The 55641-nt window shown below is 61.6% G+C and carries 54 protein-coding genes (2 of these 54 running past the window's edge); 30 read left to right on the forward strand and 24 right to left on the reverse strand.

All coding sequences use genetic code 11. The annotated features are described in order from the left end of the window. Positions 1-309: the beginning of a DNA-3-methyladenine glycosylase gene (locus tag PspCFBP13509_RS10325; RefSeq protein WP_065946574.1), read on the reverse strand. Its footprint begins 375 nt before the window's first position; 309 of the gene's 684 nt are visible here — the first part of the coding sequence; its start codon is at positions 307-309; its stop codon lies beyond the left edge, outside the window. Between the two features lie 175 nt (positions 310-484). On the opposite strand from PspCFBP13509_RS10325, the gene PspCFBP13509_RS10330 reads away from it, so the two are divergent. From PspCFBP13509_RS10330 to PspCFBP13509_RS10390, 13 genes are all read left to right on the forward strand, one after another. Then, complete coding sequence (locus tag PspCFBP13509_RS10330) at positions 485-1750, forward strand: glutamate-5-semialdehyde dehydrogenase (RefSeq protein ID WP_065924879.1); 1266 nt, start codon at positions 485-487, stop codon at positions 1748-1750. Next, entirely contained in the window at positions 1750-2394 is a 645-nt protein-coding gene (gene nadD / locus PspCFBP13509_RS10335) for a nicotinate-nucleotide adenylyltransferase (RefSeq protein ID WP_065910068.1), read from the forward strand. Before PspCFBP13509_RS10330 ends, nadD begins: the two co-directional genes overlap by 1 nt. Positions 2395-2463: 69 nt before the next feature. After that, positions 2464-2958 (forward strand): ribosome silencing factor, encoded by a 495-nt coding sequence (gene rsfS, locus PspCFBP13509_RS10340; protein WP_065924878.1) that lies wholly within the window; start codon positions 2464-2466, stop codon positions 2956-2958. Positions 2959-2967: 9 nt separating this feature from the next. Beyond that, positions 2968-3435 carry a 23S rRNA (pseudouridine(1915)-N(3))-methyltransferase RlmH gene (gene rlmH, locus PspCFBP13509_RS10345; RefSeq protein ID WP_003176297.1) on the forward strand — a complete coding sequence of 156 codons (468 nt, stop codon included), beginning with the start codon at positions 2968-2970 and terminating at the stop codon, positions 3433-3435. A 15-nt stretch (positions 3436-3450) separates the two neighbouring features. Further along, positions 3451-5349 (forward strand): penicillin-binding protein 2, encoded by a 1899-nt coding sequence (gene mrdA, locus PspCFBP13509_RS10350; protein ID WP_027605235.1) that lies wholly within the window; start codon positions 3451-3453, stop codon positions 5347-5349. Between the two features lie 31 nt (positions 5350-5380). Then, complete coding sequence (gene rodA, locus PspCFBP13509_RS10355; protein ID WP_051429342.1) at positions 5381-6484, forward strand: rod shape-determining protein RodA; 1104 nt, start codon at positions 5381-5383, stop codon at positions 6482-6484. Between the two features lie 17 nt (positions 6485-6501). Continuing rightward, positions 6502-7512 (forward strand): lytic murein transglycosylase B, encoded by a 1011-nt coding sequence (mltB, locus tag PspCFBP13509_RS10360; protein WP_027605237.1) that lies wholly within the window; start codon positions 6502-6504, stop codon positions 7510-7512. Continuing rightward, entirely contained in the window at positions 7512-8510 is a 999-nt protein-coding gene (locus PspCFBP13509_RS10365) for a septal ring lytic transglycosylase RlpA family protein (protein WP_027605238.1), read from the forward strand. The genes mltB and PspCFBP13509_RS10365 overlap by 1 nt, the downstream gene beginning before the upstream one ends. Positions 8511-8686: 176 nt before the next feature. Next, positions 8687-9844, forward strand: a complete 1158-nt coding sequence (locus tag PspCFBP13509_RS10370; protein ID WP_027605239.1) for a D-alanyl-D-alanine carboxypeptidase family protein — start codon at positions 8687-8689, stop codon at positions 9842-9844. 84 nt (positions 9845-9928) lie between these two features. Then, on the forward strand, positions 9929-10204 hold the full coding sequence (locus tag PspCFBP13509_RS10375) for a DUF493 domain-containing protein (RefSeq protein ID WP_027605240.1): 276 nt from the start codon (positions 9929-9931) through the stop codon (positions 10202-10204). Continuing rightward, a complete protein-coding gene (gene lipB, locus PspCFBP13509_RS10380; protein WP_027605241.1) occupies positions 10204-10851 on the forward strand; it encodes a lipoyl(octanoyl) transferase LipB in 648 nt (215 codons plus the stop codon). The genes PspCFBP13509_RS10375 and lipB overlap by 1 nt, the downstream gene beginning before the upstream one ends. 26 nt (positions 10852-10877) lie before the next feature. Next, on the forward strand, positions 10878-11879 hold the full coding sequence (gene lipA, locus PspCFBP13509_RS10385) for a lipoyl synthase (RefSeq protein WP_057444888.1): 1002 nt from the start codon (positions 10878-10880) through the stop codon (positions 11877-11879). A gap of 409 nt (positions 11880-12288) precedes the next feature. Then, entirely contained in the window at positions 12289-13209 is a 921-nt protein-coding gene (locus tag PspCFBP13509_RS10390) for a S66 peptidase family protein (RefSeq protein ID WP_065946571.1), read from the forward strand. Positions 13210-13277: 68 nt separating this feature from the next. On the opposite strand, the gene PspCFBP13509_RS10395 is transcribed toward PspCFBP13509_RS10390, so the two are convergent. The 5 genes from PspCFBP13509_RS10395 to leuS form a co-directional block, all read right to left on the reverse strand. Next, complete coding sequence (locus PspCFBP13509_RS10395) at positions 13278-14603, reverse strand: lytic murein transglycosylase (protein WP_027605243.1); 1326 nt, start codon at positions 14601-14603, stop codon at positions 13278-13280. A gap of 61 nt (positions 14604-14664) precedes the next feature. Then, positions 14665-14829 (reverse strand): alternative ribosome rescue factor ArfA, encoded by a 165-nt coding sequence (gene arfA / locus PspCFBP13509_RS10400; protein WP_003176285.1) that lies wholly within the window; start codon positions 14827-14829, stop codon positions 14665-14667. 162 nt (positions 14830-14991) lie between these two features. Continuing rightward, positions 14992-16029 (reverse strand): DNA polymerase III subunit delta, encoded by a 1038-nt coding sequence (holA, locus tag PspCFBP13509_RS10405; RefSeq protein WP_065924876.1) that lies wholly within the window; start codon positions 16027-16029, stop codon positions 14992-14994. A gap of 39 nt (positions 16030-16068) precedes the next feature. After that, on the reverse strand, positions 16069-16674 hold the full coding sequence (locus PspCFBP13509_RS10410; RefSeq protein WP_027605245.1) for an LPS-assembly lipoprotein LptE: 606 nt from the start codon (positions 16672-16674) through the stop codon (positions 16069-16071). Between the two features lie 88 nt (positions 16675-16762). Beyond that, positions 16763-19369, reverse strand: a complete 2607-nt coding sequence (gene leuS, locus PspCFBP13509_RS10415) for a leucine--tRNA ligase (protein WP_065946570.1) — start codon at positions 19367-19369, stop codon at positions 16763-16765. A gap of 261 nt (positions 19370-19630) precedes the next feature. Here leuS and PspCFBP13509_RS10420 point away from each other — a divergent pair, with 261 nt between their 5' ends. Further along, positions 19631-19948 carry a hypothetical protein gene (locus PspCFBP13509_RS10420; protein WP_137211991.1) on the forward strand — a complete coding sequence of 106 codons (318 nt, stop codon included), beginning with the start codon at positions 19631-19633 and terminating at the stop codon, positions 19946-19948. A 97-nt stretch (positions 19949-20045) separates the two neighbouring features. Then, positions 20046-20807 carry a YdcF family protein gene (locus PspCFBP13509_RS10425; RefSeq protein ID WP_027605248.1) on the forward strand — a complete coding sequence of 254 codons (762 nt, stop codon included), beginning with the start codon at positions 20046-20048 and terminating at the stop codon, positions 20805-20807. Between the two features lie 68 nt (positions 20808-20875). On the opposite strand, the gene lnt is transcribed toward PspCFBP13509_RS10425, so the two are convergent. The 5 genes from lnt to miaB form a co-directional block, all read right to left on the reverse strand. After that, positions 20876-22399 (reverse strand): apolipoprotein N-acyltransferase, encoded by a 1524-nt coding sequence (gene lnt / locus PspCFBP13509_RS10430; RefSeq protein ID WP_137211992.1) that lies wholly within the window; start codon positions 22397-22399, stop codon positions 20876-20878. 8 nt (positions 22400-22407) lie between these two features. Further along, positions 22408-23247: an HlyC/CorC family transporter gene (locus PspCFBP13509_RS10435; protein ID WP_005791724.1), complete on the reverse strand. Its 840-nt coding sequence runs from the start codon at positions 23245-23247 to the stop codon at positions 22408-22410. Between the two features lie 42 nt (positions 23248-23289). After that, positions 23290-23748: an rRNA maturation RNase YbeY gene (ybeY, locus tag PspCFBP13509_RS10440; protein ID WP_027605250.1), complete on the reverse strand. Its 459-nt coding sequence runs from the start codon at positions 23746-23748 to the stop codon at positions 23290-23292. Beyond that, entirely contained in the window at positions 23741-24745 is a 1005-nt protein-coding gene (locus PspCFBP13509_RS10445) for a PhoH family protein (RefSeq protein ID WP_065924977.1), read from the reverse strand. Before PspCFBP13509_RS10445 ends, ybeY begins: the two co-directional genes overlap by 8 nt. A 214-nt stretch (positions 24746-24959) precedes the next feature. Further along, positions 24960-26288: a tRNA (N6-isopentenyl adenosine(37)-C2)-methylthiotransferase MiaB gene (miaB, locus tag PspCFBP13509_RS10450; protein WP_137211993.1), complete on the reverse strand. Its 1329-nt coding sequence runs from the start codon at positions 26286-26288 to the stop codon at positions 24960-24962. A gap of 131 nt (positions 26289-26419) precedes the next feature. Between miaB and PspCFBP13509_RS10455 the strand changes: the two genes are divergently transcribed. Further along, on the forward strand, positions 26420-26746 hold the full coding sequence (locus PspCFBP13509_RS10455; RefSeq protein ID WP_003215457.1) for a DUF1820 family protein: 327 nt from the start codon (positions 26420-26422) through the stop codon (positions 26744-26746). Between the two features lie 8 nt (positions 26747-26754). On the opposite strand, the gene PspCFBP13509_RS10460 is transcribed toward PspCFBP13509_RS10455, so the two are convergent. The 4 genes from PspCFBP13509_RS10460 to PspCFBP13509_RS10475 all read right to left on the reverse strand — a co-directional run bounded on the left by PspCFBP13509_RS10460 (position 26755) and on the right by PspCFBP13509_RS10475 (position 30290). Beyond that, positions 26755-27309, reverse strand: a complete 555-nt coding sequence (locus PspCFBP13509_RS10460) for a tetratricopeptide repeat protein (protein ID WP_065924979.1) — start codon at positions 27307-27309, stop codon at positions 26755-26757. A 226-nt stretch (positions 27310-27535) separates the two neighbouring features. Beyond that, complete coding sequence (gene hemL, locus PspCFBP13509_RS10465; protein WP_137211994.1) at positions 27536-28819, reverse strand: glutamate-1-semialdehyde 2,1-aminomutase; 1284 nt, start codon at positions 28817-28819, stop codon at positions 27536-27538. An 11-nt stretch (positions 28820-28830) separates the two neighbouring features. After that, positions 28831-29460, reverse strand: a complete 630-nt coding sequence (thiE, locus tag PspCFBP13509_RS10470) for a thiamine phosphate synthase (protein ID WP_065924981.1) — start codon at positions 29458-29460, stop codon at positions 28831-28833. 32 nt (positions 29461-29492) lie between these two features. Next, positions 29493-30290, reverse strand: coding sequence for a hydroxymethylpyrimidine/phosphomethylpyrimidine kinase (locus PspCFBP13509_RS10475; protein WP_065924982.1), 798 nt, complete (start codon positions 30288-30290; stop codon positions 29493-29495). Between the two features lie 276 nt (positions 30291-30566). On the opposite strand from PspCFBP13509_RS10475, the gene PspCFBP13509_RS10480 reads away from it, so the two are divergent. From PspCFBP13509_RS10480 to PspCFBP13509_RS10495, 4 genes are all read left to right on the forward strand, one after another. Then, positions 30567-32957 carry a hybrid sensor histidine kinase/response regulator gene (locus tag PspCFBP13509_RS10480; RefSeq protein ID WP_065946569.1) on the forward strand — a complete coding sequence of 797 codons (2391 nt, stop codon included), beginning with the start codon at positions 30567-30569 and terminating at the stop codon, positions 32955-32957. 103 nt (positions 32958-33060) lie between these two features. Then, entirely contained in the window at positions 33061-34716 is a 1656-nt protein-coding gene (locus PspCFBP13509_RS10485; protein WP_065946568.1) for an acyl-CoA dehydrogenase family protein, read from the forward strand. Positions 34717-34830: 114 nt separating this feature from the next. After that, on the forward strand, positions 34831-36303 hold the full coding sequence (gene amn, locus PspCFBP13509_RS10490) for an AMP nucleosidase (protein ID WP_024077553.1): 1473 nt from the start codon (positions 34831-34833) through the stop codon (positions 36301-36303). Positions 36304-36374: 71 nt separating this feature from the next. Further along, positions 36375-37010, forward strand: a complete 636-nt coding sequence (locus PspCFBP13509_RS10495; protein WP_027605265.1) for a pseudouridine synthase — start codon at positions 36375-36377, stop codon at positions 37008-37010. On the opposite strand, the gene PspCFBP13509_RS10500 is transcribed toward PspCFBP13509_RS10495, so the two are convergent. Then, positions 37005-37214, reverse strand: coding sequence for a DUF2788 domain-containing protein (locus tag PspCFBP13509_RS10500; protein WP_025999909.1), 210 nt, complete (start codon positions 37212-37214; stop codon positions 37005-37007). The genes PspCFBP13509_RS10495 and PspCFBP13509_RS10500 overlap by 6 nt on opposite strands. Positions 37215-37441: 227 nt before the next feature. Continuing rightward, positions 37442-37921, reverse strand: coding sequence for an Lrp/AsnC family transcriptional regulator (locus PspCFBP13509_RS10505; RefSeq protein WP_003194418.1), 480 nt, complete (start codon positions 37919-37921; stop codon positions 37442-37444). 431 nt (positions 37922-38352) lie between these two features. Between PspCFBP13509_RS10505 and PspCFBP13509_RS10510 the strand changes: the two genes are divergently transcribed. Then, positions 38353-39384: a DUF6515 family protein gene (locus PspCFBP13509_RS10510; RefSeq protein ID WP_065924985.1), complete on the forward strand. Its 1032-nt coding sequence runs from the start codon at positions 38353-38355 to the stop codon at positions 39382-39384. Between the two features lie 15 nt (positions 39385-39399). Here the strand turns inward: PspCFBP13509_RS10510 and PspCFBP13509_RS10515 are convergent, their stop codons facing one another. Together PspCFBP13509_RS10515 and PspCFBP13509_RS10520 are read right to left on the reverse strand one after the other, a co-directional pair. Continuing rightward, entirely contained in the window at positions 39400-40305 is a 906-nt protein-coding gene (locus PspCFBP13509_RS10515; RefSeq protein WP_065924986.1) for a cation diffusion facilitator family transporter, read from the reverse strand. A 9-nt stretch (positions 40306-40314) separates the two neighbouring features. Beyond that, a complete protein-coding gene (locus tag PspCFBP13509_RS10520; RefSeq protein WP_137211995.1) occupies positions 40315-40734 on the reverse strand; it encodes a polyribonucleotide nucleotidyltransferase in 420 nt (139 codons plus the stop codon). Between the two features lie 241 nt (positions 40735-40975). Between PspCFBP13509_RS10520 and PspCFBP13509_RS10525 the strand changes: the two genes are divergently transcribed. The 4 genes from PspCFBP13509_RS10525 to hrpB all read left to right on the forward strand — a co-directional run bounded on the left by PspCFBP13509_RS10525 (position 40976) and on the right by hrpB (position 46494). Beyond that, the gene (locus PspCFBP13509_RS10525; protein ID WP_065946567.1) at positions 40976-41548 is read left to right on the forward strand and encodes a restriction endonuclease subunit S; all 573 of its coding nucleotides are present in this window, start codon (positions 40976-40978) and stop codon (positions 41546-41548) included. Next, positions 41541-43013 (forward strand): HsdM family class I SAM-dependent methyltransferase, encoded by a 1473-nt coding sequence (locus PspCFBP13509_RS10530; protein WP_137211996.1) that lies wholly within the window; start codon positions 41541-41543, stop codon positions 43011-43013. The genes PspCFBP13509_RS10525 and PspCFBP13509_RS10530 overlap by 8 nt, the downstream gene beginning before the upstream one ends. A gap of 155 nt (positions 43014-43168) precedes the next feature. Beyond that, the gene (locus tag PspCFBP13509_RS10535; RefSeq protein ID WP_235865611.1) at positions 43169-43933 is read left to right on the forward strand and encodes a hypothetical protein; all 765 of its coding nucleotides are present in this window, start codon (positions 43169-43171) and stop codon (positions 43931-43933) included. A gap of 53 nt (positions 43934-43986) precedes the next feature. Further along, positions 43987-46494, forward strand: coding sequence for an ATP-dependent helicase HrpB (hrpB, locus tag PspCFBP13509_RS10540; RefSeq protein WP_137211997.1), 2508 nt, complete (start codon positions 43987-43989; stop codon positions 46492-46494). Positions 46495-46572: 78 nt separating this feature from the next. Here hrpB and PspCFBP13509_RS10545 read toward each other — a convergent pair whose 3' ends face one another. Both PspCFBP13509_RS10545 and PspCFBP13509_RS10550 read right to left on the reverse strand, forming a co-directional pair. Beyond that, positions 46573-47661: an endonuclease/exonuclease/phosphatase family protein gene (locus PspCFBP13509_RS10545; RefSeq protein ID WP_137211998.1), complete on the reverse strand. Its 1089-nt coding sequence runs from the start codon at positions 47659-47661 to the stop codon at positions 46573-46575. 40 nt (positions 47662-47701) lie between these two features. Continuing rightward, positions 47702-48361, reverse strand: a complete 660-nt coding sequence (locus tag PspCFBP13509_RS10550; protein ID WP_065925008.1) for a YciC family protein — start codon at positions 48359-48361, stop codon at positions 47702-47704. Positions 48362-48541: 180 nt separating this feature from the next. On the opposite strand from PspCFBP13509_RS10550, the gene PspCFBP13509_RS10555 reads away from it, so the two are divergent. The 3 genes from PspCFBP13509_RS10555 (at position 48542) to PspCFBP13509_RS10565 (ending at position 50537) form a co-directional block, all read left to right on the forward strand. After that, positions 48542-49285 carry a DUF2076 domain-containing protein gene (locus PspCFBP13509_RS10555; protein ID WP_065924991.1) on the forward strand — a complete coding sequence of 248 codons (744 nt, stop codon included), beginning with the start codon at positions 48542-48544 and terminating at the stop codon, positions 49283-49285. 117 nt (positions 49286-49402) lie between these two features. Next, entirely contained in the window at positions 49403-49879 is a 477-nt protein-coding gene (locus tag PspCFBP13509_RS10560) for an NYN domain-containing protein (RefSeq protein ID WP_024077544.1), read from the forward strand. Positions 49880-49925: 46 nt separating this feature from the next. Then, the gene (locus PspCFBP13509_RS10565) at positions 49926-50537 is read left to right on the forward strand and encodes a 3'-5' exonuclease (RefSeq protein WP_065924992.1); all 612 of its coding nucleotides are present in this window, start codon (positions 49926-49928) and stop codon (positions 50535-50537) included. Between the two features lie 298 nt (positions 50538-50835). Here PspCFBP13509_RS10565 and PspCFBP13509_RS10570 read toward each other — a convergent pair whose 3' ends face one another. Then, positions 50836-51297: an Lrp/AsnC family transcriptional regulator gene (locus PspCFBP13509_RS10570; protein ID WP_065924993.1), complete on the reverse strand. Its 462-nt coding sequence runs from the start codon at positions 51295-51297 to the stop codon at positions 50836-50838. A gap of 161 nt (positions 51298-51458) precedes the next feature. On the opposite strand from PspCFBP13509_RS10570, the gene yedA reads away from it, so the two are divergent. Further along, positions 51459-52355, forward strand: a complete 897-nt coding sequence (yedA, locus tag PspCFBP13509_RS10575; RefSeq protein ID WP_065924994.1) for a drug/metabolite exporter YedA — start codon at positions 51459-51461, stop codon at positions 52353-52355. Between the two features lie 48 nt (positions 52356-52403). Next, complete coding sequence (locus tag PspCFBP13509_RS10580) at positions 52404-53741, forward strand: DEAD/DEAH box helicase (RefSeq protein WP_065924995.1); 1338 nt, start codon at positions 52404-52406, stop codon at positions 53739-53741. Between the two features lie 117 nt (positions 53742-53858). Here the strand turns inward: PspCFBP13509_RS10580 and PspCFBP13509_RS10585 are convergent, their stop codons facing one another. Together PspCFBP13509_RS10585 and PspCFBP13509_RS10590 are read right to left on the reverse strand one after the other, a co-directional pair. Further along, complete coding sequence (locus PspCFBP13509_RS10585; protein WP_137211999.1) at positions 53859-55085, reverse strand: TIGR03862 family flavoprotein; 1227 nt, start codon at positions 55083-55085, stop codon at positions 53859-53861. Positions 55086-55256: 171 nt separating this feature from the next. Beyond that, on the reverse strand, positions 55257-55641 hold the end of the coding sequence (locus tag PspCFBP13509_RS10590) for a histone deacetylase family protein (RefSeq protein WP_065924997.1). The gene runs 536 nt beyond the window's last position; 385 of the gene's 921 nt are visible here — the last part of the coding sequence; the start codon falls outside the window, past its right edge; the stop codon is at positions 55257-55259.

The raw sequence follows: 55641 nt of genomic DNA on the forward strand, positions 1-55641 counted from the left end.
CAGCACGGCATTGCCCGGCCCCTGCGCGCTGAAGTTCAGCGAATCGCCGCCACGGGCGTAGTACATATAGATATGTCCGCCATCCAGAAACAAAGCCTTACGCTTTTCTGTGTACCCGAGTGAGGCGTGGCTGCCTTTTTCGGCCACGTAATAGGCTTCGGTTTCAATAATTCGCGCCGAAAGCCAGCTATCGCCGACGCGATGGCGGATGACTTTTCCAAGCAAATCCCGCGCAAGTATTTGCGCGTCACGGTCGAAGAAGCTGTCGGGCAGCGCGCTGGCGGGGAGTTGGGGTGAAGAACTGGGCATGGTGGTCTGGGGTTAATACGGCTAAATGTGACGGAATAATAACAACTCCCACCTTAATTACGGCTGAACCCCAGGTTTTTACAGTTCATTTCGACCATCCGCCCCTCACCGCTGTCAGTCGGGCGGCGTCACAGCTATAATCTGCCGCTTTCCTCTTTGCCAAGACTCCCTGACCATGACTGAGTCCGTTCTTGACTACATGACCCGCCTGGGTCGCGCTGCCCGTCAGGCCTCGCGGTTGATCGCCCGTGCGAGCACTGCGCAGAAGAACCGTGCCCTGCTGGCCGCCGCCGATGCTCTGGACGCTTCGCGCTCCGAGCTGACTGCCGCCAACGAACTGGACCTGGCCAACGGCCGCGCCAATGGCCTTGAGCCCGCCTTGCTGGACCGCCTGGCGCTGACGCCGACACGTATCGACGACATGATCGAAGGGTTGCGTCAGGTGGCCAAGCTGCCTGACCCCATCGGTGAAATTCGCGATATGCGTTACCTGCCGTCCGGCATCCAGGTCGGCAAGATGCGCGTGCCCCTGGGCGTGATCGGCATCATCTATGAGTCGCGCCCGAACGTGACCATCGACGCCGCGAGCCTGTGCCTCAAGTCGGGCAACGCCACCATCCTGCGTGGCGGTTCCGAGGCGATCAATTCCAACCGCGCCATCGCCGCCTGCATCCAGCAGGGCCTGGCCGTGGCCGAGTTGCCGGCCGAAGTGGTGCAAGTGGTGGAAACTACCGACCGCGCCGCTGTCGGCGCGCTGATCACCATGCCGGAATTCATCGACGTGATCGTGCCGCGCGGTGGTAAGAGCCTGATCGAGCGCGTCAGCCGCGATGCCAAGGTGCCAGTGATCAAGCACCTGGACGGCGTGTGCCACGTGTATATCGACATCGCCGCCGACATCGACAAGGCGATCCGCATCGCCGACAACGCCAAGACCCACCGCTACGCGCCGTGCAACACCATGGAAACCCTGCTGGTGCACGTCGGCATTGCCGAGCGCGTGCTGCCGCCGCTGGCTGCCATCTACCGTGACAAGGGCGTGGAGCTGCGCGGTTGCGAACGCACCCGTGCGCTGTTGGGCGCGGACGTGATCGAAGCCACCGAGCAGGACTGGTACACCGAGTACACGGCGCCGATCCTGTCGATCCGCATCGTCGACGACCTGGACCAGGCCATCGAACACATCAACACGTACGGCTCCAAGCACACCGACGCCATTGTCTCCGAGCATTTCAGCGATGCCCGGCGTTTCCTCACCGAAGTGGACTCCGCTTCGGTGATGATCAACGCCTCGACGCGCTTTGCCGACGGCTTCGAGTACGGCCTGGGGGCGGAGATCGGCATCTCCACCGACAAGCTCCACGCACGCGGCCCGGTTGGCCTGGAAGGCCTGACCAGCGAGAAGTACGTGGTGTTCGGCGACGGTCACGTGCGCACTTGATGGCTAAACGCATCGGGCTGCTCGGCGGTACCTTCGACCCCGTGCACATCGGCCATTTGCGCAGTGCCCTGGAAGTCGCGGATGCCTTGGCGCTGGATGAGCTGCGCCTGATCCCTAATTTCCGGCCGCCCCATCGCGATACCCCGCAGGTGTCGCCGCAGCAGCGCCTGGAAATGGTGCGCCTGGCCGTAGAAGGCATACCGCCGCTGGTGGTGGACGATCGTGAGCTCAAGCGCGATAAACCGTCCTACACTGTCGACACCCTGGAGCTGATGCGCGCCGAGTTGGCCGCGGATGACCAGTTGTTTCTGCTTTTGGGCTGGGACGCATTTTGCGGCCTGCCCTCTTGGCATCGCTGGGAGGAACTCCTCCAGCACTGCCACATCCTGGTTTTGCAACGCCCGGATGCCGACAGCGAACCGCCGGATGCCTTGCGCAACCTGCTGGCCGCGCGGTCGGTAAGTGACCCCTTGGCCCTGACCGGGCCGAACGGGAATATTGCATTCGTCTGGCAGACCCCGCTCGCGGTGTCTGCCACCCAGATCCGTCAACTGCTGGCCAGCGGGAAGTCGGTACGTTTCCTGGTGCCTGACGCGGTCCTGGCCTACATCGATGCGCACGGGCTTTACCGTGCGTCGAACTGAAAAGGCGCGCTTGAACGCACGAACACTCGTGCAGCGAGCGCCCGAACATACGAGCAAAACGAGTTTTTTATGACGAACAAAGACGTAAGCAAAGTAAAACGCAAAGGCACGTTCAAAAGCGCCCCGCTGCCGGTTGAAGCCCACGTTGGCCCGGAACTGGCTGGCGAAGCGCTGGTGAAAGTCGCCGTTGCCGCCCTGGAAGACGTGAAGGCCCAGGACATCCAGGTCCTGGACGTACGCGACAAGCAGAGCATCACCGACTTCATGATCATCGCCACCGGTACCTCCAACCGCCAGATCGGCGCGATGCTGGACAAGGTTCGCGAAGCCGTCAAAGCCCAGGGCGTGAAGCCGCTGGGTGAAGAAGGCAAGGGCGACAGCGACTGGGTGCTGCTGGACATGGACGACGTGATCGTTCACATGATGACCAGCAATGCCCGTCAGTTCTACGACCTGGAGCGTCTGTGGAAAGGCGCCGAGCAGAGCCGTGCCGCCGATGGCAAGCACCACAGCCCGGAAGTGGGCCACGCGCACTTCGACAAGCTCAACAAAGACCAGGAATAAGGAACGGCTGTGCGCCTGCGTCTGATTGCTGTCGGTTCACGCATGCCCAAGTGGGTGGAAGAAGGCTGGCACGAGTATGCCAAGCGTCTGCCCGCCGAGCTGTCGCTGGAACTGGTGGAGATACCGCTCAACACCCGGGGCAAGAATGCCGACGTGGCGCGCTTTATCCGTCAGGAAGGCGAAGCGATGCTGGCCAAGGTCGGCCCCAACGAGCGCATCGTCACCCTCGAAGTGCACGGCAAACCCTGGAGCACCGAGCAATTGGCGGTGGAACTGGATCGCTGGCGCCTGGACTCGCGCACCGTCAACTTCATGGTCGGCGGCCCCGAAGGGCTGGCGCCGGAAGTCTGCGCGCGGGCGGACCAGCGCTGGTCGCTGTCGGCGCTGACGCTGCCGCACCCGTTGGTAAGGATCCTGATCGGTGAACAGCTGTATCGCGCCTGGACAGTTCTGTCCGGGCACCCTTATCACAAATAATCTGCGCCCCTCCCGATGACCCAGCCGATCCGCATCAAGGACCACGAGAAAGACGCACGTCTGGTACGCGCGCGGGTGGTGTTTGGCGCGATCATGGTGGTGGCGCTGATCGGGGTGCTGATTGCGCGCCTGTATTTCCTGCAGGTGATCCAGTACGACTACCACTCCACGTTGTCGGAAAACAACCGCGTGCATGTGCAACCGATTCCGCCGACCCGTGGGCTGATCTTCGACCGCAATGGCGTGGTGGTGGCGGATAACCGGCCCAGTTTCAGCCTGAGCATGACCCGCGAGCGTTCCGGCGACTGGCAACAGGTCCTCGATGTCATCGTCGAGGTGCTGCAGTTGACCCCGGAAGACCGGGTGATCTTCGAGAAACGCATGAAACAGGGGCGCCGGCCGTTCGAACCGGTGCCGATCCTGTTCGAGCTGACCGAAGAGCAGATTGCGCGGATTGCGGTGAACCAGTTCCGCCTGCCGGGTGTGGAAGTGGTGGCGCAGTTGGTGCGCCACTATCCCCAAGGGCCGCACTTTGCTCACTCCGTCGGCTATATGGGGCGGATCAACGAGAAAGAGCTGAAAAGCCTCGATCCCGTCAATTACAGCGGCACCCACCATATCGGCAAGACCGGCATCGAGCGATTCTACGAGCCCGAGCTGCACGGCCAGGTGGGTTACGAAGAAGTCGAGACCAACGCTCGCGGCCGCGTGCTGCGGGTGCTCAAGCGTACCGACCCGGTACCGGGCAAGGACATTGTGCTGAGCCTGGACATCAAGCTGCAGGAAGCGGCCGAGATGGCCCTCGGTGGCCGGCGTGGCGCGGTGGTGGCGCTGGACCCGAAGACCGGCGAAGTGCTGGCCATGGTCAGCCAGCCGAGCTTCGACCCCAACCTGTTCGTGACCGGGATCAGCTTCAAGGCCTACGCCGAGTTGCGCGACTCCATCGACCGGCCGCTGTTCAACCGTGTGTTGCGCGGCCTGTACCCGCCGGGTTCGACCATCAAGCCGGCGGTGGCGATTGCCGGTTTAGACGCGGGCGTGGTCACGGCTTCCAGCCGGGTATTCGACCCGGGCTACTACATGCTGCCGAACTACGACCACAAATACCGCAACTGGAACCGTACCGGTGACGGCTATGTCGATCTGGATACCGCGATCATGCGTTCCAACGACACCTATTTTTACGACCTGGCCCACAAGCTGGGGATCGACCGCTTGTCCGCCTACATGGGCAAGTTCGGCCTCGGTCAGAAAGTCTCCCTGGATATGTTCGAAGAATCCCCTGGCCTGATGCCATCGCGGGAGTGGAAGCGTGCGACCCGCCGCCAGGCATGGTTCCCGGGCGAAACCCTGATCCTCGGCATCGGCCAGGGCTATATGCAGGCCACGCCTTTGCAACTGGCCCAGGCCACGGCGCTGGTGGCCAACAAAGGCATCTGGAACCGCCCGCACCTGGCCCGGACCATCGAAGGCGAAAAGCCTGTGGATGAAAACCCGATCCCCGACATCGTACTGCGCGACCCGTCCGACTGGACCAAGGTCAACCACGGCATGCAGCAGGTGATGCACGGTGCACGCGGGACCGCGCGCAAGGCGGCGATCGGTGCGCAATACCGTATCGCCGGCAAGAGTGGTACCGCCCAGGTGGTGGCGATCAAGCAGGGCGAGAAATACGACCGTTCCAAGGTCCAGGAGCGCCACCGCGACCACGCCTTGTTTGTGGGCTTTGCCCCGGCCGACGACCCGAAAATCGTGGTGGCGGTGATGGTCGAGAACGGCGAGTCCGGCTCCGGTGTGGCGGCGCCTGTGGTGCGCCAGGTGATGGACGCCTGGTTGCTGGCCGACGACGGCAGGCTCAAGCCCGAATATGGCGGCCCCCCTTCAACCCCCGAGGTTACGGCCAGTGAAGAGTAATTTTGACCGCATCCTCTCCAGCGAGGATGTGATGCGTCGCCGCGCGACTTTGTTGCAGCGCATGCACATTGACGGCCCGTTGCTGATCCTGCTGCTGACCCTGGCGGCCGGCAGCCTGTTCGTGCTGTATTCGGCCAGCGGCAAGAACTGGGACTTGCTGATCAAGCAGGCTTCGTCGTTTGGCCTGGGCCTGCTGTCCATGGTGGTGATCGCCCAGCTGGAGCCGCGTTTCATGGCGCGCTGGGTGCCGCTCGGTTATGTGGCCGGGGTGTTGCTGCTGGTGGTGGTGGACGTCATGGGCCACAACGCCATGGGCGCGACCCGCTGGATCAACATTCCGGGGGTGATTCGCTTCCAACCGTCGGAATTCATGAAGATCCTGATGCCGGCGACGATCGCCTGGTACCTGTCAAAGCGCACCTTGCCGCCGCAGCTCAAGCATGTGGGCATCAGCCTGATCCTGATCGGCATCCCCTTCGTGCTGATCGTGCGCCAGCCGGACCTCGGCACCTCGCTGCTGATCCTGGCCGGCGGTGCGTTCGTGCTGTTCATGGGCGGGTTGCGCTGGCGCTGGATCCTTAGCGTGCTGGCGGCGGCAGTGCCGGTGGCCGTGGCCATGTGGTTCTTCTTTATGCACGACTACCAGAAGCAGCGGATCCTGACGTTCCTCGATCCCGAAAGCGACCCGCTCGGCACCGGCTGGAACATTATCCAGTCGAAGGCGGCCATCGGTTCCGGCGGTGTATTTGGCAAGGGCTGGCTGCTCGGCACCCAGTCGCATTTGGACTTTCTGCCCGAGAGCCACACCGACTTCATTATTGCGGTGATGGGCGAAGAGTTCGGCCTGGTGGGCATTTGCGCGCTGTTGCTGATCTATTTGCTATTGATTGGTCGTGGCCTGGTGATTACCGCACAGGCGCAGACGCTGTTCGGCAAATTGCTCGCCGGCAGCCTGACCATGACTTTTTTTGTTTACGTTTTCGTCAACATCGGTATGGTCAGTGGCCTGCTGCCGGTGGTTGGGGTGCCTTTGCCGTTCATTAGCTACGGCGGAACTTCGCTGGTGACATTGCTGTCAGCGTTTGGGGTTTTGATGTCGATTCATACGCATCGCAAGTGGATCGCACAGGTTTGAATAAGGTGAAGATGTCAATGCAAGTAATGCGCGGCTGGGCGACTCGGCATGCGTCCTGGATGGGCCTGATCGGGCTGCTGGGGGCAACGCACGAGGCGCAGGCCGGTGACTACGATGGCTCACCCCAGGTCGCCGAATTCGTCGGTGAAATGACCCGCGACTACGGCTTCGCCGGTGAACAACTGATGGGCGTGTTCCGCGAAGCCCAGCGCAAGCAGGCGATCCTCGACGCTATCTCTCGCCCCGCCGAGCGCGTGAAACAGTGGAAGGAATACCGTCCGATGTTCCTCACCGACGCCCGGGTGGCCCGGGGGGTGGACTTCTGGCGCCAGCACGAGGCCGTGTTGGCCCGCGCCGAGCAGGAATACGGCGTGCCGGCCCAGGTCATCGTTGCGATCATTGGCATTGAAACCTTCTACGGGCGCAATACCGGCAGTTACCGGGTGATCGACGCTTTGTCGACCCTGGGCTTCGATTACCCGCCGCGCGCCGACTTCTTCCGCAAGGAACTGCGTGAGTTCCTGCTGCTGGCCCGCGAAGAGCAGGTCGACCCGCTGACCCTCAAGGGCTCCTACGCCGGGGCGATGGGCTTGCCGCAGTTCATGCCGAGCAGCTTTCGCGCCTACGCGGTGGATTTTGATGGCGACGGTCATATCAATATCTGGAGCAACCCGGACGATGCCATCGGCAGTGTGGCCAGTTACTTCAAGCGCCATGGCTGGGTCGGTGGCGAGCCGGTGGTGATCCGTGCCGATGTCAGCGGGGAGCGTGCCGATGAAGGCCTGACCCAGGGCATCGAGCCGGCCAAGACCGTCGGGGAGTTGCGGGCGCTGGGCTGGTCGAGTCAGAATGCGCCACGCGACGATATGCCGGTGACGGCATTCCGCCTCGAAGGTGAAAACGGCCCTGAATACTGGATGGGCCTGAAGAATTTCTACGCAATCACGCGTTATAACCGCAGTGTGATGTACGCCATGGCCGTGCATCAGCTGTCAGACATGCTGGTCCAAGCACGGGGCAACAAGTAATGCGGGCATCGCCGTTCAATCAACCGCTCAAGCTGGTGGCGTTCGCCGCGTTGTCCCTGCTCGTCGTCAGTTGTTCCACCAGCCGTGGCCCGGTACCGAAGTCCGGCGGCACCGCGGTGCGTTCACAGCCAGGCCTGGACATCAACCGCGCACACAAAGATGGCGCCCCGTGGTGGGATGTCGACGTGTCGAAGATCCCGGATGCCACGCCGACCCTGCACACCGGCCCGTACAAGGCCAACCCCTATACCGTGCTGGGCAAGTCCTACTTCCCGTTGCAGGACTCCAAGACCTACGTGCAATCGGGCACGGCGTCCTGGTATGGCACCAAGTTCCACGGCCAGAACACCGCCAACGGCGAAGTCTATGACCTGTACGGCATGAGCGCGGCCCACAAGACCCTGCCGCTGCCCAGCTATGTCCGCGTGACCAACCTGGACAACAACCGCACGGTGATCCTGCGGGTCAACGACCGTGGGCCGTTCTATTCGGATCGCATCATCGACTTGTCCTACGCCGCCGCGAAAAAACTCGGCTATGCCGAAACCGGTACCGCGCGGGTCAAGGTCGAAGGCATCGATCCGGCGCAGTACTGGGCCCAGCGTGGCAAGCCCGCGCCGTTGATGCTCAACGAGCCGCAGAGCGCGCAGCCGCAAGTGACGGCATCCACCGGCAAGATCGAACAATGGACACCGCCACCGCAGCAGCACGCACCGGATACGGTGGTCGTGCCCCATGCGGCACCGGGCGCCGCGGTCGCGGGCGGGCAATACCTGCAAGTGGGCGCTTTCGCCAACCCGGATGCGGCAGAACTGTTAAGGTCCAAGCTCAGCAGCATGGTCAGCGCGCCGGTATTCATCAGCTCCATCGTGCGTAACCAGCAAACGTTGCACCGTGTGCGCATGGGCCCGATCGGTTCGCCGAGCGAGGTTGCGCAAGTGCAGAACAGCGTGCGCCTGGCCAACCTGGGGCAACCCAGCGTGGTCACTGCCGAATAATAAATTGATGGTTGAGGCTCGCATGCGGGCCTGGACCCTGGTTGTTGGCTCGTTGAACAATAAAACCCAGGGGCAAGGGGTGAGCGGGCAACCGAATACGTGACAGTCTGGTAGCGGGCTGTCTGAATAAGTTTTGCCCGCGAGGGCAAGTTTCCATAAGCAATTTCGAGAGACGGATGAACATCACCACCTTAGCCAAACGCACGTGCCTGCTTCTTTCGCTGATCATCACCCCGGCCGCCTGGGCGGTTGAAATGGTACCGGCTTCACCGCAACTGGCCGCCAAGTCCTGGGTCCTCATGGATGCCGCCAGTGGCAACGTGCTGGTCGAGAGCAACGGTGACCAGCGCCTGCCACCGGCCAGCCTGACCAAGCTGATGACCGCCTACATCGCGACCCTGGAAATCCGTCGCGGCCAGATCGGCGAAAACGACCCGGTGACCGTCAGCGAAAACGCCTGGCGTACCGGCGGTTCGCGGATGTTCATCAAGGTGGGCTCGCAAGTCACTGTGAGCGACCTGCTGCATGGCATCATCATCCAGTCCGGTAACGACGCCAGCGTCGCCCTGGCCGAGCACATCGCCGGCAGCGAAGACGCATTCGCCGACATGATGAACAAAACCGTGGCCGACCTGGGCATGACCAACAGCCACTTCATGAACCCGACCGGCCTGCCAAACCCTGAGCACTACTCGTCGGCTCACGACATGGCGATCCTGGCGCGCGCGATCATTCGTGTCGACCCGGTGCACTACGCGATCTACTCCCAGAAGGAATTCTTCTGGAACAACATCAAGCAGCCTAACCGCAACCTGCTGCTGTGGCGCGACAAGACTGTCGATGGCCTGAAAACCGGCCACACCGACGAAGCCGGCTACTGCATGGTGTCGTCCGCGGTACGTGATGGCCAGCGCCTGATCGCGGTGGTCTTCGGCACCAACAGCGAGCAGGCCCGTGCGGCCGAGACGCAAAAACTGCTGACCTACGGTTTCCGCTTCTTCGAAACCCAGACCTTCTACCAGAAGGGTGCTGAACTGGCGACCGCGCCGGTATGGAAAGGCGCGACCTCGCAAGTCAAGGCCGGCCTGGCTGAAGACCTGACCCTGACCATGCCTAAAGGCCAGCTGAAAAAGCTCGCCGCCAGCATGACCATGAACCCGCAATTGGTTGCGCCAATCGCCAAGGGCGACGTGATCGGTAAAGTCGAAGTGAAGCTGGACGACAAGGTGGTGCACAGCGCCGACCTGATCGCGCTGGACGCCGTCGACGAAGGTGGTATCTTCCGCCGCGTGTGGGATAGCATCCGTCTATTCTTCTACGGCTTGTTCAACTGATTGTGTGCACCTGCAAAGCCCCGCGTTGATCCGACGCGGGGCTTTGCCGTCGCCACGGCTTACCGCTTACGAGGCCGTTCTGCCATGACCGATAAAGAAGTAAAGGCGCCAAAGATCGAATTCCCGGTGACGGATTATCCCGTCAAGGTGATCAGCGATACCGGTGTAGGCAACAAAGACAGAATCCTGGATATCGTGCGTAAACACGCGACGATCAATGACAACCGGGTGGACGAGCGTTCGAGCACCAACGGTAAGTACACCACGATCCAGTTGCACATCGTTGCGACCGGTCAAGACCAGCTCTACGACATCAATAGCGAACTGCGGGCCACCGGCTTCGTGCACATGGTGCTGTGATGTCACAGGTCCTGGGCTTTCGCGAGCTCGGCCGGATGGACTACGAGCCCGTCTGGCACGCCATGCAGCGGTTCACGAATGAACGCGGCACTTCGGCGCCCGACGAAATCTGGTTGGTGGAACATCCACCGGTGTTCACCCAGGGCCAGGCCGGCAAGGCCGAACATCTGCTGCTGCCGGGGGATATTCCGGTGGTGCAGGTCGACCGAGGTGGCCAAGTGACTTACCATGGGCCCGGTCAACTGGTGGCGTACCTGCTGCTGGACGTGCGCAAGCTGGGTTTTGGCGTGCGCGACCTGGTGAGCCGCATGGAGGCTTGCCTGATCGAGCTGTTGGCCAGTTATGGCGTGAGCGCCGCGGCCAAGCCCGATGCACCCGGTGTGTATGTGGACGGCGCGAAAATCGCCTCCCTCGGTTTGCGCATTCGCCACGGTTGTTCCTTTCATGGCCTGGCCCTGAACGTGGACATGGACCTGGCACCGTTCCGGCGCATCAACCCGTGTGGTTATGCCGGGCTGGCGATGACCCAACTGAGCGACCACGCCACACCGATTAAATTTGCCGAGGTAAGTGCCCGGCTGCGTGCGCAGCTCGTCAAACACCTCGACTATGCTGAGCAGACGACCCTCACGGGCGGAATCGACTGATTATGACTACTGATGCAGTGCAAACCATGATCCCGACGCTGGACATCACCGAGCGTCCGGCCCCGGCCCCGCGTGCCAAGGTGGAAGCCGGCGTCAAGCTGCGCGGCGCCGAGAAGGTTGCACGCATCCCGGTCAAGATCATCCCGACCACCGAGTTGCCGAAAAAGCCTGACTGGATCCGCGTGCGCATCCCGGTTTCGCCGGAAGTCGACCGTATCAAGGCCCTGCTGCGCAAGCACAAGCTGCACAGCGTGTGCGAAGAAGCGTCCTGCCCGAACCTGGGCGAATGCTTCTCCGGCGGCACCGCCACCTTCATGATCATGGGTGACATCTGCACCCGTCGTTGCCCGTTCTGCGACGTCGGCCATGGCCGGCCGAAGCCACTGGACGTCAACGAACCGGAAAGCCTGGCCATCGCCATCGCCGACCTGAAACTCAAATACGTGGTCATCACCTCGGTTGACCGTGACGACCTGCGCGACGGCGGTGCCCAGCACTTTGCCGACTGCATCCGCGAAATCCGCAAACTGTCGCCGAACGTGATGCTCGAGACCCTGGTGCCGGACTACCGTGGCCGCATGGACGTCGCGCTGGAAATCACCGCTGCCGAGCCGCCGGATGTGTTCAACCACAACCTGGAAACCGTGCCTCGCCTGTACAAGGCCGCGCGTCCAGGTTCGGACTACCAGTGGTCGCTGACCCTGCTGCAGAAATTCAAGCAGATGATGCCGCACATCCCGACCAAATCCGGCTTGATGCTCGGCCTGGGCGAGACCGATGAAGAAGTCATCGAAGTCATGAAGCGCATGCGCGAACACGACATCGACATGCTGACCCTGGGCCAATACCTGCAACCGTCGCGCAGCCACTTGCCGGTGCAGCGTTTCGTGCACCCGGACACCTTCGCCTGGTTCGCCGAGGAAGGTTACAAGATGGGCTTCAAGAACGTCGCCTCGGGCCCGCTGGTACGCTCTTCGTACCACGCCGACGAACAGGCCAAGCTGGTCAAGGCTAGCCTGGTTTCCTGATCGGGGTTCAGACCCGGTGTGGGAGCGGGCTTATGTGGGAGGGGGCTTGCCCCCGATTGCCATAGGTATCTACACAACTCTTAAAGGCTGACACATAACTCTGTGGTGAGCGGGCTTGCCCCGCGCTGGGCTGCGAAGCGGCCCCAATAAGGTCAACGCAGAGTGCCAGAATCAATCGAGGTGAAGGTTTTGGGGCTGCTTCGCAACCCAGCGCGGGCGGTGCGACGATTCGACAAGCCCGCTCACCACAGAAGCCTAATTGCCATAGATTCCGTATTCACTGGAAGTTGTGTGGATACCAATGCCCCGATTGCGGTATGTCAGTCGCTACATGTGCTGGCTGATCCACCGCTATCGGGGGCAAGCCCCCTCCCACATTGGTTTCAGCGTTAGATAGGGAGATTCTCAGATGACCGCCGCCGTTCCAGCCCTTCGTTCTGAAGGCACCATCGCCCTGATCGCCCCCGCCGGCCCCGCCGTGCTGGACGTTGAAAAGGCTGGCCAATGGATGCGTACGCGCGGCTACGATCTGCGGATTTCCCCCGGTGTCTATGAACGCGACGGCTACCTCGCCGGCAGCGATGCAGTGCGCCTGCGTGACCTGCATGCCGCCTTCGCCGATCCGCACATCGACGCTATCTTCTGTCTGCGCGGTGGTTACGGCACACCGCGGCTGCTCGACGCGCTGGACTTTGACCTGCTGCGTGCCAATCCCAAGCCGTTCGTCGGCTATAGCGACATCAGCGCCCTGCACCTGGCGATCAACCGTTACGCCGGTTTCGTGACCTTCCACGGCCCGATGCTCAATGCCGACCTGCTCGGCGACAAGCAACAACCTACCGAGTCGTCATTGTTCAGCCTTCTGCGCGGCCAGTTGGGCGCTGGCAGTGTGCTTGCGCACCCGGTAGCGTACCCGCTGACCACGATCGAGCCTGGCATTGCCTGTGGGCGCTTGCTGGGGGGTAACCTGTCGATGATTGCGGCGGTCATGGGCACGCCTTACGAAATCGACGCTGAAGGCATCATCCTGTTTATCGAAGACGTCAACGAACCGATCTACCGCATCGACCGCCTGTTGACCCATCTGCGTCTGGCGGGCAAGTTGGCCCAGGTCGCCGGTGTACTGGTCGGGGATGTGGCGGGTGTGGATAACGTGGCGCTGGCGCGCTTGCTGACGCAGACGTTCGAGCCATTGCGCATACCGGTGCTGGCCGGCTGGCGCAGCGGGCATTGCGATCCGAACCTGACGCTGCCCATGGGCGCCTTGGTACGGCTGGATGCGGGGGAGCAGCGGGTGGTGTTGGAGCAGGAAGTGGTCTTCAGGTCTTGAATCTGCTGGCGTTTGCTAAACCGCAATCGGGGGCTTGCCCCCGATTGCGGTAGTCGCCATACGCGGATCTATCGGTTTTGCAGCGACTCCAGCAACTTCACCGTCGGATACCCGTCCGCCGGCCAGCCCAGCGCCTGCTGTGCCGCCCGAATCGCCTTGCGCGTGTTGGCGCCGATAATCCCATCCGGGTTGCCCGCGTCATAACCGTTGGCGCTCAACGCCGTCTGCAGATCAATGCGCTGGGAGCGACTCAGCGGCAGCTCATCCTTGGGCCAGTCACCACGGATCACACCGCCGCCGCCAAAGCGCTCCGACAACAGGCCCACCGCCAGTGCGTAGGACGACGAGTTGTTGTACTTGAGGATCGCGCGGAAGTTATCCAGCACCAGGAACGCCGGGCCACGGTAGCCTGCCGGCAGCAGCAGGGCGGCGGACAGTTGGTCGACATTCGGCGGCATGCTCGCGCCCGGTGGCAGTTGAATGCCCAGTTTCATCCACTCGGCAATGCTCTTGCGCACGCCGCCGTCAGCCAGGGCGTAGTCGAAGTTCGCCGGCAATTGCTTGACTTCAAAGCCCCACGGCTGGCCTTTCTGCCAGCCGGAGCTTTGCAGGTAGTGCGCGGTTGATGCGAGGGCGTCGGCCGGGCTGTTCCAGATGTCGCGGCGACCGTCGCCATCGAAGTCCACCGCGTGGGTGTTGTAAGTGGTTGGAATGAACTGGGTCTGGCCCATGGCCCCGGCCCAGGAGCCCTTCATCTGGTCGGCGGCGATGTCGCCGTGCTGGATGATCTGCAATGCCGCCAGCAATTGCGCCTGGGCAAAGGCCGGGCGACGGCCTTCATAGGCCAGGGTCGCCAGGGAGCGGATCACCGAGTTGTTGCCCTGGAACTGGCCGAAGTTGCTCTCCATGCCCCACACCGAGACCAGTGCCTGACGGTCGACGCCATAACGCTGCTCGATGCTTTGCAGGATGTCGGCGTACTTGATCAGCAACGCCTGGCCATTGCGTACGCGTACGGGTGACAGGGCGCCGTCGAGGTATTCCCATACAGGGCGGGAAAACTCCGGCTGGCTGCGGTCGGCGCGGATCACCGCCATATCGGGGGTGACATTGGCGAATGCGGTGTCGAAAACGTCGGCCGTGATGCCGGCTTGGAGGGCTTGCGCGCGAAAGCCGGCCTGCCATTCAGCAAAGGTCTGGGTTGGTTGGATGTCGAGATTGTCCACGGCCAGCGGGGCCACGACGGCAGGGGCCACTACGGGTGCGGTCTGGAGCTTCGGCAAGGGTTGGGCATCGGCGGCGGTGGGTTTTTCCGCGCAGGCGACAAGCAGAATGAGGCTGGAGGCAGCGATCAATTGGCGAAGGTGCCAACGACGGGAAAGACAAGAGGGCATGCACAGGTCCAGGAATTACAAATCAGGTACAGACCTTATCATGCCAGAGGGGCGCTTGCCTTCAGGCAGCCAGAAAGTAAGAAGCCTCCCAGCTATTAGACTGGAAGGCTTCGCGGCGGTAGCTGCCTTTGCCCTTGCCGGCGCGTTCCTGACGGCTGCGGAACAGTGGCTGGGCGATGATGGATTTGGCCTTGTTGGGGCCATGCTTGGATGGCTTTTTGCTCATGGTCGATGCTCTTGATGGGGGGAGATGCGGTGCAAATAATCTGCCGAAGTCAGGCCGCTGTAAAGCCCATGAATTGTAAACGCAATCAAAAATGTGGAAGGGGCGGTGCGACGATTCGACTTGCCCCTCCCACATTGGTTCTGTGGTGTTTGGAAACCAGGGTTATTCCGCTGGTAATGTCAGGCGCTGACCGGCCATCAACAGCGATAAACGGCTCAGGCTCATCCACGGCGAACCCGCCGCCTGGCCCTTGATCTGTGCATCAATGCGCTGCGCTTCCAGCAACAGCTGCGCCCAGCGTTGCGCCGAGTGCCGTTGCAGGGCTTTGCTCATCAGGGGTTTGCGCTTGTCCCACACCGGTGGCCGCGCCTGGCTGAAGCACTTGTCCAGCGGCGTGCCCTGGCTGTATTGCAGGGCAATATTGGCCAATACCCGTAGTTCCCGGGCCAGGGCCCAGAGAATCACCGGCGGCTCCACCCCTTCGCCACGCAGGCCTTCGAGCATGCGCAGGGCATGGGCGGGCTCGCCGTTGAGGATCGCATCCACCAGCCCGAACACGTCAAAACGTGCACTGTCTGCCACTGCGCCCTGGACGGTCTCGACGGTAATCTGCCCGTCTTCGGCCATCAGCTTGAGCTTTTCGATCTCCTGGGCGGCGGCAAGCAAGTTGCCTTCGACCCGCGCGGCGATCAGCTCCACTGCATCCTGTGTCGCGGATAGCCCTGCCTGGGACAGGCGCTGGCGAATCCATTGCGGCAACTGATTGCTGTCCACTGGCCAGATCTGGATGAACTGGGTCTGCGCCCCTTCCACCAGGGCCTTGCCCCACTTGGTCTTCTGCGCGCTGCCGTCGAGCTTGGGCAAGCTGATCAGCAACACCGTGTCTTCGGCGGGCCGCGAGCAGTATTCCATCAGTGCAGCCGCGCCCTTATCACCGGGCTTGCCCGACGGCAGGCGCAGCTCCAGCAGGCGTTTTTCGGCGAACAGCGACATGCTTGCACCGGCTTGCAGCAGCGTGCCCCAGTCGAAACTGGCGTCGGCGCTGAATACCTGGCGTTCATCGAAGCCCTGCTGGCGTGCGGCGCTGCGGATGGCGTCGGCGGCTTCCTGGCACAACAGCGGGTCATCACCGCTGACGATGTAGACAGGCGCGAGGCCACCTTGCAGGTGTTTGGCGAGTTGGGCGGGTGCGAGTTTCATAGGCAGGGCGAACGGGGCGCCAGGGGCGCCCCGTCTGGCTTACTCGACAGGGACTTCAACAGGCGATTGTTTCGGCGTGTTGTCTTCGTACTCTTTCGCGGCTTTCAGCGCGTCGGCATCGGCCTTGGCCTTGTCGTCAGCACGTTGCTGCAAGGTTTCGAGCTGTTGTGGGGTGAGCAGCGACAGGCGCAGGACCATGCGTTGCACCAGCTCGCGACGCATCTCCTTGCGCACCTGGATGATTTCGGAGTCCGAACCCACCAGGTTGTTACCATCGTGGCTGACAATCTTCTGCACCTGGATGTTGTCATTCATCAACGGCAGGTGATCGCGGCCCTGGATTTCAAAGCTGAGCACGGTGCTCAGTTCGATATCGGACGCACGTCCGGCGCTGGCGTAGCTCAGGTTGCGCTGGGTTTCTTTCTCGTTAGCCAGGAACAGTTTGTAGGTCGCGCCGGTGTAGACGTGCACGCCGCTGTTTTCCAGGACCTGGCGCAGCTGGGTCACTGTCTCGCTGTAGGCGTCGCGAGCGCTGACGTCCAGTTCCTTGATCGTCAGGTCATTGGTGCCGGTGCCGCGCAGCTGGAAGCCGCAAGCGCTCAGCAGTACGGCAAGGCCCATAACCAGCAGATTGCGTTTGATCATTTTGTTGCTCCCCTTGAAACCATGTGGGCCTTATCGAGGCCCTGAAGGCTTTGTTCGGCGCAGGGCTCGAGCCCCACGCCCGATCCGATTAGCTAGCGACGATATTGACCAGTTTGCCAGGCACCACGATCACTTTGCGGATCGTCAGGCCTTCGGTAAAGCGCAGCACGTTCTCGTTGACCCGTGCGGCCGCTTCGACTTCTTCACGGCTGGCACTGGCGGGCATGTCGATCTGGCCGCGCAGTTTACCGTTGACCTGGATCACCAGTTGCAGCGTGTCCTGTACCAGGGCGCTGTCATCCTGTACCGGCCAGCGCGCATCGATGACCGCGTCGCTATGGCCCAGGCGGCTCCACAGTTCGTGGCTGATGTGCGGTGTAATCGGCGCCAGCAGCAGGGTGACCGTCTCCAGGCCTTCCTGTACCAGTGCGCGATCCTGTGCGGTGGCTTGCGGGGCTTTTTCCAGCACGTTCATCAGCGTCATCACCTGGGCGATGGCGGTGTTGAACTTGTGGTTCTGGCCCACGTCCTGGCTGGCCTGCTTGATGGCCAGGTGGGTGCTGCGACGAATGAGTTTCTGCTCGTCGCTCAACGACGCCACGTCCAGCTTGGCCGGCAGGCCCTGGCTGACATGGGCGTGCGCCAGGCGCCAGACGCGCTTGAGGAAACGGTGCGACCCTTCGACACCGGAGTCGGACCATTCGGCGCTCATGTCAGGCGGCGAGGCGAACATCATGAACAGGCGGCAGGTGTCGGCGCCGAACTGGTCGATCATCGACTGAGGGTCGACGCCGTTGTTCTTCGACTTGGCCATCTTCTCGGTGCCGCCGATTTCCACCGGCAGGCCGTCGGCGATCAGTCTGGCGCTGATGACCTTGGCTTTGCTGTCGCGCTCGAGCTCGACGTCCGCCGGGTTGAACCAGGTGTAGGCGCCATTGGCTTCGCGACGATAGTAGGTCTCGGCGATCACCATGCCCTGGGTCAGCAGGTTCTTGAACGGTTCGTTGGAACTCACCAGGCCTTCGTCGCGCATCAGCTTGTGGAAGAAGCGCGCGTACAGCAGGTGAAGGATGGCGTGTTCGATACCGCCGATGTACTGATCCACCGGCAACCAGTGGTCGGCTGCGGATTTCTCCACCAGGCCGCCCTCGTAGTGCGGCGAGGCGTAGCGGGCGTAGTACCACGAGGACTCGACGAAGGTGTCCATGGTGTCGGTTTCACGCTTGGCCGGCTGGCCGCATTTCGGGCAGCTGCATTCGTAGAACTCGGGCATGCGCGCCAATGGCGAACCGGCACCGTCCGGCACCACGTCTTCCGGCAGGACGACCGGCAACTGGTCTTCCGGAACCGGTACGTCACCGCAGGTCTGGCAGTGGATGATCGGGATCGGGCAGCCCCAGTAGCGCTGGCGGCTGATGCCCCAGTCGCGCAGGCGGAACTGGGTGCGCGAGGCACCGAGGTTCTTCTTGATCAGTGCGACTTCGATGGCGTCGAAGGCGCCGGCGAAGTCCAGGCCGTCGAACTCACCGGAGTTGATCAGCGTACCGTGCTCGCCATAGGCGTCTTGCCACGGGGCCGGGTTGGTGTCGCCGGAACTGGTGCGCACCACTGACTTGATCGGCAGGTTGTATTGGGTGGCGAATTCGAAATCGCGCTCGTCGTGGGCCGGCACAGCCATTACTGCGCCATCGCCGTAGTGCATCAGCACGTAGTTGGCGACCCATACCGGCAACTTCTCGCCGGTCAGCGGGTGCTCGACGAACAGGCCGGTCGGCAGGCCTTTTTTCTCCTGGGTGGCGACGTCGGCTTCGGCCACGCTGCCGCCTTTGCATTCGGCGATGAATGCCTGCAGCTCAGGATTGTTCTGTGCGGCCTGGGTGGCCAGCGGGTGCTCGGCGGCCACGGCGACGTAGGTCGCGCCCATCAAGGTGTCCGGACGGGTGGTGAAGACTTTGAGTGCGCCAGCTTCGCCGATGGAGTCGACGTTGTAGGGGAACTGCACTTCCATGCCCTTGGACTTGCCGATCCAGTTGCGCTGCATGGTCTTGACCTGTTCAGGCCAGCCCGGCAAATCGTCGAGGCTCGACAACAGTTCATCCGCGTAGGCGGTGATCTTGAAGTAGTACATCGGGATTTCGCGCTTTTCGATCAGCGCGCCGGAGCGCCAGCCGCGACCGTCGATCACCTGTTCGTTGGCGAGGACGGTCTGGTCGACAGGGTCCCAGTTCACGGTGCCGCTTTTTTTGTAGATCACCCCTTTTTCGAACAGGCGGGTGAACAGCCATTGTTCCCAACGGTAGTAATCCGGCTTGCAGGTGGTGACTTCGCGGGACCAGTCCACCGCCAGGCCCAGGCTGCGCAGCTGGGTCTTCATGTAGGCGATGTTTTCGTAGGTCCACTTGGCGGGGGCCACGTTGTTTTTCATCGCGGCGTTTTCCGCCGGCATGCCGAAGGCGTCCCAACCCATGGGTTGCAGGACGTTCTTGCCTTGCATGCGCTGGTAGCGGGAGATGACGTCGCCGATGGTGTAGTTACGCACATGCCCCATGTGTAGCTTGCCGCTGGGGTAAGGGAACATCGACAGGCAATAGAATGTCTCCTTGCCTGGCTGTTCACTGACTTCAAAGGACTTTTGCTCGTCCCAGAAGGTTTGGGCGGCATTTTCTATTTCACGGGGCTGATATTGTTCGTGCATGGCTACTTTTGAACTGAATAGGGGTGGCCTAATCCTCTTCGGTGCAACGTTCAGGTTGTTCGACACCAAAAAGCGGCGCGTCCGTGCCCAAACCCTGCGGGAAGTGGAGTTACAGGAAGCGCCGTAGCATACATGACCCCACTCTATCGAGGGAAACCCTGATTGCGCGGCGAGGGCCGTCTGTCGCGGCGCCGGGCAGGCGCAGCCATGGGGACTACGCTGTTTATTGGGGAGCAAGTCTTTCTTCAATGAGGTGAGGGGATGGTCGAATCGCAGCGAATCGCAACGAAACCGGAAATCTACGAAGGACTGATCGACCGATTGGGTCGCGCATTGGATGCAGCGAGGACCGCGGGCCGATTGCGTGATGAACGGCCCGTAGAGTTGGAACTGCGCGGTTTGAGCCGTGCGGAGCTGGAACTGATCAAAGCTTACCTGGAACGTAATAAGCGCAGTGCGCCTTCTTGGGTGGCAACCCCGCCAGCCAAAGAGCCTATGCACTCAGCCAAGGTGGTGTGGCTCAAGGACTTGTCGGCCGGTCGTGGCCCGGAAAGGCTCCGGTCCGCCCGCTTCAAGTAGTTCACTCCCCTGAATCACGTCATCGTGCCATGTCACTGTAAAGATTGTCGCTAAACCCCGTTACACCTTAGGCTTCGGGCATCTATGGAGATGCCCGATGCCTATTCGTTATTTCATCAAACAGCTGCTCCTGCCACCCGGCATTCTCTTGCTGCTGCTGGCCCTTGCCTGGTGGTTTCGTCGCAGCCGCCCCCGTTTGGCCGGCTGCTGCTTTGCCCTCGGATTTGGCGGCATGTGGTTGATCAGCCTGCCGGTGGCGGTGGAGTGGGGCGCACGTGCCCTGGAGACCGAGCCACCGTTGGCCCGTGAAGACTGGTCGACCCTGGCCCAGCGCGCCGATGCCATTGTGGTGCTGGGCTCGGGACGCGAGCGCGGCGACCCGGCATGGGGTTCTGATCAGCCGACCGGCATCGGCCTGGAGCGCCAGCGGTATGCCGCGCGACTGGCCAAGGCCTCAGGGCTGCCGGTGCTGACCACCGGTGGCCTGCATTACGGCACGCCGCCCAGCGAGGCGCAGTTGATGGCGGTATCGATGCAGGATGACTTCGGCGTTGCTGTGCGCTGGAAGGAAGAACGCAGCCGCACCACCTGGGAAAACGCGCAGATGAGTGCCGGGATTCTATTGCCCGAGGGCATCAAGCGTGTGGTGGTCGTGACCCAGGCCTGGCACATGCCGCGTTCGGTGTGGAGTTTTGAAAAGGCCGGCTTCACCGTGGTACCGGCGCCGGTGGGGTTCCTCGGCGTGGACAACGCCCGGCCGCTGGGCGGCTGGATGCCAGAGTTCAAGTCGGTGTGGCAGAGCGGGCAGTTGATCAATGAAGCGGTGGGGCAGCTAGGCTACCGGTTGTTCTATCGATAACCCTGCTGATTAAAATGCAGATCAAAGTGTGGGAGGGGGCTTGCCCCACACTTTGTTCGCGTTGGCTCTTAAACGGTTTTGGCCATCCGGCCTGCCAGCAACGCCCAACCAAACAGCACCAGGCACACGATGATCAGCGGCCACGAGCGCCATTGCAGGTACGGCGTCAGGTTGTGCATCGGCACCACTTCGCCGTAGAGGATACCGCGTTCGAACTGCGGTATCTGCACGGTGATCTGCCCAAATGGGTTGATCAACCCGGTCACGCCATTATTGGTGGCGCGGATCATCCAGCGGCCAGCCTCCAACGCACGCATCTGCGCCATTTGCAGGTGCTGCAACGGGCCGATGGAGCGGCCGAACCAGGTGTCATTGCTGATGGTCAGCAGCAGGTCGCTCTGGGCGGAAAGGCCGGCTGCGAACTCCGGGTACACCACTTCGTAGCAAATGAACGGCGCGATCTGATAGCCCTTGGCTTGCAGCATCGGCTGGTCGGCAGGGCCACGGGCGAAGTCCGACATGGGCAGGTCAAAGAAGGCAATCAGGCCGCGCAGCATATCCTGCAACGGCACGTACTCGCCAAACGGCACCAGCTTCTGCTTGAGATAGGTACCGTCACCTTCACCCACCACCGTGATACCGTTGAAGTAGCGCTTCTGGTGATGCACTTCCTGGCGAATCGGCACGCCGGTGATCAGCGCGGTGTGCCGGTCAGCCGCAAACTTACCCATCATTCCCAGGTAGCCCTCGACGGACTCCTTGAGCACCGGCACGGCCGTTTCCGGCCACACCAGCAGGTCGACCGGCTTGGAGCTGAAGCTCATGTCGCGGTACAGCGCGAGCTGCGCATTCAACTGCTCGGGGTCCCACTTCATGCTTTGTTCGACGTTGCCCTGGATCGCGGCGACGGTCAGTGGCGCGCCGGAGGGCGTGGTCCAGGCATGATGCTTGAGTGCCAGGCCGATGGCCCAGGGCGCTACCAGTAACACCAGGCCAGCGCCGATAAACCCATTGCGTTTGCCGGCCAGCAGGCGTGGCAGGTTGCACAGCAGGGCCGCCGTCAGCGCCAGGGCAAAGGAAATCAGCCACATCCCGCCCACTGGCGCCAGGCCGGTGAGGGGGCCGTCGAGCTGGCTGTAACCGGAGTACAACCACGGGAATCCGGTGAGGAACCAGCCGCGAAAGGCCTCCTGGCCGACCCATAACGCGGCAAACGTGAGCGCATCCGCCAACGGCGCTTCATTGCGACGCAGCCAGCGCGCCCATAACCACGCGGGCAGGGCGAAGAACCAGGCAATGGCGGCGGTAAACAACAGCATCAGAAACCCCGCCAGCAGCACCGAAGCGCCGCCGAAGTGGTGGATGCTGTAGTAGATCCAGCTGGTGCCGGCGCCAAACAGGCCGAACCCGAAGCACCAGCCACGGCCCAGGGCCTGGCGCGGCGTCAGCTCCCGCAGCCCGACATAGAACAATCCGACCGCAACCAATGCAAACGGCCACAGGTCGAATGGCGCCAGCGCCAGGATGGTGATGGCGCCGGCCACCACGGCCAGCAGATTACCGGGCCAGCCGGGGCGGGTTAGGCGCTGCATATCAATCCTTAGCGGGCAATAGGTGTCAGGCGAATCAAGTGGATGCGGCGGCTGTCGGCATTCAGGATGCGGAAGCGATAGGCGCCGATCTCGGTGGTTTCGTTACGCTTGGGCAGGTGCCCGAACGCACTCATCACCAGGCCACCGACGGTGTCGAACTCGTCGTCGGAGAATTCGCTGTCGAAGAACTCGTTGAAGTTCTCGATCGGCGTCAGCGCCTTGACCAGGAAGTCACCGCTGGGCAGCGGCTTGATGTAGCTGTCTTCTTCGACGTCGTGCTCATCCTCGATGTCGCCGACGATCTGTTCCAGCACGTCTTCGATGGTCACCAGGCCCGCCACGCCGCCGTATTCGTCGATCACAATGGCCATGTGATTGTGGTTGGCGCGAAATTCGCGCAGCAGCACATTCAGGCGCTTGGATTCGGGCACGAAGGTGGCCGGGCGCAGCAGGTCCTTGATGTTGAAGCTGTCACCGTTCTCCTTGAGGATCAGCGGCAGCAGGTCCTTGGCCAGCAGGACACCCATGACGTCGTCATGGCTTTCGCCGATCACCGGGTAGCGCGAGTGCGCCGAGTCGATCACGGCCGGGAGGAATTCCCGTGGGGTCTGGGTCGCCTTGATGCTGATCATCTGCGAACGCGGGACCATGATGTCCCGAACCTGCAGGTCAGCCACCTGGATGGCGCCTTCGACGATGGCCAGCGCTTCGCTGTCCAGCAACTTATTCTGGTGGGCCTCGCGCAGCAGCTCCAGCAGCTCCTGGCGGTTTTTCGGCTCGTGGGCAAAAGCCTGGGTCAGTTTACCCAGCCATGACTTTTGCCCGTTGCTCGATCGGTCTTCGCTCATAGCGATTACTCTAAATCCTTTGATGTGACAGTTGAGTGTTGATCAGTTTTCGTCGTCTGCATATGGATCAGGGTGACCCAATTCTGCAAGCAACGTTCGTTCCAGTGCTTCCATTTCCTCGGCTTCTTCATCGTCTATATGGTCGTAACCCAAGAGATGCAAGCAGCCGTGGATGACTAGATGGGCCCAGTGAGCCTCAAGTTCCTTGCCTTGTTCCTTCGCTTCACGCTCGACCACCTCGACGCAGATCACCAGGTCGCCCAGCAGGGGGATATCCAGCAACTCATCGGGTACATCGGCGGGAAACGACAGCACGTTGGTCGCGTAGTCCTTCTGGCGCCAGGTGTGGTTCAGCTCGCGGCCCTCGGGCTCGTCCACCAGGCGGATGGTCAGTTCCGAGTCGGCGCTGCGCTGGCGCAGGGCCAGGGCGCACCATTGACGGAACTGTTCTTCGCTGGGGGCGGGCGCTTCGGTGGCCAGCTGCAGGTCAAGCTCAAGCATCGCGGCGAACGTCCTTGGCCGGTGTGTCATCGCGGTGGTCGAAGCGCTCGTAGGCTTCGACAATGCGCTGCACCAGCGGGTGGCGGACCACGTCCTTGGGCATGAAGTGCGTGAAGCTGATACCCGGCACATCCTTGAGCACCTCGATCACCTGGGCCAGGCCGGACTTGGTGCCTTTGGGCAGGTCGACCTGGGTGACGTCACCGGTGATCACGGCGGTGGAGCCGAAACCGATACGGGTGAGGAACATCTTCATCTGCTCGACGGTGGTGTTCTGGCTTTCGTCGAGGATGATGAAGCTGTTGTTCAAGGTGCGGCCGCGCATGTAGGCCAGCGGGGCGATCTCGATCACCTGGCGCTCGATCAGCTTGGCCACGTATTCAAAGCCGAGCATCTCGTACAGTGCGTCGTAGAGCGGGCGCAGGTACGGGTCGATCTTCTGGGCCAGGTCGCCGGGCAGGAAGCCGAGTTTTTCACCGGCCTCGACCGCTGGGCGCACCAGCAGGATACGGCGTACTTGCTCACGCTCGAGGGCGTCGACCGCACAGGCCACGGCCAGGTAGGTCTTGCCGGTACCGGCCGGGCCGATGCCGAAGTTGATGTCGTTGCCGAGGATTTCCTTGACGTAGCGCTGCTGATTCAAGCCGCGGGGGCGAATCATGCCTTTTTTGGTGCGCAGGGCCACGCTGGCTTCGGCCACCGGGTTGTTGGCCAGGTCTTCCACGGCAGATTCCTGCAGGTACAGGTGCACCGTTTCCGGCGACAGCTCACTACCCTTGGTTTCACGGTAGAGGCGGCGCAGCAGGTTTTCTGCAGACGTGGTGTGTTGGGGTTCACCAATGAGCTCGAACTGATTGCCGCGATTGCGGATCTCGATGCTCAGGCGTTGTTCGATCAGGCGCAGGTGCTCGTCGAACTGTCCGCACAGGTTGGCGAAGCGGCGAGCCTCAAAGGGCTCGAGGAGAAAACGATGGGGTTCTGCTATGGGTGCGTTCAAGGTTGCTTTTAGCCGCCCTTTGGCTGTTTAAGTGAAAGAGAGGATAACGCCAGCACGCCGGGTGCGAAAGCACTTAAACGGAGCATATTGGCTGACGGCGATTCTGTAGGAGCGAGCTTGCTCGCGAAAAACGTCAACGGTAACGCGTGCAGCCTGAATATACGCGGTGCCCTCAGGTTTTTCGCGAGCAAGCTCGCTCCTACAGAAACTTGGTTTATTGCACCAGCGACCCGCGCAGCGAGTGCGGTTGCGCCGCATCGATGTGCACGTCGGCAAACTGACCGATCAATGTCGGATTATCGCAACGGAAGTTGACGATCCGGTTGTTCTCGGTGCGGCCCTGCAATTCGCCAGGGTCTTTTTTCGAGTAGTCGGTGACCAGGATGCGCTGGATGGAGCCGACCATTTGTCGGCTGATCTCGAAACCCTGCTGGTTAAGGCGATGTTGCAGCGCGTTCAGGCGCTCTTTTTTCAGCGCTTCCGGCGTTTCATCCAACAGGTCCGCCGCCGGGGTGCCGGGGCGCTGGCTGTAGACGAACGAGTAGGAGAAGTCGAAACCGACGTCTTCGATCAGCTTCATGGTCTGCTGGAAGTCTTTCTCGGTTTCGCCGGGGAAGCCGACGATAAAGTCCGAGCTGATGCAGATGCCTGGCACCGCCGCGCGCAATTTACGCAGTTTGGATTTGTATTCCAGGGCGGTGTGGTTGCGTTTCATCGCCGAGAGGATGCGGTCCGAGCCCGATTGCACCGGCAAATGCAGGTGCTTGACCAGTTCCGGCACGTCGGCATGGGCCTGGATCAGGCTATCGGAGAACTCCAGCGGGTGCGAGGTGGTGTAGCGAATGCGTTCGATGCCATCCACCGCAGCGACCACGCGGATCAACTCCGCCAGGTCAGCCAGGCGCCCGTCGTGGGTCCGGCCGCGATAGCCGTTGACGTTCTGGCCCAGCAGGGTCACTTCGCGCACGCCGTTTTCGGCCAGATGGATGATTTCTGCGAGCACGTCGTCAAACGGCCGGCTGACCTCTTCACCACGGGTGTAGGGCACCACACAGAAGGTGCAGTACTTGCTGCAGCCTTCCATCACCGACACGTAGGCGCTCGGCCCGTCGATACGCGGCTCGGGCAAGTGGTCGAATTTTTCGATTTCCGGGAACGAGACGTCGACCTGGGGCAGCTTGGTGACGCGTGCGGCGTCGATCATTTCCGGCAGGCGGTGCAGGGTCTGTGGGCCGAAGACCACGTCGACATACGGCGCACGGTCGCGGATCGCGGCGCCTTCCTGGCTGGCCACGCAACCGCCGACGGCGATCACCATGTCCGGGTTGGCCAGTTTCAATTCGCGCCAGCGGCCCAGCTGCGAGTACACACGGTCCTGGGCCCGCTCGCGGATCGAGCAGGTATTGAGCAGGATCACGTCGGCATCTTCGGCGCGGGCGGTGACTTCCAGGGCCTGGTGTTCACCCAGCAGGTCGACCATGCGCGAGCTGTCGTACTCGTTCATCTGGCAACCGTGGGTTTCGATATAAAGCTTCTTGGCCATGGGAATCGTCAACTGGTGGTAAAGAACCGCGCATTATAGGGGTCATGTCCATCGGTTCCTAGCACTGTGCATCGGGTGCCATGCTATAGTTCGCGCCCTCTTTTATATCCCCCATGTGTTCCTCACCCACCATGACCAAACGTGAAGCTCCAATCTATAAGGTGATTTTCCTCAACCAGGGCCAGGTGTTCGAAATGTACGCCAAGCAGATCTATCAAAGTGATCTGTGGGGTTTCCTGGAAGTGGAAGAGTTCGTCTTTGGCGAGCGCACACAGCTGGTCGTCGACCCGGGCGAGGAAAAGCTCAAGGCCCAGTTCGAAGGCGTGGTGCGCAGTTTTGTGCCGATGCATTCGATCGTGCGCATCGACGAAGTCGAGCGCCTGGGCACGCCGAAGATCAGCGAAGCCCGGGGCATGAGCAATGTCATGCCGTTTCCGATGCCGATGCCTGAGAAATAGGCTGGGTGTCAGGGCAGGGGTGAGAAGGGCGAGCGCCCATCGGCACTCTGCAGTTCCAGCAGGTAGTTGCGGAAAATCTGCCCCAGTACTTGGGTGGCCACTTCCAATTCATCGCGTTGCATGTGCTCGGCGACTTCGTCGGCGGTGTCCAGCGCGTCTTCGGCGCCGTTGACCGCGGCCATTTTCAGCACGATATAGGCCTGGACGTTATTGGCCGGCACGCCTTCGCCTTTGAAGAACATGGTGCCGAGCTGGAACTGCGCCTGCGCGTGGCCCTGCAGCGAGGCTTTCTCGAAGTAGCTCAAGGCTTTGTTGAGGTCACGGGCGGGGTTTTTGCTGTCGTGGTAGTACTCGCCCAACTCGTATTGCGCCTGCGCATCCCCACCGTCGGCCTGTTTCTGACACGCGCTCAGGGCTTCGGCCTGGCTGTCTGGCTGGGTATTGAGGGTGCAACGACCCATCGCTGGGATTAACAACGAGTTGCCGCCTGCCTGGGCATGTGCCAGCAGCGGCTGAAGGAGCAACAGGCAGCCCAGTACCAGGGTGCGGCCGGTGCGTTTCATGGGAATCGACTTACCTCTGACGGGGCGCGCGGACCCTCTCGGGATCCAATAAGCGCGCATTATGAAATAAGCAGGCCTCTGCTTACAAAGTCTTTACTCGTTTTTCTGCTGCTTGGGCAAGTTATCTGCCGGATTGCAGGTAAATTCTCGGAAAAATAAGGAAATCCCTGTAGGCAAAGTAGCAAATCTGACGCCGCCCACAGCGACGTCAGGTTTTTGCTCCGGCTTATTTCAGTGCGGCGAAGGCGCGTTCGGCGGCATCCAGTGTCAGTTTCAGCTCGGCATCGCCATGGGCGATCGAGGTGAAGCCGGCTTCGAAGGCACTCGGTGCCAGGTACACGCCGCCCTCCAGCATCAGGTGGAAGAAGCGCTTGAACAGGTCGGCATCGCTGCCCATCACATCCTCAAAGGTGACGATGTCATCGGCACCACTGAAGTACAGGCCAAACATGCCGCCCGCTTGCGTGGTCACGAACGGGATACCGGCGGCGTCGGCGCGCTGTTGCAGGCCGTCCAGCAGGCGGGTGGTGTAGTCGGTCAGCTCGGCGTGGAAGCCCGGGCGGCTGATCAGGCGCAGGGTGGTCAGGCCGGCCGCCATGGCCAGCGGGTTACCCGAGAGTGTGCCGGCCTGGTACACGGGGCCCAGCGGCGCGATGTGCTGCATGATCTCGCGCTTGCCGCCGAAGCAGCCCACGGGCATGCCGCCACCGATGATCTTGCCGAACGTGCTCAGGTCCGGCGTGACGCCGTAGTGCGCCTGGGCACCGCCGAGGGCAACGCGGAAGCCGGTCATCACTTCGTCGAAAATCAGCACCACGCCGTGCTTGTCGCACTGTTCGCGCAGGCCTTGCAGAAAGCCCGGGGCGGGCGGCACGCAGTTCATGTTGCCGGCCACTGGCTCGACGATGATGCACGCTACGTCCTGGCCGACTTCGCTGAGCATCTGCTCGACGGCGCCGATGTCGTTGAACGGCAGGGTCAGGGTGTGTTTGGCGAACGCTGCCGGTACGCCGGCCGAGCTGGGTACGCCTTGGGTCAGCGCGCCGGAACCGGCTTTGACCAGCAGGCTATCGGAATGGCCGTGGTAGCAGCCTTCGAACTTGATGATGCTGTCGCGGCCGGTGAAACCACGGGCCAGGCGAATCGCACTCATGGTGGCTTCGGTGCCGGAGCTGACCATGCGCACCATCTCCATCGACGGCACGATGCTGCAGACCAGATCGGCCATCTCGGTTTCCATGGCGGTCGGTGCGCCGTAGGACAGGCCGTGTTCCAGTTGCCTGCGCACTGCGTCCAGCACGTCGGGGTGGCTGTGGCCGAGGATCATCGGGCCCCAGGAGCCGACGTAATCCACGTAGCGCTTGTCATCTTCGTCGGTGACGTAGGCGCCTTCGGCATGCTTGAAGAACAACGGCGTGCCGCCCACGCTTTTGAACGCACGCACGGGGGAGTTCACACCGCCGGGGATGTGTTTCTGGGCATCGGCAAACAGGGTTTCGGAACGAGACATGATCGGGCTCTCTAAACTGAAATTTTAAGAAGGTCGTTGAAGGCGCGGGCGCGGCGCGTGACTTCCTGGGTACTGTCGGCACCGAACAGGCCGTGGACCACGGCCAGCAGGTCGGCACCATGGGCCACCAGCGGTCCGGCGTTTTCCAGGGTGATGCCGCCGATCACGCAGATCGGCACATGCAGGCGCTTGCGGGCCTCGGCGAGCATTTCAACGGTGGCGGCCGGAGCGCCCGGCTTGGTGTTGGAATTGAAGAAGCGGCCGAAGGCGACATAGCTGGCGCCTTCTTTTGCCGCCTGTTCGGCCAGTTCGATCTGGCCGTGGCAGGTGGCGCCGATGATCGCCTTGGAACCGAGCAACGCACGGGCCGGCGTCAGTGGGCCATCGGTCTGGCCCAGGTGCACGCCGACGCCCAGGCGCGCGGCCAGGTCGAAGTCATCATTGATAATAAGCTGGGTCTTGTAGCGCGAGCACAGCTCCCGCAGTTTTTCCGCTTCGCGCAGGCGCCGGGCTTCGTCGCTGCTTTTGTCGCGGTACTGCAGCAGGGTCACGCCACCGTCCAATGCCGCTTCGACATAGGCGAGGAACTTGCCGGCCAACAGTTGGCTGTCGGTAATGGCGTAAAGGCCACGTAGTTTCATCGGGCAGGCCTCTTGCTGTTAAGAGCAGATAGTTACGAGCAGAAATCCAGCGGCAGCCGGCGCGGTACGAACTGGCCCTGGCCGAGTTGTTCGGCGTCACGCAGGGTGCGCCAAGTGTAGTTAAGTGCCGACTGCACCGCACTCACCAGCCCTTCGCCTTGGGCGATCCGTCCGGCCAGGGCGCTGGCCAGGGTGCAGCCCGAACCGTGATAGCTGCCGGGCAGGCGCTGGCAGGTAAAGGTCTGGCGCGTGCCATCACGGCTGTAGAGGCGGTTGTGCACTTCGTGCTCATCGCCATGGCCGCCGGTGATCAACAGGTGCTTGATGAACGGCAACAGCTTCTCGGCGCATTCGTCGGCGGTGCCCTCGGGCAGTTCGGCGAGGATACGGGCTTCAGGCAGGTTCGGCGTGGCGATCAGCGACAGCGGCAGCAGCCGCTCGCGCATGGCATAGCCGACTTCGTCCTTGCCCAGGCTGCCGCCGCCGCCGGCGCGCAGCACCGGGTCGCACACGACCGGCAGGTGCGGGTGCGCCTGCAGCAGTTCGACCACGGTGTCGACCATTGCGGTGGAGCCGAGCATGCCCAGCTTGACCGCCGCCACGTCGGAGTCACCGAGTACGGCATTGGCCTGGGCCAGTACCCACTCACGGTCCAGTACACGGAAATCGCTGACATTGACGGTGTTCTGCACGGTCAGGGCAGTGACGGCCGGGGCCGCATGGCAGCCTTGGGCGAGCAGGGCTTCGATATCTGCCTGCAAGCCGGCGCCACCACTGGGATCATGGCCGGAGAGACAGAGGACAACGGGGCGAGAGCTGTAGATATTCATGGTGCGCGAGCTTACCACCAAACGCTTTTGGCGGGGCCTTCGGGCGATGGTTGAATGTTGTCGCGCAAACGCCGCTTTTTTGGCGTGTGCTCGGCTGCGAAAACGCTCTGAAAGCCTTGTTCTAGAGCCTTTCAAAAAATTATTTCAATGGTGTCCAATGGCCTTTAGCGGCTATGCTAAAGTGGATTCAAACAACTTAACTGTACCGCCGGTGTACGTCTTCTCAAAAGGAATGGGGGGCTTTTGACATAACCGGACAGGCCACGCTGGGGCTCTATGCGCTATTTGCTGATCTTATTGTTGTGCGGGCTGCCGATGCTCGCCAGCGCCATCGAGTTCAACCAGGACACCCGAAGCCTGCCGCTGGGCCGAGCCATGCAAGTGCTCGAAGACCCGACCGATGCCCTCACCATCGCCGAAGTAAGCTCCCCCGCCTACGCTGCTCAATTCAAGCACCATGACAACGCCACCCTCAACGCCGGCTATTCGCGCTCAGTGTTCTGGCTCAAGGTCGACCTGCATTACGTGGCCAAGGACCCCCGTGCCCCCCGTACCTGGTTCCTGGAGTTGGCTTACCCGCCGCTGAATCATCTGGACCTGTACCAGAACGATGGCACCGGTAACTATCGGCTGGCCAGCCGCACCGGCAGTGCGCTGCCTTTTTCCAGTCGTGAAGTCAGCCAGAGCAACTACCTGTTCAAGCTCAATTTCGTGCCCGACCAGCAGCAAACGCTCTACCTGCGCCTGCAAAGCGAGGGCTCGATCCAGGCGCCGTTGACGCTCTGGGCCGGCACCGCTTACCTGGAGCAACAACCGCTGCGCCTGTCTGTGCTGGGGGTGATCTATGGCGTCCTGCTGGGGATGCTGGTCTACAACCTGTTCATCTACCTGAGCGTGCGCGACACCAGCTACCTGTATTACATCCTCTATATCGCCTCGTTTGGCCTGTACCAACTGTCGGTCAATGGCGTGGCCGTGCAGTACTTCTGGCCGAACAACCCGTGGTGGGCGAATGCGGCGGTGCCGTTGCTGATCGGTTCGGCGGCGCTGTTCGGCAGCCTGTTCGCCCGCAGCTTCCTGCATACCGCGCAGCACAGCCGCTGGCTCAACCGGCTCTTGCTGGCACTGGCGGTATGCGGCGGCGTAGTGATGGCGCTGGCGCTGCTGACCAGCTACGCCCTGGCCTTGCGCCTGGCGACCGGCCTGGCGCTGGTATTCACCGTGACCATCTTCGTCGCCGCCATCAAGGCCTGGTACTGCGGCCAGCGGGTGGCGCGGTATTTCATTATCGCGTGGTCGGCGTTCCTGCTGGGCGGGGTGGTGAACACGCTGATGGTACTGGGCTACCTGCCCAATGTGTTCCTCACCATGTACGCCAGCCAGATCGGCTCGGCGATTGAAGTGGCGCTGCTATCCCTGGCCCTCGCCGACCGTATCAATGCCATGCGTGAGCAGCAGGCGCAGATCCTGTTCGATGCCAGCCAGAAGCTCGAAGTGCTCAACCAGCAACTGGCCCGCAGCAACCGTCTCAAGGATGAATTCCTCGCGACGCTGACCCACGAACTGCGCACGCCCATGAACGGTGTGATCGGCTCCCTTGAGCTGATGCAAACGGTGTCGCTGGACGACGACCTGGCGCAGTACCAGCAAACGGCCGCCGGTTCGGCACGGGACATGATGCGCATGGTCAACGGCATCCTCACCCTCACCGAATTGCAGGCCGGGCGCCTGAGTGCCCAGCCTCGGGTGTTCAGCCTGCGCGGCGTGCTCGACACCTTGCGCCAGCAATTTACCACCAGTGCCCAAGGCAAAGGCCTGGCATTTTCCATCGATGTGGCCGATGAGCTGCCGGACCGTGTGGTGGGTGACGCCGACAAACTGCTCCAGTGCCTGGATTGCTTGCTGGACAACGCTTTCAAGTTCACCCGCGAAGGCTCCGTGCGCCTGCGGGTGGTGGGTGTACCTCACAGTGATGGCGACGTGCGCCTGAGCTTCATTGTGACCGACACCGGTATTGGCTTCGCCTTCCTCGACGAGGCGACCTTGTACCAGCGCTTTTTCCAGCTCGATGGCTCCATGACCCGCGAATACGGCGGCCTGGGTATCGGCCTGGCCATCTGCCGGCAATTGATCGAGCTGTTGGGCGGACGCCTTACCCATCATTCCGAGCCGCACAAGGGCAGCCGCTTCCAGTTGGACGTGAACGTCAGCCCGGTGCCGCCCGAGGCAAAACCGGCGCCCGATCGGCAGCGTGCGCCTCAGGACTGCACGGTATTGCTGGTGGATGACAACAGCGTGGGCCAGTTGGTGGTGCGCGGCATGTTGCTCAAGCTGGGTTACCGGGTGAAAACCGTGGACAGTGGCCCGGCGGCGTTGGCGGCCTTGCAGGGGCAAAGCTTCGACGCGGTCTTGCTGGATGTGCCCGAAGGCGGCTTCTCGTTGTGTTGTCAGATCCGTGCACTGCCGGGCTGCGGTGAATTGCCCGTGATCGCCTTGAGTACGTCGCTGAATACGTCCGAGCGAGAGCGCGGTCATGGCATCGGCATCACCGACCGCCTGGCCAAGCCGGTGCGCTTCGAGGCGCTGCAGGCGGTACTGGAGCGCCACTTGTTGAGCGCGCTCGAGGGCGAAAGCGCCGGGCATTCGGCGGGTATGCCACTTTTTTAACCCGGATGACGGTGCTTAACTGAAAAAACCGGCCTCAATCGATCTGCGCCTTTCTTTCTGGGTAGGTGTGCATTCGACAGGGCCTTTTTCCAGGAGGCCCGTCATGAACCTGCATCAGTTCGCCGAAACCCACGACGTCACCAACCAGCCGCCCTCCCTGGACGGCACCAACCTGTACCGCATCGACGTGCCCCTGCAAGACTGGTCGCGGCGCTTTGGCGCCGGCTGGGCGCAGGCGCGCATCGATGCCTACGGGGCGTTGGCCGGCGGGCCGCTGATGGCGGCCGGGTTCCTGGCCAACCAGAACAAACCGGTGTTCAGCAGCCATGACCGGTATGGGCATCGCATCGACCTGGTGGAGTTTCACCCGGCCTACCACGAGCTGATGCGCTCCGCGGTCGAGCATGGCCTGCCGTCGTTGCCGTGGGCCCATCCACAGTCCGGTGCCCATGTGGCGCGTGCGGCCATGACCTACCTGCACAGCCAGGCTGAGGCCGGCACCGGCTGCCCGCTGACCATGACCTTCGCTTGCGTCCCTGCCCTGCGCTTGCAACCGGACCTGGCGCAGACCTGGCTGCCGAAAATCCTCAGCACCCACTATGACCCGCGCAATGTCGGCATTGCCCACAAGGCCGGTGCAACCATCGGCATGGCGATGACCGAGAAGCAGGGCGGCACCGACGTGCGCGCCAACACCACCCGCGCCTATCCGGTGGGCGCCGGCGGGCCCGGGCAAGCCTATGAACTGGTCGGTCACAAGTGGTTCTGCTCCGCGCCGATGTGCGATGCCTTCCTGACCCTGGCCCAGACCGACAAAGGCCTGACCTGTTTCCTGCTGCCCCGGCACCGCCCGGATGACACCCGCAACGAGTTCTATATCCAGCGCCTGAAAAACAAATTGGGCAACTGCTCCAATGCGTCCAGTGAAGTGGAGTTTCGTGGGGCCCTGGCCTGGATGATCGGTGAAGAGGGGCGTGGCGTGCCGACCATCATCGAGATGGTCGCCATGACCCGCTTCGATTGCATGGTCGGTTCCAGTGCCTTGATGCGCCAGGCGCTGACTCAGGCCAGCCATCACTGTGCTCATCGCCGGGTCGGTGGCCGTGTGCTCAGCGAGCAACCGCTGATGCAAAACGTGCTGGCCGACCTCGCTCTGGAAAGCGAAGCCTCGCTCGCCTTGAGCATGCGCATGGGCTGCGCCCTGGACAATCTGGGCGATGAGCGGGAAGCCAAGTTCGCTCGGCTGGTGACGGCGGTGGGCAAGTATTGGATCTGCAAGCGCGCCCCGGCAATGATCAACGAAGCCGCCGAATGCATGGGCGGCGCGGGCTACGTGGAGGACAGCATCCTGCCGCGCTTGTACCGTGAGGCACCGGTGAATTCGACATGGGAAGGTTCCGGCAATGTGCAATGCCTGGACGTGCTGCGCGCACTCTCCAAGGAGCCCGGTGTGCTGGAAGCGCTGTTTGTCGAACTCGGTGACGGGCATGGAGATAAGCAGCTGGCACGGCATATCGAACACCTGAAGTCGGCTTTCATGGACACCCAGGACATCCAGTACCGCGCGCGGCAGTTGACCGAGGATATTGCCGTGGCGCTACAGGCCAAGTTGCTGCTGGAGGCCGGTCATGCGGCGGTCAGCGATGGTTTTATCGCCAGCCGTTTGGGCCAGTCGTCTGGCCGCGTCTACGGCACCTTGCCGCGTGGCGTCGATGTCGGGGCCATCGTCGCGCGCTCAAGCCCCAATGTATCTGAATAAACACGGTCCAAATGTGGGAGGGGGCTTGCAGCCATCTTGAGAGGACACTCCAATTCAAGGTTTGCGTCTGACAGGGATACAGGCAAGATAAAGGCCTGCAAGTCAGAACACAGGATGCTTACCGTGACCGAAGCTTTTGTTGTCGTTCAAACCGCCGAAGAGGCCGTGGATCGGCTGGCGGCCCTGCATGAGCGGGCTACCGGCGCGCTCAATCAAGCCCTCAAGCAATACCTCAAGGACCGCGTCGAACCCGACGCCGAACAACGCGCGCTGTTTCGCTATCCGGAACTGCGCCTGACTTACCACTGCCACGGCGAAGTCCCACAGACTACCCGGGCGTATGCCAAGGTCCAGTTACCTGGGACCTACAGCGTAACCGTCACGCATCCGGCGGCGTTCCGTAAGTATTTGCTGGAACAACTGGTGCCGCTGATGCACGACTTCACCGTGACGGTGGAAGTGGGCGTCAGCCAGCAAAACATTCCATACCCTTACGTAGTGGAGCAGGGCGACGAACTGGCCGGCTCCGGTGTGACCGCCGCGACCTTGGCGCGCGTGTTCCCCAGCACCGACCTGTCGGCCGCCACTGACGGCATCGCCGATGGCCTGTATGACTGGGAAAACACCGACCCGCTGCCCCTGGCGCTGTTCGATGCGGCGCGCGTGGACTTTTCCCTGCGTCGGCTGGTGCATTACACCGGCAGCGACTGGCGCCATGTGCAGCCGTGGATCCTGCTGACCAACTACCACCGCTATGTCGACCAGTTCATCCTGCATGGCCTGGAACAATTGCGCAGCGACCCGCGTTTTATCCGCATGGTGCTGCCGGGCAACGTCATCATCGACAAGAGCATGGACCACGGCGAAGCCTCGGCGATTGCCGCCGGCGTAGTGTGGCACCGCTACCAGATGCCGGCCTATCACCTGCAGGCCAGCGATGGCCACGGCGTGACCCTGGTGAACATCGGTGTCGGCCCGTCCAACGCCAAGAACATCACCGACCACCTGGCGGTGCTGCGTCCGCATTGCTGGCTGATGATTGGCCACTGTGGCGGCCTGCGCCAATCCCAGACCATCGGCGACTACGTACTGGCCCACGCTTATATGCGCCGCGATGGGATTCTCGACCGGGTGGTACCGCCGAACATCCCGATCCCGGCCCTGGCCGAAGTGCAGATGGCCTTGCAGCAGGCGGCGGCGAATGTCACCGGTGAGAAAGGCGAAGAGCTGAAAAAACGCCTGCGGACCGGCACCGTGCTGACCTATGACGACCGCAACTGGGAACTGCGCTGGGCCCAGGAACGGCCGTTGATCAACCTGTCCCGCGCCGTGGCGGTGGACATGGAAAGCGGCACCATCGCTGCCCAGGGCTACCGCTTGCGCGTACCGTACGGCACGTTGTTGTGTGTGTCGGACAAGCCGCTGCACAGCGAGATCAAGCTGCCGGGTTCGGCCAACGCGTTCTACGAACGTGCGGTCAGCCAGCACTTGAAGATCGGCATCGAGGCGGTGGACCTGTTGCGTACCGAACTCAACTCGCTGCACTCGCGCAAACTGCGCAGCTTCGACGAGCCGCCGTTCCGCTAAGCGGTTGGGATGGTCATTTAGCGGTCAGGCCACTAGCATTGTCGGTCCTGATCGTTAGATGTTCCTTTGCCATGTCCCGTCCCACCCGTCCCGATTCGCGCCGCCCTGGCGTGAAACCTCCGTATTCTGCCGCGCGCCGTGTTGCCAAGGCGCCACCGGCCGAGCCGAAGTTGGTGCTGTTCAATAAACCCTTCGATGTGCTGACCCAGTTCAGCGACGAAGGCGGGCGCGCGACGCTCAAGGACTTTATCGACATCCCCGGCATCTACCCGGCAGGCCGCCTGGACCGTGACAGCGAAGGTCTGTTGTTGCTGACCAACGACGGCCAGTTGCAGGCGCGTATTGCCGACCCCAAGCACAAGCTGGCGAAAACCTACTGGGTGCAGGTGGAAGGCGAACCCACCGAAGCATTGCTGCAACGCTTGCGCGACGGGGTGGAACTCAACGACGGCAAAACCTTGCCCGCCGAGGCCCGGCGTCTGGATGAACCGGCGTTATGGCCGCGCAACCCGCCGGTGCGCTTTCGCAAAAACCTACCGACGTACTGGCTTGAGCTGGTGATTCGAGAGGGGCGTAATCGCCAGGTTCGGCGCATGACCGCCGCCGTGGGCCTGCCGACCTTGCGCCTGGTGCGGGTGCGTATTGGCGATTGGACAATCGACGGCCTGGACCAAGGCCAATGGAAGGAAGTACCTGCGCGTTTATAAAGCGCCAGACTCGATGAGGCCGATCACCACGCTCTTGATGATGAACGCGGCCACGCCCAGGCCCAATACGAAAAACAGGATGAACGAACCAAAGCGCCCGGCCTTGGATTTCTTCGCCAGGTCCCAGACGATAAAGCCCATGAAAATGATCAGGATAGTGACCAGGCCGGTCATCATCCATTCTTCGAACAGGGCGGGGTCGATGTTGTTCATGGGCTCTTCCAACGGGGCAGGCGGCAAGTATACGGCAGCGTCACAGGCGCAACATTGACCTGCGTCGGTGCGTCGCACGCAGACTTCACTGTTGAAACACAGGCCAAATGTGGGAGGGGGCTTGCCTCCGATAGCGGTGTGTCAGGCTGTGTATCTGGTGACTGATACTCCATCGGGGGCAAGCCCCCTCCCACATTTGATCTTCATTGTTCATGGGATCAGGTGCGCAGGTGGGTCAGCGGCAGCTCGGTGCTGTTGAGCACCTGGTTCAGCACAAAGCTCGAGCGCACGCTGGTCACGCCTTCGATCCGAGTGAGGTGGCCCAGCAGCAGTTTCTGATAGTGGTCCATGTCCGGCACCACCACTTTCAACTGATAGTCAGCATCCATCCCCGTCACCAAACTGCATTCCAGCACCTGGGGCAGGGTGCGGATGGCTGCTTCGAAGTTCTCGAAACGCTCGGGGGTGTGGCGGTCCATGCCGATCAGCACATAGGCCGTGAGGCTCAGGCCGAGCATCTTGCGGTCGAGCAGGGCGACCTGGCGCGCGATGTAGCCGTCGTCCTCCAACTGCTTGACCCGGCGTGAGCAGGGCGAAGGCGACAGGCCGATACGCTCGGCCAACTCCTGGTTGGAGATCCTCGCGTCGCGCTGCAATTCCGCCAAAATACTCAGGTCGTATCGGTCAAGCTTGCTCATCGGGTTGGCCTTTGTCGTAACTATTGCGGTGAATTATCCATGAAGGGTTAAAAATTGCGCAAGCACTGTTTATTGACGCAATCTTCGCAATCATCTGTCCGGCGCTGGCCTGTATCTTTATCAACAGAATCACCGCCTGGACAACAGTCCACAGCAGCTCGCCCAATCAGGCGTGCTGCGGCCGCCACCCCAGCAGGGTCGAGCCGGCCTCCAGGCTGCACACTGTCCACAAGACGGCGTGAGGTGAGCCAACGTCAAAAGCGTTGAGCATGGACGAAGTTCTCAAGGGGTGGCCGACGGGTCACCCCTTTTCTTTTGCCTTAAGAAAATTGTTCTTGTGACTGATAACCTGTCTCAGAACCGGGTGAGGCTTTTCCAGTCTTATCTATGAGGCCGGACCTTCCAGGCCCTTATCCGCAGTGAGGAATAGCATGAAGCGCATCTGGCGTATGGCAGGTGTAGGTTTGCTGATAGTCACCGTCGGCACGCAAGTGATGGCCGACGAGCCGCGCCCTGAGGGGGGCGGCCAGCATGAAAGAGGGCCGGAGGGTAACGAACAGCCGCGCCCGCAGAATAACCAGCCGCGTCCACAGAACAATCAACCCCGGCCGGAAAACAATCAGCCCCGTCCACAGAACCCGCATTTTGATCGTGCCGAGCAACCGCCCCACGGCGGGCAATGGCAAGGTCGCCCGCCAGGTGCCGAACAGCCTCGGCCAGCCCCGCAGCCTGCGAATAACCTGCCGATCCAGAGTCGCCCCGATACCGTGCGCCAGACCCAGGAGCCGCGTCAGGGTTACTACCGTGACATTCCTCGACGCAACGACGACAACCGCAATTGGGAGGCCGGCGGCCCAGGTTCGCGGCCGGGCTACAACGGGCATCCCAACGATAACCGCTGGCCAGGTCGCCCTGATGGCCATGGCAACGGCTGGGGCCCTGGCCCGCAATATCGTCCCGGTTATACCGTCGACCGCTTCCCCGACCGCAATTACCGCGTGCCGTACCGTGGCCAGGATTACTTCTTCTCCGGCGGCTACTGGTACCGCCCCCAAGGCCCGCGCTATGTGGTCGTGGCGCCGCCGTATGGCATCCGCGTGCATTACTTGCCCGACTACGCGCGTGAAGTGTGGGTGGGTGGTTCGCTGCTATTCCTGGCCGCCGGCGCCTACTACGCCTACGAACAAAGCACCCAGCAATACGTAGTGGTACAACCGCCGACGCAAGTGCTGGCACCGCAGCCAGCACCCCAAGGCAATGGTTATGATGTGGTGGCCTATCCCGCCAACGGGCAGTCACCGGCGCAAGTGCAGCAGGACGGCTACGACTGTTATCGCTGGGCAGTGCAACAAAGCGGCTTCGACCCGCAGGCCGTCACTTACGCGCCTGACCCGGCGGTGGTGCAAACCTACCGCCAGGCCCAGGGCAACTGCCTGAGCAGTCGCGGGTATCAGGTGCAATAGCGGCAGCTGCAAGCTTCAAGCTTGCGGCTTATAGCTTGCAGCTTGTACCTGATCCGCAGGATCCGCATGCACCAGCACTTCGGCGCGCGGGTAGGCTGCGTGAATGGCATCGGCGGCCTGGTCGCTGATGCCGTGGGCCACTGACAGCGTCAGCTCCCCCGGTAGTTCCAGGTGCAACTGCACGAACCAGTGGTTGCCGGAGATGCGCGTGCGCAGGTCATGGGCACCCAACACCCCCGGTACGCTTCGCGCCAGTTCCAGCATGTGCTGGCTGACGTCCGGCGGCAGTTCCTCGTCCATCAACACCGCAAAGCTTTCCCTGGCGATCTGGATTGCGCTCCACAAAATGTAGGCGGCGATGCCCAGGCCGAACCAGGCGTCGACTTGATGAAAGCCTATGCCCGCCAGCACCAGCGCCACCAGGATGCTGCCGTTGAGCAGCAGGTCCGAGCGGTAGTGCAACGAGTCCGCTCGCACGGCATTGGAGCCGGTTTCGCGCACAACCCGGTGTTGCAGCATCAGCAGCGCCACGGTCAGTACCAGGGAAAACACGATCACCCCAATGCTCAGCCACGGCGCGCCAACCGGTTCCGGATGCTGCAGGCGCTCGTAGGCCTGCAAGGCGATCAACACCGCACTGCCACCAATGAACAACGCCTGGGCCATGCCCGCCAGCGACTCCGCCTTGCCATGACCGTAACGGTGATCGTCATCGGCCGGGCGCAGGGCGTAATGCACGGCCAGCAGGTTCAGCAGCGAGGTCACGCCATCGAGCAGTGAGTCGGTCAACCCGGCGAGCATGCTCACCGAGCCGCTGAGCCACCAGGCAATCGCCTTGGTGACGATCAACGCACAGGCCACGCCCACCGAGGCGCGGGTGGCCAGGCGTAATAGCCGGGCGTGTTCGGGACTGCTGGTCATAAACGATCCTTAGGCGGCGGGTTGCAGGCCCAGGAGCGCAAGTTGTTGCACGCTGCCCTTGAACTGGATCATGCGTGGATCGTCCAGCGGCAGGGTGCGACCGGTTTCCTTCTGGATGATGCTTTGCAGCTTGGCGTTGTCGACCTTGCCGTCGGCGCCGATGGCTTCGTGGAGTTTTTCCGGGTCAACCTGGGCAGTCTTGCCGGGTTCGAAATAGATCGCGCCCGTGGCGAAGTCGACGCCGAATGCGATCAGGCCAGGGATCACGTAGAACAACAGGCCCACGGCATCGAGCACGGCAATGGTCGGGTCGATCTTGCCATCGATCTGGCCACGGCGGTCGGGGTAGAAAATCGACCCGCAGGCGGTGAGTTGGCTCAGCAGGGTGACGGCGAGGACACCGACGATGACACGGGAAGCGATACGCATGGAAAATCTCCTGTAAGAGCGAGCTTGCTCGCAAAAGAGGCTAAAAATAACGCTTGGGCTTGAATGTGCGTGGTGCTCTTGGACTTATGCCGTCGGCATCAACATCTGATACTTGGAACGCCGTAAACAATCTGAAACGTCACAAATAATTATATGCAGTAGCAATCTACTGCTTGCTTGTTATGCAGGCCGTGACATATATTTCCGCAACATTACAGAAGAGCTCTACAGCGTTGACCTTATGAAGCTTACCAAAATTCGCACGGCAGTGGTTTTTAGAAGCAACCCACCTCAGGAAAATCCAGACGGCAATGTGCGTGCGGTAGCGATCAGAGACCTGGTATCAAGCAAGCCACTGCATTGGCATGAACTCCCTCGCGTGTGGCTGGATGAAAAATATCTGTCCCATTGCCTGCGTCCAGGCGACGTTGTCCTGCCCTCACGCGGAGACTATTACAAAGCCTGGTTTTTTGAGGGCGCTGAAGAGCCTGTGTTTCCAATGGGGCAGTTGAACGTAATTACCCCCGAAGCCAACTTGAATGGTCGTTTCCTTGCCTGGTATCTCAATCAGCCCGCAACGCAGGTAAAGATAAGTGTGATGTTGACGGGTACCGGCATTAAGGCACTCACCAAATCGGCCCTGCTTTCCTTGGAAATCGAAGTTCCGGCGATGGACAGGCAAAAGCAAATTGCTGAAATGGACGAGACCACGGAAAAGATGGCCGCTATCAGGCACCGTTTGAGCGAGCTTGATCGATTGGAAACGACATTTCTCACTAACCTCATTTTGCGAGAGGGGGTTCGCCATGCTTGATCAAGACAGGAAAGGTGAAATTGACGAGGCTGTTTTGCGAAGTGCCGATGTCTTTCGCGGGTACCGTGATCCGATTGAAAGCGTCAGCTTCACCATGGCGCTGCTCTTGCTCAAGTACTTGTCCGATGTGCTTCTTGACGAGCCTCGCAAAGAACATAAAGCGATGGAGGACGCGCGCTTTATTGTGCCTGAGAAAGCGGACTTCTATCGATTACTGAGCAATGCTCGCGAGCCGGGAAATGGCAATCGTCTGAACCAGGCTCTTGCTGCATTGCAGAGTGCTAATTACGAATTGAAAGATGCCTTTCTGGGCATAGATTTCGACTCCATCGTACTGGGTAATGAGACGCCAAAAGACCGTGCCCTGGGTAGCCTGCTTCACGCATTAAATTGTGACGCGCTGGATTTTCGCCCTGTTCGAGATGGCGCGAAAGAGGCTGCAGCTTGGGCGTGTGACGCGGTTTTGACGCATGCCTCAAGCAACAGTGGTAAGCGAGGTGGTGAGTTTTTCACGACGCCGCAGATTTCCAGGTTGATGGCTCGTTTGATGCGGCCCGTAGGGGGTGAACGCATAAGTGATCCGTTTTGTGGCGTGGCTTCCACACTGATTGCCTGCAACGAATATGCTCTGAAATCGCCTTGCACGTGGGGGTGTTCACTCTATGGGCAAGAAGCTAACGGCAGTACTTTATCGTTGGCGCGGATGAGTATGATCCTTCACGGTGAAACCCATTTTCGGCTGGAGTGGGGAGATACGCTACGCAATCCAAAGTTGGTGGAGGCGAACGGCGATCTGATTAAGTTTCAGGTGGTGGTCTCTCATCCTCCCTTTTCCGTTCGGGACTGGGGCCATGAAGATGCTGAGAGAGATGGTTATCGGCGTTTTTGGCGAGGTGTTCCTCCGCGCACTTCGGGTGACTACGCGTACATAAGCCACATGGTTGAAACGCTCGCATCTGAAGTTGGGCGCATGGCTGTGCTCGTGCCTCTGGGGGTGCTTTTCAGAGGCGCCGCAGAGCTGCAAATCAGAAAGCAATTTATCGAAGAGAATTTGGTTGATGCAGTGATTGGTCTGCCGGCCAAAATGCTGTCGTACACATCAATCCCGTTGGCAATTCTGATTCTGCGTAAGAACAAGTCGGGTGATGATGTGCTCTTTATAGATGCCAGTCGTGATTTCCAGCCAGGAAAGATTTGGAACTCGCTGCGCGATGCTGATCTGGATCGAATTGAGCAGACTTACGATAACCGCCAAAGTGTAGAGCGTTATGCAACGCTGGTTTCACGCACGGAAATTGAAGCGAATGATTACAACCTCAATGTGGCCCGCTATGTCGAGATAGCCGAGGATGAAGAGCAAATTGATTTAGCGATCTTGCGGGCGGAGCGTGCTCAACTCAAAACAGAACTTGAAACACTTGAGGCGAGGTTGACACAGCTTCGTGAGTGGGTCGGTCATGTCTGATCATTAACGGATCGGTGAAAATCATCAGAAACAAAAAAGCCCACCGAAGGGTGGGCCTTTTTTTGAATCACTTTCGTACGTCCGTGGGGGGAGGCTTTCGCCAACAAGTCCCTCGGCTAGTGAGTCGACTATAGGGAAGTACTGGGATGTCGTCAATGTCATTGTCATCGACAGCTACGTGCGCCGTCCAGCCAGAGATGGCTGCGGCGGCGCAGATTGCGGGCTTGGAGCCTATTCTCTTTATGGGAGCTGTACCCGAGATGCGCCACCTTCAAGCCTTGCGAGCGTCTCTTTCAGAGGCAAGAATTGCGACGTATGAGTCGGCCACTGTGGGTGCGGGTTTGCCAATAGAGCGTGCAGTAGAGCTTTATGCATGGAATGCGCAAGTATCCGGTGTCTTTCTGATCCCCTTACATATCTGCGAAGTGGTTGTACGAAATGCTGTCTCCGAGGCGCTGATTCTTAGATACGGGTCTGAATGGCCGTGGAGTGTTGGCCTGTTGCGCAGCCTTCCTACTGGCGCAGGGGCGAGATACGACGCGAAGATGGACCTGGGTCGAACCCGTGAAAAGCACCGAACAACGGGTGGCGTTGTTACAGAGCTCAAAAATGTATTTTGGGAAAAACAATTCACCAAGCGAAATGATCAGCGGCTATGGGAGCCCTATCTTTTCCAATTGTTTCCCAACCTTGATCCCAGTGGATCAGTGAAACTCCATCGACAGCGAATTGCTTGCGACTTGGAGACGATACGCCACCTGCGAAATCGAATTGCCCATCACGAGCCTATTTTCAATCGCAATCTCCACAGCGATTTACAGAAAATTTGTGAGCTGGTCGAGTTCCGTTGTTCTGATACGGCATCCATGATGCTCCAGGCTCAGCGTGTAATGGAGGTTCTGAAAGCGCGACCGTTTTGAGTCGTGCATTAGAAAGGGCATTGTTATCATTCCCGACCTATTCGGGAGCCAGTATGAATTCGTTGCCCATTGATGATGTTTTACCCGCCCTGCGTGACGCCTTGGCGAATCGCCATGAAGCCGTGCTGGAAGCGCCGCCCGGCGCCGGTAAAACCACCCGCGTGCCCTTGGCCTTGTTGAATGAGCCTTGGCTGGCGGGGCAGACCATCCTGATGCTCGAACCCCGGCGCCTGGCCGCCCGTGCCGCCGCGGAACGCCTGGCCAGCGAACTGGGGGAGAAAGTCGGTGAAACCGTCGGCTATCGCATCCGTCTCGACAGCAAGGTCGGGCCCAACACGCGCATCGAAGTGGTCACCGAAGGCATCCTCACCCGTCGTTTGCAGGACGATCCGGCACTGGACGGTGTCGGTCTGCTGATCTTCGACGAATTCCACGAGCGCAGCCTCGACGCCGACCTGGCACTGGCCTTGAGCCTGAACGGCCGCGACCTGTTTCGCGACGAGCAACCGCTGAAAATCCTGCTGATGTCCGCCACCCTTGAAGGCGAGCGCCTGGCCAGCCTGCTGGACGATGCGCCGATCCTGCGCAGCGAGGGGCGCATGTTCCCGGTGCAGATGCGTTGGGGGCGGCCGTACCAGGCCGGTGAATTTATCGAGCCGCGCGTGGTGCAAACCATCCTCGAAGCCCTGCACGATGAAACCGGCAGCGTGCTGGTGTTCCTGCCGGGTCAGGCGGAAATTCGCCGGGTCAACCAGCAACTGGCCGACGCCCTGGGGAATAGCCCTGACGTGTTGCTCTGCCCGCTGCATGGCGAGCTGGACCTCAACGCCCAGCGCGCGGCCATCGATCCGGCACCGGCCGGTAAACGCAAAGTGGTGCTCGCCACCAACATCGCCGAGACCAGCCTGACCATCAACGGCGTGCGTGTGGTGATCGATGCCGGGTTGGCGCGGGTGCCGCGTTTCGACCCCGGCAGCGGCATGACCCGCCTCGACACCCAGCGCATCTCCCGCGCCAGCGCCACCCAGCGCGCGGGCCGGGCCGGGCGGTTGGAGCCGGGGGTGTGTTATCGGTTGTGGTCCGAAGACCAGCATGAAGGGCTGGCCGCGTATGGCAGTGCGGAAATCCTCGCCGCCGACCTCGCTGGCCTGGCCTTGCAGCTGGCGCGCTGGGGCGTCACGCCCCCACAGCTCGTGTGGCTCGATGTGCCACCCACCGCCGCCTATGCCCAGGCCCAGGATTTGCTGGTACGCCTCGGGGCCTTGAATGACGAAAAACTCACGGCACATGGCCAGAAGATGGCCGAGCTGCCGGCCCATCCACGCATCGCCCATTTGTTGCTGCGCGGGCAGGACCTGGGGCTGGCGGCCACGGCCTGTGATGTCGCGGCACTGTTGGGCGAGCGCGATATTTTGCGTGGTGGCGGCGCGGATTTGCACAGCCGCCTGGCGCTGATGTCCGGTGAAGAGCGTGCGCGCGGTACTCAAGGCGGCGTGCAACGCGCCAAGCAACTGGCGCGGCAATACCGTGGCCATTTGAGAGGCCAGGCGACCCGGCCGGTGGCCGACCCCGACCACCCGCGCTGGCTCGGCGCCTTGCTGGCGCTGGCCTACCCGGACCGTGTCGCCCAGCAACGTCGCCCCGGCGGTGCTGAATATCGCCTGGCCAATGGCCGCGCGGCATTATTCGCCGAGGCCGACAGCCTGATGAAACAACCTTGGCTGGTGATCGCCGACCTCGGCAGCCGCCAGGGCCAGCGTGAAGAGCGTATTTATCTGGCGGCGGACTTCGATCCGGCGCTGTTCGACACGGTGCTCGCGGAACAAGTGCGCAACGTCGATCAACTGGACTGGGACGAGCGCGAAGGCGTGCTGCGCGCCGAACGCCAGCGCAAAGTCGGTGAACTGGTGCTCAGCCGCGAACCGCTCACCGGCCTCGACGAAGCCGCGCGCAGCCAGGCGCTGGTCAACCTGGTGCGGCGCAAAGGCCTGGAGCTGCTGCCCTGGACCCCGGAACTGCGCCAATGGCAATCCCGCGTCCTGCTGTTGCGCCAGTTGGACGCCGGCAAAACCAGCGAATGGCCCGACGTCAGCGACAGCGCCCTGCTCGCCGGCCTGGAGCACTGGCTGATGCCCTACCTGGGCAAAGTCTCGCGCCTGAGTCACTTCGCCAACCTGGATATCTCCAGCTACCTGCACAACCTGCTGCCCTGGCCGCTGCCCCAGCGCCTGGACGAACTGGCACCGCAGCATGTGAGGGTGCCATCGGGTTCATCGGTGCGGTTGGACTACAGCGAACAGCCGCCGATCCTGGCGGTGCGCTTGCAGGAACTGTTCGGCCTGGCCGACACCCCGCGCATTGCCGGCGGGCGCCAAGTGGTGAAGTTGCACCTGCTGTCCCCGGCGCGGCGGCCGGTGCAGGTGACCCAGGATCTGGCGAACTTCTGGCGCAGTACCTACGCCGAAGTGAAGAAGGATCTGAAGGGCAGGTATCCCAAGCATTACTGGCCGGATGATCCGCTGATAGCCGAGCCGACCGCGCGGATCAAACCCCGAAAGTAAGCGTGGCAGAGATTCAAATGTGGGAGGGGGCAAGTCGAATCGTCGCACCGGCCTCCCACATTAATCTTGTTGTGTGGGTTATTGCGCGGCGGGCAACAGGAACCGCGCAATCACCGGCAGATGGTTGGAAATACGCAACGTATCCTCCTGCCGCACCTTGGCCTCCACCCGCTTGATCCGCGGGCTGTAGAACAGGTAATCGACGGTGCGATCCGGGCCATCGATGCTCGGGTCATTGGGAAAGTACGTCAGCCATTTCTCACGATCAATCCCACTGGATTGGCTGTTGCTCGGGATCATCGGGTACTTGTCCCACAGTAAATGCAGCTCGCTGTCCGGCGAATACTGCCCGCGCTTACCCGCCTCCAAACGCAGGAACTGCCCCAGGGGCAGCAGGTTGAAATCGCCGCCGATCAGCCAGGGCGTGCCACGGCCTTCGAATTTATCCAACAGCTTGACCGTGCTGATGACCTGTTCCTGCACCGCACTGCGCCCCGGCGCGTCGCCATCCAGGCGGGTGTTGAGCACCGCCAGTTGGCCGCCATCGCTCAGCGGCAGGTAGGTCAGCAGCAAGGCCGGCTTGGGTTGGAACTGGCGGCTGATGATATTGGCCTCGGGCGCCGGCAATTGCAGGCGTTCGGCGTGTTCGATCTGGTAGCGGCTCAGGGTGGCCAGCTTGCGGCCGACGCTGCCGAAGATATGCCGGTCGGGCACGAAGTCGGCTTTCCAGTCGAAGGCCTGGGCACTGCACGGGTAGAGGTCGACCAGGCGCTCCTGCAAAAGCGCCAGTTGGTCCTGATAGTGGGAAGGCTTGGCGTTTTCGTCGAGTTCCTGCAACAGCAGGATGTCGGGTTGTTCATCGCGAACCACCCGCGCCACTTCGTCGAGGCTGGCGGCCATGTCCTCTACGGTGGGGCGGTCGTCCGGGCCGCTGCCGTCGGCAGTGTCGTACCAGAACACGTAGTTCTTGCCGGCCAGGTATTGCACGTTCCAGGTCATGACCTTGAGCGCCTGCCCGGGCAACAGGGTTGGCGCACGGGGCGCGACGCAACTGACGGGCAGGGTCTCCTTGGCGGCGGGGCGCCAGGTCAGGCTGTAGATCAGGGCCGTCAGCAGGCCTGCGACGATCAGCAGGCCCAGCAGGGTGATGCGCAATAAACGGGTCATCGGCTCGGCTTATGGCGTTTCAGGAGTGGCGTGGAGCATATCACCGCGCGTCGGCATCGCCACCGATCAGCATGAATAAACGGAACAGCACCACGCTGGTGAACAGTTGCAGGAAGCTGTGGGCGCTGTCCATCAACAGCCCCAGCAGCGGCGCGGGGTTGGGATAGGCCGCGACGCTGGCGCCCTTGAGCAGCCACAGGGGCGTCATGACACACAGCAGGCACACCAGGATTCGCCAGAAATGCCCACGGGTCAGGCGCAGACTTTCCTTCATCGCCTCCAGCGCCGGCATGCCGCGCAATACCAGCAGGTACTCGGCGAACGCCAACACCACCATCAGCCACAGGCCCGGCAGGAAATACAGCGACAGGCCCAGCAGAATCAGGAGGGTACTCATGGCGGTCAGCAGGGCGAAGCGCGGCCACAGGGTCAGGGCCATGGCCCAGATGTCCTTGGTGCGCGGCGACTCGCCACGGGTGCGGGCGTCGAGAAACAGGATCAAGGCACCGGTGTACAGCGGGTACACCAGCAAGCCCACCACCACGCTGTAGCCGGGGAACGCATCCGCGCCGAGCGTGTGGTCGAGCAGCTGTTGCAACAGGGCTTCGAGGATCACCAATGGCAGGCACAGTTGGACGATTGCGCCCAGGTTGCCTCGGGTAAAACGGAAGGAGTCACGCAATACGTCTAACGGATTCATCGGGTTCATCGCAGGCCTGAAAGCAAGGGCAACACTTTAACCGATCATGGCCAGCGGTAAGCAAATGTAAACCTTGAGTAAAGACCATTGAAACAACTCGTAACACCCCCATAACGGTTAAGCACCTGGCCTGATCACAGGCAAGGCCACGATTTCTACCGGCAATCTAACGAGGTCGCCATGAACAGCGAAGAGCAAACCCTGATCGATGGACTGTTTTCACGGTTGCAGCAAGCCGAAACGGACTCAGCCCCCCGCGACGCCCAGGCCGAAGCGCGGATCAAGGAGCATATGACTCGCCAACCGGCCGCCGGGTACTACATGACCCAGTCGATCCTTGTTCAGGAACACGCGCTCAAGAGTCTCGACGCGCAGAACAAGCAACAGGCGCAGCAGATCCAGCAATTGCAGGATGAGTTGCAGCGGGCCAAGTCCGCACAAGCGGCCCCGGCGAGCAGCGGTGGTTTCCTGTCGAGCATCTTTGGCGGTGGTTCCCGTGATCCGCAACCGGCCCAGACCGCTCCGGCCTCTTCCGGCGGCGGCTGGCGTGAACCGGCGCGGCCGTCCTTTGGCCAGCCAGCGCCGCAACAGAACTATCAACAGCCACAACAACCTGCCGCTGCCCCCATTGGCAGCGGGTTCCTCGGTGGCGCGATGAAAACCGCCGCGGGCGTGGCCGGTGGTGTGTTGCTGGCCGAAGGCATCAGCAGCCTGTTCAACCACAACTCGCAACAGCCGCAGGTTGTGGAAGAGATCATCCGTGAAGAGCCGGCGCCCGCCAGTGACAACGGCAACTGGGGCAACGACGACCAGAAGTTCGCCGGCAATGACAGCTGGGGCAGCGACAATGCCTCGGACAGCTTTGCCGACAGCGACTATTCCGACGATTCCTCTTCCTTCGGCGACGACGATTCCTTTGTCTGACCCTTCCGGCCCGGGGCGCTGAGCCGCCTCGGTCTGATTTTTCCCGGCAACCTTCTCGCGGCTGGCATACTGGCACCCTTTCCGGGCCCTGGCGCCTGGCTGTCATGGGGAAGTGCGGTGAAGAAAATTGCAGTGTTCGCCGATGTACAAAACCTCTACTACACCGTCCGCCAGGCCTATGGTTGCCATTTCAACTACGCCGCCCTGTGGGCTGATATCAGTTCGCGTGGGCAGATCGTCGAGGCCTATGCGTATGCCATCGACCGCGGTGACAGCAAGCAGCAGCAGTTCCAGCAGATCCTGCGCAACCTGGGGTTCACGGTAAAGCTCAAGCCGTATATCCAGCGCAGCGACGGTTCGGCCAAGGGTGACTGGGACGTGGGCATCACCATCGACATCATGGACGCCGCCGACCACGTCGATGAAATTGTGCTGGCCTCCGGTGACGGCGATTTCGACATGCTGCTCGACCGCATCATCCACAAGCACGGCGTCGAAGCCGTGGCCTACGGTGTACCGGGGCTGACGGCCAACTCATTGATACGTGCCGCCAGCCGCTACGTGCCGATCGAAGGCGCGTTGCTGCTCAAATAAGCACGGCGGCTTAATAAATAAAGGGTTAGACGGAGTTGGAACAGGTTTGGAACGTATAGCGGTCATCGACTTTGAAACCACCGGCATCACCCCGAGCAGCCACTGCCGGGCCACGGAAATCGCGGTGGTTATCCTCGAGCGCGGCCAGATCGTGGACCGCTACCAGAGCCTGATGAACGCCGGTGTGCGCGTGCCCGGTTTTATCGAGCAACTCACCGGCATCAGCAACGCCATGCTGCGCAGCGCCCCGCCGGCCGAGCGGGTGATGAACGAAGTCAACGAATTCGTCGGCACCACGCCGCTGATGGCGCACAACGCCGCGTTCGACCAGAAGTTCTGGGATTTCGAACTGGGCCTGATCCGCCGCACCCGCCTGCAAAAATTCGCCTGCTCCCTGCTGCTGGCCCGCCGCCTGATGCCGGCTGCGCCCAACCACAAGCTCGGCACCCTCAACGCCTACGCGAAACTGCCCCACACCGGCCAGGCCCACCGCGCGCTGGCGGATGCGGAAATGGCCGCGAACCTCACGGCGCACCTGGCCCAGGAACTGCGGCGTACCCATGGCTTGCGCGAACTGTCCCACGACCTGCTGTGCACCCTGCAGAAAGTGCCGGCGGCGAAGATCAATGAGCATCTTAAGAAGCATCGCGGGTTCTGACAGAACAACGCCGTTCAAAAAAATGTGGGAGGGGGCTTGCTCCCGATGGACATAGGTATCTAAACAACTTTGGCTCAACGCTCAACGCCCGGCAGATAGAGCTGTTGTGGTGAGCGGGCTTGTCCCGCGTTGGGCTGCGTAGCAGCCCCAGTAGAGAAGAACGCGGTGTATCAGAGACTCTGTAGAGGCTGGTTTTGGGGCTGCTTCGCAGCCCAACGCGGGACAAGCCCGCTCGCCACAGGGAGATTTGTCAGGGTCTGGAAGGTTGTGTAGATACCCATGCCCCGATGGCGGTAGATCAGGCAACCGTTTTGCCATTGACCTCCAACTGCCCCAACGGCACCCGCCGCTCGATCGCGCTCGACAAAATGATCGAGGTCTTGCTGAACCCGAATTTCGCCAGCCGATTGATCAAGTTCTCCAACTCCGGCATCGAGCCCACCGCCGCTTGCATGATCACGCACGGATCGCCCGTTACCCGGTGGCATTCGGTCAACTCCGGGATTTCGGCCAGTGCGTCATAGACCTTCTGGTTGCCGTGGTTGGTCAGCCGCAGTTCGATCACGCACTGAATCGGCAAGCCCACTTTCGAAAAATCCACCTTGGCCTGGTACCCGGTGATCACCCCGCTGGCTTCCAGCTTGGCCACGCGTTCGGCCACGGCGGGGGCGGAGAGGTTTACCGTGCGGGCCAGTTGCGCGTAGGAGGCGCGGCCGTCTTCGAGCAGGGCGCTGAGGAGCATGCGGTCGTATTTGTCCATCGGAAGGCTCCAGTTGCGCGTGGCTTTCGAAAGCATGGTTTATAGCCCTCATAACCATGTTTTGAAAAGTGTATGGGCGGTTTAAACAGGTTTTGTAACTTATGTTTAACAACCTGCCTTTTTAGAATAAGCCTCTCTTATCTCTGCCTTCGAGCCGCCCAATGCCTGGCACACGTCGCTTTCCCTTACCGTTGATCGCCGCCTTTTTTGCACTGTATGTGATTTGGGGTTCCACCTACCTGGTGATTCGCATCGGCGTTGAATACTGGCCACCGCTGATGCTGGGCGGCATTCGCTTTTTGCTGGCGGGTGCGGCGATGTATGGCTTTTTGCGTTGGCGTGGGGCGCCGGCGCCGACCTGGGAGCAGTGGAAGGCCGCTGCCAAGATCGGTATTTTGCTGCTGACCTTCGGCAATGGCGCGGTGAGTGTGGCCGAGCACACTGGGGTGTCGTCCGGCGTGGCGGCTCTGGCGGTGGCGACCGTGCCGTTGTTCACCTTGCTGTGTGGGTATTTCTGGGGCGCGCGCAATACCCGGCTGGAATGGGCCGGGGTGATCCTGGGCATGATCGGTATCGCCATGCTCAACATGGGCAGCACATTGCAGTCGAGCCCCATGGGCGCTGCTTTGTTGTTGTTTGCAGCAGCGTCGTGGGCGTTTGGTTCGGTGTGGAGTCGGCGCCTGCCGTTGCCGCCGGGCGCTATGGCCAGTGCCGCAGAAATGCTGGTGGCCGGGGTGACACTGTTGATCGCCAGCGCGCTGACCGGTGAGCGCCTGCAAGCCATGCCGCCGCTGGAAGGCTGGCTGGCCCTGGCTTACCTGGCCGTGTTCGGCTCGATCATCGCCTTCAACGCCTATATGTACCTGCTCAAGCACGTACGCCCGGCAGCCGCGACCAGCTATGCCTACGTCAACCCTGCCGTCGCAGTGTTGCTGGGGATTGTGTTCATCGGCGAGACCATCGGTCTGGAAGAGGCCCTGGCCATGCTGGTGATTATCAGCGCCGTGCTGTTGATCAGCCTGCCCCAGTGGCGAAAGCCCAAGCCGGAAATAAGGTAAACTGCCGCGCATTACGCCCTTGCGCTGAATTTTTCCTACGGTAACTACATGACTTTCGCCACACTTGGCCTGATCGAACCCTTGCTGCGCGCCCTTGAGACGCTCGGCTACCAGACCCCGACGCCGGTGCAGGCGCAAGCCATTCCGGCGGTGCTCGCCGGTCGCGACCTGATGGCCGCGGCCCAGACCGGCACCGGCAAGACCGCCGGTTTCGCCGTGCCGCTGCTGCAACTGCTGACCATGGAAGGGCCGAAAGTCGCCGCCAACTCGGCGCGCGCGCTGATCCTGTGCCCGACCCGTGAGCTGGCCGAGCAGGTTCACGCCAGCGTTGCCGAATACGCCCAGCACCTGCCGCTCACCACCTACGCGGTGTACGGCGGCGTGAGCATCAACCCGCAGATGATGAAGCTGCGCAAGGGCGTCGACATACTGGTCGCCACGCCGGGCCGCCTGATCGACCTGTTCCGCCAGAACGCGCTGAAACTCAACCAGCTGCAAACCCTGGTGCTGGACGAAGCCGACCGCATGCTCGACCTGGGCTTCTCCGAAGAACTGGCGAACATCTACCGCATGCTGCCGAAAAAGCGCCAGACGTTACTGTTCTCCGCGACCTTCTCCGATGACATTCGCCTGCTGGCCGGGCAGATGCTCAACGACCCGCTGACCATCGAAGTCAGCCCGCGTAACGTCGCCGCCAACACCGTCAAGCAATGGGTAGTGCCGGTGGACAAGAAGCGCAAGGCGGAGCTGTTTGTGCACCTGATGCGCAAAGGCCGCTGGAAGCAGGTGCTGGTGTTTGCCAAGACCCGTAACGGCGTGGATGCGCTGGTGGATAAGTTGCAGGGCCTGGGCATCAACGCCGATGGCATCCATGGCGACAAGCCGCAAGCCACGCGCCAGCGCGCGCTGGACCGTTTCAAATCGAGCGAAGTGCAGATCCTGGTCGCCACCGATGTAGCGGCCCGTGGCCTGGATATCGAAGACCTGCCGCTGGTGGTCAACTTCGACCTGCCGATCGTGGCGGAGGACTACATCCACCGCATCGGCCGGACCGGTCGCGCGGGTAACACCGGTGAGGCGATTTCCCTGGTGTGCGCCGATGAAGTCAACATGCTGTCGGCCATCGAGATGCTGACCCGCCAGACCTTGACCCGCAAGATGGAACAGGACTTCGAGCCGGAACACCGCGTGCCGGATACCGATGCCAGCGGTCAGGTGGTGAAGAAGCCGAAAAAACCGAAGAAGCCCAAGGCGTCCGGTGGTGGCGGTGGTAAACGCAACCTCGGCAAGTGGGTGGACAGTGGTGAAGTGGCGCCGTCGGAGCCTTCGATCAAGCCGGTGCGTAAGGTGCCGGTGTTTAATACCGGGCCGCGTAAGAAGAAGTGATTTTGCGGGGTGGCTGATGGCCTCATCGGGGGCTAGCCCCTCCCACATTTTGAATGTATTCACAAATCAAACTGTGGGGGCTTGCCCCCGATGGCGGCTTTGAATCCACCGCAGATCTCAGCGGTTGAGCCACTCCAACATCCCCCGCCCAGCCGCTCTGCCACTGGCAAAACACCCCGTCAGCAAATACCCCCCGGTCGGCGCTTCCCAGTCCAGCATCTCCCCCGCACAAAACACCCCCGGCAATTGCTTGAGCATCAGCCGCTCATCCAACGCCTCAAAGGGCACACCGCCTGCGGTGCTGATGGCTTCATCCATCGGCCGTGTCTTCACCACTGTCAGCGGCAACGCCTTGATAGCCCCCGCCAACTGCGCCGGGTCGTTGAAGTGTTCGGCGGGTGCCAACTCGCGCAGCAGCGCCGCCTTGACCCCATCGAGGCCCAATTGACTGTGCAAATGCTTGCTCATCGAGCGTGAGCCACGCGGCTTGGTCAAGGCGGCCTGGACCTTGTCCAATGGCTTGCTCGGCAGCAAATCGATATGCACCGTCGCCGAGCCATTACGGTTGATCGCCTCACGAATCGGCGCCGACAGCGCGTAGATCAAACTGCCCTCGATACCGGTGGCGGTGATCACGCATTCGCCGAGTCGCGGCTTGTCATCCCCCAGGCCAATGGCGACGTTTTTCAACGGTGCGCCGGCGAATTTGCTGACCATCAATTCACTCCAGGCCGACACCTCGAAGCCGCAATTGCTGGGTTGCAGTGCCACGTAAGGCACGCCTTTATCCTCCAGCAGCTTGAGCCAGGCGCCGTCGGAACCCAGGCGCGACCAACTGCCGCCGCCCAAGGCCAACAGCACAGCATCGCTGTGAACAACTTTTTCGCCGTCCGGGCTGTGGATAAGTAGATCACCCTCGGCATTCCAGCCCAACCAACGGTGCCGGGTGTGGATAACCACGCCCTGGTCGCGCAGGCGTTTGAGCCAGGCACGTAATAGCGGGGCGGCTTTCATATCGGTAGGAAATACACGACCGGAGGTGCCGACAAAGGTTTGAATACCCAGACCATGAATCCACTCGCACAACGCCTCGGCCCCAAACCCGCGCAGCATCGGCGCCATATTCGCGGCACGCTCGGCGTAGCGCGACAGGAACGCGGGGTACGCTTCGGAGTGGGTGATGTTCATGCCGCCCACGCCCGCCAGCAGGAATTTGCGCCCCACCGAGGGCATGCCGTCGTACAGGTCTACTCGCACCCCGGCCAGGCTCAAGACTTCGGCGGCCATCAGCCCGGCAGGGCCACCGCCGATGATGGTGACGTGTCGAGAGGAAATATCGGGCATGGGCAGGGCTACGATCGCGGAAATAGGCCGAGCATTCTACCCGAGGCGCGCGGCGCTGCCTGATCAAAAAACGTACAGCTTCCTACAGGCTATACGGATGCAGGCTTTCAGACGCTTACGCTCAAGTTATCCACAGGCCGTTCCACAGGCATTGTGGGTAACGCCCACACTTCAATGACACCCTGATGACGTCCACACCCGCTGCGCGCTGTGGTGCAGGATCCCGTGGCGGCGGGCCAGGGCCGGGCGATCCTTGCTGTAGCCGCCACCGATCACGCCCATCACCGGGATGTCGCGGCCCAGGCAATGGCGCATCACGCTTTCATCGCGGGCGGCCACGCCTGCGTCTGTCAGCTTGAGGTAACCGAGGGCGTCATCCTTGTGCACATCGACGCCGGCGTCGTAGAGCACCAGGTCCGGCTGGTAGAGCGGCAGCAGGTAGTTGAGGGCGTCGTCCACCACCGTGAGGTAGTCGGCATCGCCCATGCCCATGGGCAGCGGGATGTCCCAATCGCTCTGGGCTTTGCGCGCAGGGAAGTTCTTTTCGCAGTGCAGG

The organism is Pseudomonas sp. CFBP13509 (assembly GCF_005233485.1).
In the GTDB taxonomy this organism is placed as follows: Bacteria; Pseudomonadota; Gammaproteobacteria; order Pseudomonadales; family Pseudomonadaceae; genus Aquipseudomonas; species Aquipseudomonas marginalis.

What these genes read in the sequence shown, in the direction of transcription:
- PspCFBP13509_RS10525 (WP_065946567.1), top strand. Translation starts at nt 40,976, where the DNA reads ATGAAGCTTACCAAAATTCGCACGGCAGTGGTTTTTAGAAGCAACCCA.
- PspCFBP13509_RS10395 (WP_027605243.1), bottom strand. Translation starts at nt 14,603, where the DNA reads ATGCCCTCTTGTCTTTCCCGTCGTTGGCACCTTCGCCAATTGATCGCT.
- mrdA (WP_027605235.1), top strand. Translation starts at nt 3,451, where the DNA reads ATGACCCAGCCGATCCGCATCAAGGACCACGAGAAAGACGCACGTCTG.
- PspCFBP13509_RS10515 (WP_065924986.1), bottom strand. Translation starts at nt 40,305, where the DNA reads ATGACCAGCAGTCCCGAACACGCCCGGCTATTACGCCTGGCCACCCGC.
- PspCFBP13509_RS10420 (WP_137211991.1), top strand. Translation starts at nt 19,631, where the DNA reads ATGGTCGAATCGCAGCGAATCGCAACGAAACCGGAAATCTACGAAGGA.
- PspCFBP13509_RS10365 (WP_027605238.1), top strand. Translation starts at nt 7,512, where the DNA reads ATGCGGGCATCGCCGTTCAATCAACCGCTCAAGCTGGTGGCGTTCGCC.
- leuS (WP_065946570.1), bottom strand. Translation starts at nt 19,369, where the DNA reads ATGCACGAACAATATCAGCCCCGTGAAATAGAAAATGCCGCCCAAACC.
- PspCFBP13509_RS10505 (WP_003194418.1), bottom strand. Translation starts at nt 37,921, where the DNA reads ATGAGCAAGCTTGACCGATACGACCTGAGTATTTTGGCGGAATTGCAG.
- amn (WP_024077553.1), top strand. Translation starts at nt 34,831, where the DNA reads ATGCTTACCGTGACCGAAGCTTTTGTTGTCGTTCAAACCGCCGAAGAG.
- PspCFBP13509_RS10390 (WP_065946571.1), top strand. Translation starts at nt 12,289, where the DNA reads ATGACCGCCGCCGTTCCAGCCCTTCGTTCTGAAGGCACCATCGCCCTG.
- PspCFBP13509_RS10510 (WP_065924985.1), top strand. Translation starts at nt 38,353, where the DNA reads ATGAAGCGCATCTGGCGTATGGCAGGTGTAGGTTTGCTGATAGTCACC.
- PspCFBP13509_RS10545 (WP_137211998.1), bottom strand. Translation starts at nt 47,661, where the DNA reads ATGACCCGTTTATTGCGCATCACCCTGCTGGGCCTGCTGATCGTCGCA.
- arfA (WP_003176285.1), bottom strand. Translation starts at nt 14,829, where the DNA reads ATGAGCAAAAAGCCATCCAAGCATGGCCCCAACAAGGCCAAATCCATC.
- PspCFBP13509_RS10530 (WP_137211996.1), top strand. Translation starts at nt 41,541, where the DNA reads ATGCTTGATCAAGACAGGAAAGGTGAAATTGACGAGGCTGTTTTGCGA.
- PspCFBP13509_RS10410 (WP_027605245.1), bottom strand. Translation starts at nt 16,674, where the DNA reads ATGATCAAACGCAATCTGCTGGTTATGGGCCTTGCCGTACTGCTGAGC.
- yedA (WP_065924994.1), top strand. Translation starts at nt 51,459, where the DNA reads ATGCCTGGCACACGTCGCTTTCCCTTACCGTTGATCGCCGCCTTTTTT.
- PspCFBP13509_RS10460 (WP_065924979.1), bottom strand. Translation starts at nt 27,309, where the DNA reads ATGAAACGCACCGGCCGCACCCTGGTACTGGGCTGCCTGTTGCTCCTT.
- PspCFBP13509_RS10455 (WP_003215457.1), top strand. Translation starts at nt 26,420, where the DNA reads ATGACCAAACGTGAAGCTCCAATCTATAAGGTGATTTTCCTCAACCAG.
- PspCFBP13509_RS10550 (WP_065925008.1), bottom strand. Translation starts at nt 48,361, where the DNA reads ATGAATCCGTTAGACGTATTGCGTGACTCCTTCCGTTTTACCCGAGGC.
- PspCFBP13509_RS10555 (WP_065924991.1), top strand. Translation starts at nt 48,542, where the DNA reads ATGAACAGCGAAGAGCAAACCCTGATCGATGGACTGTTTTCACGGTTG.
- PspCFBP13509_RS10535 (WP_235865611.1), top strand. Translation starts at nt 43,169, where the DNA reads ATGTCATTGTCATCGACAGCTACGTGCGCCGTCCAGCCAGAGATGGCT.
- hemL (WP_137211994.1), bottom strand. Translation starts at nt 28,819, where the DNA reads ATGTCTCGTTCCGAAACCCTGTTTGCCGATGCCCAGAAACACATCCCC.
- thiE (WP_065924981.1), bottom strand. Translation starts at nt 29,460, where the DNA reads ATGAAACTACGTGGCCTTTACGCCATTACCGACAGCCAACTGTTGGCC.
- rsfS (WP_065924878.1), top strand. Translation starts at nt 2,464, where the DNA reads ATGACGAACAAAGACGTAAGCAAAGTAAAACGCAAAGGCACGTTCAAA.
- PspCFBP13509_RS10375 (WP_027605240.1), top strand. Translation starts at nt 9,929, where the DNA reads ATGACCGATAAAGAAGTAAAGGCGCCAAAGATCGAATTCCCGGTGACG.
- PspCFBP13509_RS10520 (WP_137211995.1), bottom strand. Translation starts at nt 40,734, where the DNA reads ATGCGTATCGCTTCCCGTGTCATCGTCGGTGTCCTCGCCGTCACCCTG.
- PspCFBP13509_RS10485 (WP_065946568.1), top strand. Translation starts at nt 33,061, where the DNA reads ATGAACCTGCATCAGTTCGCCGAAACCCACGACGTCACCAACCAGCCG.
- rodA (WP_051429342.1), top strand. Translation starts at nt 5,381, where the DNA reads ATGCGTCGCCGCGCGACTTTGTTGCAGCGCATGCACATTGACGGCCCG.
- PspCFBP13509_RS10495 (WP_027605265.1), top strand. Translation starts at nt 36,375, where the DNA reads ATGTCCCGTCCCACCCGTCCCGATTCGCGCCGCCCTGGCGTGAAACCT.
- lnt (WP_137211992.1), bottom strand. Translation starts at nt 22,399, where the DNA reads ATGCAGCGCCTAACCCGCCCCGGCTGGCCCGGTAATCTGCTGGCCGTG.
- PspCFBP13509_RS10580 (WP_065924995.1), top strand. Translation starts at nt 52,404, where the DNA reads ATGACTTTCGCCACACTTGGCCTGATCGAACCCTTGCTGCGCGCCCTT.
- nadD (WP_065910068.1), top strand. Translation starts at nt 1,750, where the DNA reads ATGGCTAAACGCATCGGGCTGCTCGGCGGTACCTTCGACCCCGTGCAC.
- PspCFBP13509_RS10425 (WP_027605248.1), top strand. Translation starts at nt 20,046, where the DNA reads ATGCCTATTCGTTATTTCATCAAACAGCTGCTCCTGCCACCCGGCATT.
- PspCFBP13509_RS10435 (WP_005791724.1), bottom strand. Translation starts at nt 23,247, where the DNA reads ATGAGCGAAGACCGATCGAGCAACGGGCAAAAGTCATGGCTGGGTAAA.
- lipA (WP_057444888.1), top strand. Translation starts at nt 10,878, where the DNA reads ATGATCCCGACGCTGGACATCACCGAGCGTCCGGCCCCGGCCCCGCGT.
- hrpB (WP_137211997.1), top strand. Translation starts at nt 43,987, where the DNA reads ATGAATTCGTTGCCCATTGATGATGTTTTACCCGCCCTGCGTGACGCC.
- PspCFBP13509_RS10370 (WP_027605239.1), top strand. Translation starts at nt 8,687, where the DNA reads ATGAACATCACCACCTTAGCCAAACGCACGTGCCTGCTTCTTTCGCTG.
- ybeY (WP_027605250.1), bottom strand. Translation starts at nt 23,748, where the DNA reads ATGCTTGAGCTTGACCTGCAGCTGGCCACCGAAGCGCCCGCCCCCAGC.
- miaB (WP_137211993.1), bottom strand. Translation starts at nt 26,288, where the DNA reads ATGGCCAAGAAGCTTTATATCGAAACCCACGGTTGCCAGATGAACGAG.
- PspCFBP13509_RS10585 (WP_137211999.1), bottom strand. Translation starts at nt 55,085, where the DNA reads ATGCCCGATATTTCCTCTCGACACGTCACCATCATCGGCGGTGGCCCT.
- mltB (WP_027605237.1), top strand. Translation starts at nt 6,502, where the DNA reads ATGCAAGTAATGCGCGGCTGGGCGACTCGGCATGCGTCCTGGATGGGC.
- PspCFBP13509_RS10570 (WP_065924993.1), bottom strand. Translation starts at nt 51,297, where the DNA reads ATGGACAAATACGACCGCATGCTCCTCAGCGCCCTGCTCGAAGACGGC.
- lipB (WP_027605241.1), top strand. Translation starts at nt 10,204, where the DNA reads ATGTCACAGGTCCTGGGCTTTCGCGAGCTCGGCCGGATGGACTACGAG.
- PspCFBP13509_RS10475 (WP_065924982.1), bottom strand. Translation starts at nt 30,290, where the DNA reads ATGAATATCTACAGCTCTCGCCCCGTTGTCCTCTGTCTCTCCGGCCAT.
- PspCFBP13509_RS10330 (WP_065924879.1), top strand. Translation starts at nt 485, where the DNA reads ATGACTGAGTCCGTTCTTGACTACATGACCCGCCTGGGTCGCGCTGCC.
- PspCFBP13509_RS10480 (WP_065946569.1), top strand. Translation starts at nt 30,567, where the DNA reads ATGCGCTATTTGCTGATCTTATTGTTGTGCGGGCTGCCGATGCTCGCC.
- holA (WP_065924876.1), bottom strand. Translation starts at nt 16,029, where the DNA reads ATGAAACTCGCACCCGCCCAACTCGCCAAACACCTGCAAGGTGGCCTC.